Here is a 46,037-nt window from a genome sequence, read left to right on the forward strand (position 1 = left end):
ATCTTTATCGATATCGGCCAACATGTCTTCAGAAATTTTTCGCATACGCGCCTCGGTATAACGCATAGCTGCCGGACTGTCACCATCTATGGAACCAAAATTCCCCTGACCGTCAACTAACATATAACGTAAGCTCCATTCTTGGGCCATACGAACCATAGTATCATAAACCGACGTATCTCCGTGTGGGTGATATTTACCCAACACCTCTCCTACAATTCTTGCGGACTTTTTGTACGAACTGTTCGCTCTAACACCCAATTCATGCATCCCGAACAAAACACGTCGGTGAACTGGTTTTAGTCCGTCCCTAACATCAGGTAAAGCACGTGACACAATGACCGACATTGAATAATCAATATAAGCCGATTTCATCTCGTCTTCAATATTAATAGGAATCAGCTTTTCTCCTTCTGTCATATTAAATATTTTATTTATCGTTTAATTATAAATCGTGCCAATATACGTATTTTATAGACGCTAGCGAGCGCCAAGACAAGGTTTTTTCATGTTTTTATCAACAAAAATGATGAGGCTATACGTTGATAAATTCAATGTTAATTTTTTTGTTTTTGCCACTTTTTTTTGTCTATTAGCTAAAAGTAACCTTAAATGTAATTAATTAAGGTATAGTTTTTGTCTACTTACCGTTGTTTTACTATTTTTAAATTGAAGAAAGGAAAAGTATGGATGATAATTTTTCACCTAGAGTAAAAGATGTTATAGCTTACAGTAAAGAAGAAGCCCTAAGGTTGGGTCATGACTTTATTGGAACTGAGCATTTGGTACTCGGACTTTTACGTGACGGAAACGGGAAGGCAATAGATATATTGACAGCATTAAGCATAGATCTAGAACATTTAAGGAGAAAAGTAGAAATTTTAAGTCCGGCCAACCCCGGGAATGGTGTCGCTGCGAACGACAAACGCAACCTGCACCTCACCAGGCAAGCCGAACGCGCTTTGAAAACCACTTTTCTCGAGGCCAAACTATTTCAAAGTTCCTCGATCAACACAGCACACTTGTTACTTTGTATATTAAGGAATGAGAATGACCCGACGACTAAGCTTTTAAACAAGCTTAAAATTGATTATGATAACGTTAAAGAGCAATTCAAGCTTATGATAACAAGTGATGATGATTACATAGACGCTCCTACCTCTGAATCGTTCTCTGACGAAACAGGTACTGGTGGAGAAGAGACAAGAGATAATCCGTTTGGCGGTTCAAGTGGCGGTAGCCCTAAATCCAGTAAAAAATCCAAAACCCCGGTATTGGATAACTTTGGAAGGGACCTCACCCAACTTGCCGAAGAGGATAAACTAGACCCTGTTGTTGGGCGACAAAAAGAAATAGAACGTGTTTCCCAGATATTGAGCAGAAGGAAAAAGAACAATCCGTTATTGATCGGAGAACCCGGTGTTGGTAAAAGTGCCATCGCCGAAGGCTTAGCCCTTCGTATTATTAAAAAGAAAGTATCGAGAATCCTATACAATAAAAGAGTAGTCACCCTTGATCTCGCTTCTTTGGTCGCCGGAACAAAATACCGCGGACAATTTGAAGAGCGAATGAAAGCTGTGATGAACGAATTGGAAAAGAACGATGATATTATCTTGTTTATTGATGAGATCCATACCATCGTTGGCGCCGGTGGAGCTACCGGAAGTTTGGACGCTTCAAATATGTTCAAACCAGCCTTGGCACGAGGTGAAATTCAATGTATTGGGGCAACAACACTTGATGAATACAGACAGTATATCGAAAAAGACGGCGCATTGGAAAGACGATTCCAGAAAGTGATCGTTGAACCTACTACTGTTGAAGAAACCATCGAGATACTCGACAACATTAAAGATAAATATGAAGAGCATCACAATGTGATGTACACCGATGAGGCTATTCAGTCCTGTGTGAAACTGACAAACAGATATATCACAGACCGGTTTCTACCAGACAAGGCTATTGATGCTCTGGACGAATCAGGTTCAAGGGTTCATATCACTAATATGGAAGTTCCCAAACAGATTTTGGAGCTTGAAAAGCAACTGGAAGGCGTAAAAGAACTCAAAAATTCGGTGGTTAAGAAACAAAAATATGAAGAGGCTGCTAAGTTGAGAGATGATGAAAAACGTCTTGAAAAAGAACTGGCCGTAGCCCAGGAACAATGGGAAGAGGAAAGCAAACTCCATCGCGAAACCGTTACCGACGAGAACGTTGCTGATGTTGTTTCCATGATGAGTGGTGTACCCGTGACAAGAATTGCACAGGCAGAAAGTTCAAAACTTGCCGAATTGCCGGAATTGATCAAAGGAAAAGTGATCGGACAAGACGAAGCGGTGAACAAAGTGGTTAAAGCCATCCAAAGAAACCGCGCCGGACTAAAAGATCCGGATAAACCTATCGGTTCCTTTATCTTCCTCGGACAGACGGGAGTTGGTAAAACACAGTTGGCAAAAGTATTGGCAAGTAAGCTATTCGATTCTGAAGATGCCCTTATACGTATCGACATGAGCGAATACATGGAAAAGTTTGCCATTTCTAGACTTGTTGGTGCACCTCCGGGATATGTAGGTTATGAAGAAGGCGGACAGCTTACTGAAAAAGTGAGAAGAAAGCCGTATTCAGTTATCCTGTTGGACGAAGTTGAAAAAGCACATCCGGATGTATTCAATATGCTTTTACAGATATTAGACGACGGTTATATCACCGACAGCTTGGGAAGAAAGATCGATTTCAGAAATACGATCATTATCATGACATCCAATATTGGCGCACGCCAGCTTAAGGATTTCGGACAAGGAGTTGGTTTTGGAACCGCTGCCAAAAAAGCACAGGCTGATGCGCACTCAAAAAGTGTGATCGAAAATGCACTGAAAAAGGCATTTGCACCGGAATTCTTGAACCGTATCGATGATGTAGTGGTCTTCAATACTTTAGAAAGAGAGGACATCCACAAGATCATTGATATTGAATTGGAAAAACTGTATTTGCGTATCGAAGGTTTAGGTTATCATTTAGAACTGACAGACAAAGCCAAAGATTATATCGCAGACAAAGGTTTTGACAAGCAATATGGAGCAAGACCGCTCAAGAGAGCTATTCAAAAATATATTGAAGATGCTTTAGCTGAAGAAATTATCACTTCAAAGTTAACTGAAGGCGATAGTATTTTAATGGACTTGGATGATAAAAAAGAAGAACTTACCATCACCATTAAAAAGGCTAAAAAATCAGCTGAATCATAGTCCAAAATTAAGATTCTACCAAAAACGCACGGTTTAATTTCCGTGCGTTTTTTTATTGAATTCGTTTAATTTTGTTACAAACCTGAGTTCGATTATTCTCACTTTGTCAAAACGGTTTTAAATAGTGAGATACGAACTTTTTTATGACGTAATATCGGGATATTGCAGATTAAAAAAGTGAAGTAGATTGCTGTTTAAAACTGAACATGCTGTACTTTAGCAATAAAAACACCCATTTACTGCGTTAAATTTTATCGCGATAGCTGTGGCTATCCCTCAAAAATTTGCCTTGTAACTGAGTATTCTTATTGATTTTGACTTTGTGATAATAATCGAACTCAGGTTACAAAATTCTTCTTACCTTAGAATCGATACAAAACAATGCAAATGAACAACAAAACCATAATTGGCAGTCAGGAATGGGTTTCTCTAAACGAGTTAGATATTCCAACTATCAAAGTCCGAGTAGATAGTGGCGCCAAAACTTCAGCATTACACGCTGTTAATATCCAGCCATTTCAAAGAAACAAAGATACATGGGTTACTTTTGATGTATACCCCATACAGAACAATGGAAAAAAAGTGATTCATTGTGAGGCTCTTGTTACAGACAAACGAGTGATAAAAAGTTCGACCGGAAACCGCGAGAACCGCTATATTATTAAAACATCACTAACCATAAGCGACGAACTCTCATGGGATGTTGAGGTCTCCCTAACCAATAGGGACACTATGGGTTACCGAATGCTTCTGGGCCGGGAAGCCATGATGGGAAGAATGATCGTCGATCCTGAAAGTAATTTTTTATTGGGAAATCTCAGCGATGAAGATGTTGACAAAAAATACAAGGAGAACGTTCATAAAACCAGCGGACTGAAAATAGGATTGCTTGCCAGTAATCCGAATTTGTACAGCAACCGAAGAATTATCGAAGCCGCTGAACGTATGGGACATGATATTGAGTTCTACAACATCCGCCAATGTTATATGAAACTGGATGCAGAAACCCCGGAAATCCATTACCGTGGTGGAAAAATATTGAATGACCTCGATGCTATCATTCCGAGAATAAAACCCAGTATGACGTACTACGGTTGTTCTCTGGCCAGACATTTTGAATCCATTCGCGTGGCTTGTTTAAACAAAGCCGAGGCTATCCGTCAATCCAGAGATAAGCTTTTTTCCCTTCAATTATTACTAAAAAACGGTATTAGTATCCCCACTACCGGGTTTGCTAATTCCCCTTTAGACACCAACGACCTGATAAAAATGGTAGGCGGCTCTCCCCTCATCATTAAACTTTTGGAAGGCACGCAAGGAAAAGGAGTTGTACTGGCAGAGACCAAAAAAGCAGCAGAAAGTGTGATTAATGCTTTTAAAAGTTTGAATGCCTATATCTTGGTTCAGGAATTCGTTAAAGAAGCTAATGGAAAAGACATCCGCTGTTTTGTGATCGACGGTAAAGTTGTTGCTGCCATGCAAAGAGAAGCACCTCCGGGAGAATTCAGGGCCAATGTGCACCTTGGGGGAACCACCTCCCTTATAAAACCAACAACAGCCGAAAAAAGAATGGCGGTCAAAGCAACGAAGGCCATGGGGCTTGATGTTGCCGGCGTGGATATTATCCGTTCTTCCAAAGGACCTTTGTTATTGGAGGTGAATTCTTCTCCCGGACTGGAAGGAATAGAAACCGCCACGAATAAAGATATTGCCATGTTGATGATCAAATCCATCGAGAAAAAACTGAATTGGAAGTCTGTTGTATAGGTGATTAGTTGATTGGGTAAGTATTTCGTTTTAGATTGAAAATTTAAAATTAAAGGTTTTCCCGACGATAAATGTCGAGGCAAGTGAAACCTCAAGTCCAGACCTTCAAGATTTTGAATATTGAAGGTTTCTCCTGACTTCAGACTCCCGACTTTGAGCTTTTTAGCATTTGTTTAACTCCATTTATCCAATAAAAAATGTCATTGGTCTAAATCCTTCAACTTCCTTTTAATCAGTATTTAATAAGACGTAGCTTTGCACTATGGGTGCTATTGTTTCTAAAAATAAACTGATAACAACATATCAATTCGATTTCGGAGAGGTCAAGATATATCCTTCATTTGCCATTGGCATTATGAATGATGGGATTGATCTAGACCTTGAAATTTTATCTGAACTTACAACTATAGTAGAAAAGCACTATCGAAATAAGTATTACGGGTATATTTCATTACGAAAAAACTCTTATTCGGTAAATCCCATTCTTTACACTTATATCAAGAAATCCACTAACCTGAAATCTATCGCTATCGTTTCAGAAAAGGATATTTTTAAATACAATTTCAAAATAGAACAATATTTCTTCTCCAAAAAAATGCAACTTTTCAAGTCGTTGGACGAAGCTGTTACCTGGACATTAAAAAATGTTTCCTAATTCTGAAACAAAGGGGCATTAAGCTCAACTGTTTCCAAAAACCCAATTGTGGTCTGAATATCGTTGTGGAAAATCCTGTCTTTATCCACAAAAGATACTTTTTCGGTATAGGCTGAACAAAAATCTTCAATAAAAGATGATGATTTCATCGGTCGCCTGAAAGCCAGAGCTTGAGAAGCTGTTAAAAGTTCGATCGCTAAAATAGATTTCAAATTCTCCATAATCTTAAAACACTTCGTAGCCGCATTTGCACCCATACTCACATGGTCTTCTTGTCCGTTTGAAGAAACAATAGAATCTACACTTGCCGGTGTTGCCAACTGTTTATTCTGACTTACAATGCTTGCAGCCGTATATTGGGGGATCATCAGTCCGGAATTCAAACCGGGATCGTTTACCAAAAATGAAGGTAAACCTCGTTGTCCAGATATCAATTGATAGGTTCTTCGTTCAGAAATACTCCCCCACTCTGCCAAAGCAATTCCTAAATAATCCAATGCCATCGCCAGAGGTTGTCCGTGGAAATTTCCTCCGGAAAGCACCTCATCCTGATCAACAAAAATATTGGGGTTGTCCGTAACGGAATTCATTTCAGTTTTAAAAACTTTTCTCACATAGGCTAAAGCATCTTTCGAAGCGCCGTGAACTTGCGGCATACAACGGAATGAATACGGATCTTGAACCTGTGTTTTTTTCTGAATTGCTATTTCACTCCCTTCAATAAACCTTAGAATACGTTCGGCAGTTTTTATTTGCCCTTTATGCGGACGTACCAAATGGATCAATCGGTGGAAAGGCTCTGTCAGTCCATCAAAAGCATCCAAGGAAATCGTTCCTATCAAATCGGCTAAATAGGATAACCTATAAGCATTCATAATACACCATACTCCGTAGGCACTCATAAATTGGGTGCCGTTCAACATGGCCAAACCTTCTTTGGATTGTAGTACAATAGGTTTCCATTTCTTCTTTTTCAGTACAGTTTCTGAAGCGGTTATTTTGCCTTCATAATAGACCTCCCCTTTTCCCAAAAGCGGCAATGCCAAATGAGCCAAGGGAGCCAAATCCCCCGAAGCTCCCAACGATCCCTGGGTATAAACCACCGGAAGTACGTCTTCATTATAAAAATCGATCAATCGCAATACCGTATCCAGTTGTACGCCACTATGTCCGTAACTCAAGGACTGAATTTTCAGTAGCAGCATCAACTTGACAACAGAAGTCGGAACTTTCTCTCCCGTACCACAGGCATGGGACATTACTAAGTTTTCCTGTAGCGTGCTAAGGTGTTTTTCATCGATGGTAACGTTACACAACGATCCAAAACCGGTGTTGATTCCGTAGATCGGCTTTTTATTCTCCCCTATTTTATTGTCTAAATATTTTCTGCAACGCTCAATATTGATTTTTGCCTCATCAGATAATCTGAGTTTCAATTTGTTTTCAACGACATTGAAAATGGTTTCAATATCCAAAACATCTGAGCTTATATAATAGAATTCGTCCATTTCTTATACAGGTACTTATCAAACAAAATTCTGCATTAGCCTAAAATTTTCCAAGAAAATACAGACAATTAACCTTATGCTTGATTTTTATTCATCCTCTTCGCTTTTTTGCTGACGATCTGCCGTATCATTCTTGAATAACGCTAAAAATGCGTCACCCATAAAATCGATAATATCAGTAGCTGTCAGCGCTTCCAATCCGGATCGTTGAGAAGCCAGATCTCCCGCCAGTCCATGAATATAGGCTCCAAAAATAGCAGCATTAAGTAAGCTGTACTGCTGTGCTATGAGTCCACTGATAATCCCTGTAAGCACATCACCACTACCTCCAGTAGCCATCCCAGGATTTCCAGTGGAATTTACATACACTTTTTTGTGATATATCGTCTTGGTATACGCACCTTTAATCATCAACACCACATCGTTTTCAGTAGAAAACTGTTTTGCTTTTTCCAGCTTTTCAAAATCGTTTTTCCAGCTTCCAATAAATCTTTCCAGTTCTTTAGGGTGAGGTGTTAAAACCGCTTTTCCTTTCAAATGTTTCAACAGTTCTTTATGTTCAGCAAGTATGTTGATACCATCGGCATCAATTACCAGGGGAAGCTTGTTTTCCGACAAGAAATCAGCAAAGGCCTTTACGGTTTCCTTATGTTTTCCCATACCGACACCAATAGCTACAGCAGTTGGTTTTATATCAAAATCAACCGCAGAAATATGGGTTTCTTTATCATCTGTGATCACCATGGCTTCTGGGAAGGCTGTTTGTATACTTTGATATCCGCACTTTGGTACATAGGCAGTCACCAAACCCGCACCGGCACTCAAGGCTGCTTCAGTACACATTAAAGCAGCACCTGTTTTTCCGTAACTACCGCCAACAACCAAGGCGTGTCCGTAGGTGCCCTTATGTGAAAATCGTTGTCGGGGTTTGTATAGACTACGGGCATTGTTCACATCGATATAAAAAGCATCTGCTTCTTCCTCTATTAAAAATTGTTGATCTTGTCCAATATCCACTAACAACCATTCATAGGTGTAAATACCCGTTTCAGGTAGTAAAAAAATCAATTTCGGAAGCTGAAAAGTAAGGGTGTAGTTAGCACGAATGACTGCATCGCTCTTCTCAACAGACTTATCCATATACAAACCCGAAGGGATATCGACAGACAATACAAAAGTACCTGCCTTATTGATATGACCGATAAGATTACTGACCCAATCCACCGGAGGTCTGTTCAACCCAATACCGAAAATGGCATCAACAACAATTTCATCCGGATTTATTTGCGGAAAATCATCGCCTTCGGTTAAAAGTTTAGGCCAATATTTCAGGTTTTTTATCCTATCAAAATTCAACAAAAAATCCTTGGATCGGTTGTCACTGAAATTAACAACATATACTTCAATATTGTATCCCTGCTCCATAAGATATCTTGCGACAACCAAGCCATCCCCTCCGTTATTTCCGATACCACAAAAAACATGAATCTTTACAGGATTTCCGTTCAATTGACTGTGCAACCACCTAAATACTTGTTCCCCCGCCCTTTCCATAAGCATATCGGAAGTAATATTTTGTCGCTCTATTGTAAATTTGTCAGCGAGCCTTATCTGATCAACAGAAAAAATCTTCATTATTCAACAAATCTTTAGTTAAATTATTAAATTCTCAATAATCGTGTTTTTGTTTTTTAAGTACCATAAATGTACTACATTTGAACCCTATTACGAGTAAACACATGCAAACTTTTAAAGAAATATATTCTTTTTCTATTCTCTCTACAGGGAAGATATGTGTGATCTCTATTATTCGTAATACTACTATTATTACCCCTTTTGGGGTATAACATTTCACATATAATCCACGACCTATATTTGTTTATATCAAACAAACCAAAACTAACTTTATTAAATTATTAAAGACCATCATTTCTTATGAAACACCCATGATAAAGCCTTTTTTAGCACAAACAGGTATGAATATTGGGTGTTCCACCTGCCTACCGGTAGGCAGGTCTGACATAAAAAACAAATAAATATCAACAGATGAAAGTATTAAAATTTGGCGGCACCTCGGTTGCCAATGCCCAAAATATAGAAAAAGTTAAAAATATTGTTGCCAACACCCTAAAAGAACAAAAAACAACGGTTGTTGTTTCCGCTTTTGGAGGGGTAACTGACATGCTTGTCAAAGCCTCTTTACTGGCTTCGGCACAAGACGAATCCTACAAATCTGTTTTAGAAGATATTGAAGACAGACATCTAAAGGTTATTCAAGAACTGATTGACATCAACAATCAAAGTAAAGTAGTAAGTGCTATAAAAAGAGAACTCAACGTACTTGAAACCCTTTTGGAAGGTGCATTCCTCATAGGAGAAACTACTTCAAAATTATTAGATAAAATTGTTGGTTATGGCGAACTTTTATCATCATTCATTATCAATGAGTACTTTATAAAAGAAGGCATAGACAGTGTTCATAAAGACAGTCGGACTCTTATCAAAACCGACAATCAATTCGGGAGAGCGGCTGTCGACTTTAAGACCACCAACGAACTATGCGAAAATTATTTCGGAACAGTAACCTATCAGGTTGTTGTGCTTCCGGGTTTTGTAGCTTCATCTACCAAAGGAGAATCTACAACCCTAGGCCGTGGCGGATCGGATTATACCGCAGCTATTATCGCAGCAGCTGTCGATGCCGAACTCCTAGAAATATGGACCGATGTAAGTGGTATGTTTACTGCCAATCCAAAATTAGTCAAGCAGGCCTTTGCTATTCCGCACATCTCTTATGAGGAAGCCATGGAGTTGTCACATTTCGGAGCCAAAGTATTGTATCCGCCTACTATCCAACCCGTATTGTCAAAAGGGATTTCCATTCATATAAAAAACACCTTTGCTCCTGATGAGGAAGGTACGCTGATCAAAAAAAATACCAACGGAAAAACAAGGGCCGTAAGAGGTATCAGTCATATTGAAAACATTTCGCTGATCTCTTTGGAAGGAAGTGGTATGGTGGGTATCCCGGGCATATCAAAGCGCTTCTTCGAGGTGCTTTCTGAAGCCAAAGTGAGCGTAGTGTTCATCACCCAGGCTTCATCAGAACACTCAATTTGTATAGGTGTTTCCAGTGAAGATGCAGAAAACGCTAAAGACGCTTTAGAAAGAGCTTTTGAATATGAAATGACCCTTAAGAAAATCAATCCGGTGATCGTGGAAGATGATCTTGCCATCATCGCATTGGTCGGTGATAATATGAAGAGCCATCAAGGACTTAGCGGACGTATGTTTAGTTCGCTTGGGAAAAACAACGTCAACATACGTGCTATCGCTCAAGGGGCATCAGAACGGAATATCTCCGCAGTCATCAATAAAAATGATGTAAAGAAAGCTTTGAACACTCTGCACGAGCAATTTTTTGAAGATAAGATCAAGCAGCTCAACCTCTTCGTTATGGGAGTAGGAAATGTAGGGGAGAAATTCCTTCAGCAAATAGAACAACAGCAAAAATTTCTCAAAAAACAATTAAAGCTGAACCTTCGGGTAGTAGCTCTTTCCAATTCCAAAAAGATGGCATTCGAAGAAAACGGTCTTTCCCTTAAAAATTGGAAGAGCCTCCTAGAGGAAGGAGAAAAGACGGGAGTTGATGCCTTTTTTAAAAAGGTAAAAGAAATGAACCTTCGCAATAGCATTTTTGTAGACAATACAGCCAGTGAAACTATTGCAAACACATACAAAAACTATCTAAACGATAGCATTTCTGTAGTGACCTGTAATAAAATCGCAGCTTCATCTCCTTATAAAGACTATGTGGAATTGAAGGAACTCTCAAGAAGATATAACGCACCTTTCCTTTTTGAAACCAATGTAGGAGCGGGGTTACCGATTATAGATACGCTTAAGAATTTGATCGCTTCCGGAGATAAGGTGACCAAAATTCAGGCAGTGCTTTCGGGAAGTTTGAATTTTGTATTCAACAATTTTGATGAAAACACTCCTTTCCACGAAGTGGTAAAACAAGCACAAGATGAAGGTTATACAGAACCGGATCCGAAGATTGACCTTAGTGGAATTGATGTAATGCGAAAAATATTGATCCTTGCCAGAGAAAGTGGTCATGAAATTGACATCGAGCAGATAGAAAACGATGCTTTCCTGCCGGAAGCAAGTCTAAATACCGGTAATGTAGACGATTTCTATAGATCATTGGAGAAAAATAAATCACATTTTGATGATATCTATAAAAAAGCGGCAGACAAAGGGTGCCGATTGAAATATGTAGCCCAATTTGAAAACGGAAAAGCAAAAGTAGGTTTGCAACATATTCCGCAAGATCATCCGTTCTACAATCTGGAAGGAAAAGATAATATCGTACTTTTCTTTACCAAACGCTATAACGAACAACCCCTGTTGATCAAAGGTGCTGGTGCCGGAGCAGATGTAACCGCATCAGGGATTTTTGCAGACATCATTCGAATTGGCAATTTTTAAATTATGAACGAAATCAGATTATTTTGTCCGGCTACCATTGCCAATGTTTCTTGTGGTTTCGACGTCCTCGGACTTTGTTTGGAGAGTACCGGCGATGAAATGATCATCAAGAAAACGGATACGGGAAAAGTTACCATCAGCAAGATTACGGGACAAGATCTCCCGCTGGAAACTGAAAAAAATGTTGCGGGCGTGGCAGTTCTTGCCATGTTGAAAGAAACAAATACCGATCACGGATTTGACCTCGAGATCATCAAGAAAATAAAACCCGGAAGCGGTATTGGCAGTAGCGCAGCCAGTGCAGCAGGAGCGGTTTATGGGGTTAACAAGTTGCTCGGAGAGCCTTTTTCCCTTAACGAACTGGTACGTTTTGCTATGAAAGGTGAAGAATTGGCCAGTGGTGCTCCCCATGCCGATAATGTAGCGCCTGCCCTACTCGGTGGTTTTACCTTGGTAAAAGGATATGAGCCTTTGGAGGTTCTCAAACTCCATACACCCGCTGATATCTACGCCACAGTGATCCATCCGCAGATTGAAGTCAAAACCGCTGATGCGCGTTCGGTATTGAAACAAAATATCCCCCTGAAAAAAGCCATTGTACAATGGGGAAATCTCGCCGGATTGATAAGTGCGCTTTACACGGAAGACTACGACCTTATGTCAAGATGCCTTCATGATGAAATTGTAGAACCTATGCGGAGTCCGTTGATCCCCGGCTTTGACAAAGTGAAAAAAGCAGCTATCGATGCCGGAGCCTTGGGAAGCGGAATTTCCGGATCCGGCCCTTCTATTTTTGCTTTGTCAAAAGGAAAGGAAACGGCAAAAAAAGCCGCCGAAAGCATGGCAAAAGTGTATAAAGAGTTTGGTGTGGATTATGATATCCATGTTTCTAAAATAAATACTGAAGGTGTAAAGGTTTTGAAATAAAAATCAACTTTGAACAAAAAACTTTGAATAAGAAAATGAACTATTACAGTCTTAACGACAGTCAGAATAAAAACAAGGCAAACACCAGTTTTGAAGAAGCTGTGGTACGAGGTATTGCCCCGGATAAAGGACTTTATTTCCCGAGTGAGATTACTCCTTTGGATAAAGCTTTTATCGATAATATTGAAAAGTATTCCAATGAAGAGATCGCCTATGAAGTGATCAAACAATTTGTAGGTGATGAAATTCCTGAATCTGTTCTTAAATCAATCATTGAGGAAACCCTTTGTTTTGATTTCCCTACGGTAAAAATTGAAGAAGACATCTACTCATTAGAGCTTTTTCACGGGCCAACCATGGCCTTTAAAGATGTCGGTGCACGGTTTATGGCACGTTGTCTTGGTTATTTCAACAGAGATAAAAACGATAAAACTGTTACCGTACTTGTGGCCACTTCAGGCGATACCGGTGGCGCTGTAGCCAGTGGGTTTTTAGGAGTTAAAGGTGTTGAAGTTGTTATCCTCTATCCAAGTGGCAAGGTGAGTGATATTCAGGAAAAACAGTTAACTACGCTGGGACAAAACATTACCGCCTTGAAAGTCGATGGTGTTTTTGACGATTGTCAGGACATGGTAAAGACTGCTTTTCTCGATGAAAATTTATCCGATCAAAACCTAACATCGGCCAACTCAATCAATGTGGCACGTTGGTTACCGCAAATGTTCTATTTTTTCTTTGCCTACAAACAACTCAAAGCCCAAGGAAAAGAACTTGTTTTTTCTGTCCCCAGTGGAAACTTCGGAAATATCTGTGCCGGCATCATGGCCAATAAACTTGGTTTACCGATCAAACATTTTATAGCCTCCACCAACATTAACGATACGGTTCCGCGTTATATGGCAACCCGGAAATACAGTCCGATGCCATCCAAGCAAACCATTTCAAATGCGATGGATGTAGGGAATCCGAGTAACTTTATTCGTATTCAAACCCTTTTTGACAACGATTTTGAAGCTTTGAACAAAAAGTTCTCTTCCTTCAGTTATACTGATGAAGAAACCAAAATAACCATGCAGGAGATCTATAAAAAATCAGCTTATGTAGCCGATCCGCACGGTGCTGTTGGGTATATGGGCTTGAAAAAATATCAAAAAGAAAATCCGCAAGTAACAGGCGTTTTCTTAGAAACGGCTCATCCTGTTAAGTTCTTGGATATAGTTGAAGACACGCTAAGCGTTTCCGTAGAAATCCCTGAACAGATAAAAGCGGTTATGGACAAAAAGAAAGAAAGTCATAGCATTAAAAACTATGATGACCTAAAAAGTTATTTAAAGAACCGGTAAACTCCCCAGCTTTTCCAAAATAGGTTCGTTGGGTTTTACAAATTGTTTCTTTTTTCTTATGTTTCAGCTGAAATATATTCTTTATGAAAAAATTACCTTTAGTTATTTTAGCACTGTTATTAGGAACCTTCAGCTGGGCAGCACAAGATTCTATAGTGGTTTCTTCAGAGAAAATCACCATAGGAGTTACCCAATCGCCGCCTTTTGTAATCAAAAACCAAGACGGTTTTTCAGGGCTAAGCCTGACTTCATGGGAAATGGTATCCGACGGACTTGGCATTGATGATTATGAATTAAAAGAATACACTTCGTTGCAGGAATTACTGCAAGGCATAAAATCAGGTGAAGTGGATATGAGCATCAACCCCATAACCGTAACCGACAAACGTATGGAGTATATAGATTTTTCGCAGCCCTATTTCATCTCCCATACGGCTTTGTCTCAAAAAAGCGATTCCAAAGTATTGCGTTTGCTAAGCAACCTATGGAGTCGTGACTTCCTCTCAGCCGTACTCATGCTTGTAGCGATAATTTTAATTTTTGGTATCCTCGTTTGGTTTTTTGAACGAAAAAAGAACCAAGAAGAATTTGGAGGCAAGCCCTTACAAGGTATTAAACAAGGATTTTGGTGGAGTGCTGTCACCATGACCACCGTAGGATATGGGGACAAATCGCCACAAACCACAGGCGGAAGGGTTGTAGGGTTTATCTGGATGTTCTTGGCTATCATCCTTATTTCGGGTTTAACGGCGAGTATTGCTTCAGCCTTAACGGTTCAGCGGATCAACGACCAAATAAACGGTGTGGAAGACCTAAAACGCTTTGATGTAACTACGGTAACAGGTTCTAGTTCTCAAGAGTTTTTAGACCTCTACAATGTAAACTACAAAGAGGTAAAAACGGTAAACGAAGGGCTAAAAGCTTTGAACGATGAAAAAACAACCCTTTTAGTGTATGACGAACCCATCCTGAAATACATAATATCAGAACAAGGATTCGATGAATTGGAAGTACTGCCAAACCGGCTTAAAAAAGATTATTTCAGCTATGCTTTTCCGAAAGGATCTTCCTTAACAAAAAAAATAAATCCGGAGTTGATATCCGTCCTAAAAACCATGGAATGGAACACATTGATAAAGGATTATTAAAAAGTTTAGTATTAAAAGAGGCTTTCTAAAAAGCACTTGGTGAATTTAATTTGTCAGTCTGAGCTTGTCGAAAATATATTGAACATCAATAAATCATGCTTCGACAGGCCTGCCTGACGGTAGGCAGGCTCAGCATGACATCCGAATTTGTAGCTTTTTAATCCCCATACCCCCTTTCTTGTCCTGTGAAATTCAAACGCATGCTTTCCTTGACATATCCTCACTTTTTTTAATAATATTTAGTAGGTTTGCGCAACAAAAATGAAGAAACATGAAGAACACAGCACTTACCTCTATACACGAAGCTTTAGGCGCAAAAATGGTTCCTTTTGCCGGTTATAACATGCCGGTGCAATATGAAGGTGTAAATGTCGAACATGAAACCGTTAGGAATCATCTCGGAGTGTTTGACGTGAGCCACATGGGCGAATTTCTGATCAGCGGGGAAAACGCCTTGGAGCTTATTCAAAAAGTGAGTAGTAACGACGCTTCCAAGCTTACTGTTGGAAAAGCACAATATTCTTGTTTACCAAACGAAGAGGGAGGTATTGTGGACGATTTGATCATCTACAAGATCAAAGAAGAACAATATTTATTGGTGGTCAATGCTTCCAATATTGAAAAAGACTGGAACTGGATCTCAAAATACAACGAATCCATCAAGGCAGACATGAGGGATATCTCAGAAGATTATTCCCTTTTGGCCATTCAGGGACCTAAAGCGGTAGAAGCTATGCAAAGTCTAACATCTGTTGATCTTTCAGCTATAAAATTTTATCATTTTGAAGTAGCAGATTTTGCAGGAATCGAACATGTAATCATTTCAGCAACAGGATATACTGGAAGTGGTGGTTTTGAGATCTACTGCAAGAACAGCGAAGTGGAACAGGTTTGGAACAAGGTTTTGGAAGCCGGAAAAGATTTTGGTATCAAACCTATCGGACTTGCAGCCAGGGATACCCTCCGATTGGAAATGGGGTATTGTCTCTATGGAAATGATATTGATGACACGACTTCTCCCATCGAAGCCGGTTTGGGATGGATTACCAAATTCACCAAGGATTTCGTAAATGCTGATGCTTTAAAACAGCAAAAGGAAAATGGTGTGGAGCGAAAATTGGTGGCTTTTGAAGTTACAGAACGCGGAATCCCAAGAAATGGTTATGATATATTAAATGAAGAAGGGGATGTTATTGGAAATGTGACCAGCGGAACCATGTCGCCTTCCTTAGGGAAAGGAATAGGATTGGGATATGTGAGTACAGTATATAAGGCGGTAGATACCCCTATTTTTCTTCAAATAAGAAAGAAAAAAGTGGGGGCAAAAATTGTTAAACTTCCGTTCTATCAAAATAAAAAGTGATTTATTGGATTTATAATGAATACCAATTTAGGATATTAATTTAGGAAAAGGATTTTTTGAAAAAAATACTAATCATAGGAGCCAGTGGATTTATAGGTGGAGCTCTCTACAAGGAGCTCTGCCCATATTATGATACCTACGGAACATATCACACCGGAAAAATTTATTCCGGAAATAAACATTTTTTCCGATTCAATATGGAAACTGATGATATTTTCGGGGTACTTTCGGCTGTCCGCCCTAATATTATCATCTCTGCGCTTCGAGGCGATTTTGAAGCTCAATTGGAAACACACTCGCATCTTATCCAATATTGCCGGTCTTTCAACAGCAAGCTTATTTTTTTATCCTCAGCCAATGTTTTTGATGCGTTCAGCAATTTCCCTTCTTATGAATTCGACAAAACTTTGTCCATGAGCAAATACGGGAAGTTCAAGATCAAAATTGAAACCGCTTTGATGAAGCAACTTCCTGAAAAAAAATATGTTATTGCACGATTACCTATGGTTTTCGGAAGTAATTCTCCCCGATTGAAGGAATTAAAATATCATATCAGTAAAAACGAAGCCTACGAAGTTTTCCCCGATCTGGTGATGAATGTCACCAATGCCGATAAACTCGCACAGCAGATCCATTATATCATCAACAGAAAAAAGAAAGGTATCTACCATTTAGGAAGTTCCGATCTGATCCATCATGATGAATTCATCAAAGAAATCATCAAAGCGCTAGAGTTCAACACTCCCTTGTTGAAAAACGTTTATACCTCCAATTTTGACCGATTTTTGGCTGTTTTACCCAAAGACAATAAGCTTCCGAAGCATTTAATATTTAGTCATTTTGATATTATCAACGAATTAAAGCTTCATTAAATTTCGTTTTTATATTTTTATAGAAAATGTCAAAATGAAGAAGCTGGAAAAACAAGAAATACAAGAACGGATAAAAACATTGAATTTTTGGGATTATGAAGACGGATATTTAGTCACTTCTTTAGATTTCAAATCCTTTTCTGATGCCTTTGCCATGATGACCCGTATTGCTTTTGAAGCTGAGGCCTTACAACATCATCCGGAGTGGACCAATGTGTACAACAACCTTACCATTCGCCTCAACACACACGATGTTGATGGTATTACTGAAAAAGATTTTAAGTTGGCCGAAAAAATCGAAGCCATCATAAAAGGTTAAGTCAACTACCTCTGCGTAAGCTCACGAGGCAATAGGTGGGAAAACCTGAAAAATATTTTAACGCCCGCCTGAATGGAACGGACAGGCAAGCCTCGGAGCATTCAAAATCTCACCTAGTGAGGAAAATTCCGTACAAACTCATAGTCATGGGTTTTCTTTTTTTATTTATTTTTGCGGATAATTCATAACGAATACTATTTTTTATGGGAAGAGCTTTTGAGTTTAGGAAAGCGAGAAAAATGAAGCGTTGGGCAGCAATGGCCAAAACCTTTACCCGCATTGGGAAAGATATTGTAATTGCCGTTAAAGAAGGAGGTCCAGATCCGGATGCCAATGCCCGTCTAAGAGCCGTGATGCAAAATGCCAAAGCGGCCAATATGCCCAAAGACAATATTGAAAGGGCGATTAAGCGTGCTACTGACAAAAACACCGAAAACTATAAAGAAGTTCTTTTTGAAGGCTATGGCCCACACGGAATTGCCATTCTCATTGAAACAGCAACCGACAACAACAACCGAACCGTGGCTAATATCCGTAGTTATTTCAATAAATGTGACGGAAGTTTAGGCACCAGTGGTTCAGTAGAGTTTATGTTTGATCATACCTGTAACTTCAGGATTTCTGCTGAAGGCATGGATCCCGAAGAACTGGAATTGGAGATGATTGATTTTGGTGCTGAAGAGGTTTTTGTTGATGATGATGGTATATTGATCTACGCACCGTTTGAAAGTTTTGGTACTATTCAAAAAGAATTGGAAGGACGAAATATCGAAATCTTATCTTCCGGGTTTGAGCGAATTCCACAAGTCACCAAAAAGTTATCCCCTGGTGAAACAGCAGATATTGAAAAACTTTTGGAGAAAATCGAGGAAGACGACGACGTTCAAAACGTGTATCACACCATGGAGGAAACAACTGATGAATAAATAATCAGTATTTGACTGTTGTTGTAAACTACCTGTTTCGGAACAGGTTCAAGAAGCATTAGGCAGAAAACCTAAAAAAACATATCTACACTAGCAATCAGAATATACCAAATATCACTTAGTGAGTAAATGAATTTTCAGGGATTTTACCCACTACACCAGCGTAGTTGCTATACATAAAATCAAAATCGGATTTCATATCATCTGAAGGATAAAAAGGAGGTTCAACACGAACCTCTTTATTTTTATAATCCAATGCCGCCATCACAATCGGCACCCCTGCTCCTTTTGCGATGTAGTAAAATCCCGTTTTCCAAGTATCAACCTTCTCCCGGGTTCCTTCCGGGGCAATAGCCAGTCTGAATTCCTTCCGTTCTTCAAAAATGCTAACAATAGCATCGACCGTATTGCTGTTCTTCGAGCGATCTATTGGCGCTCCTCCCATCCATCGGAAATACCAACCAAACGGGGAGTCAAACAGTTCTTTTTTTGCTACATAATTGATTTTGATTTTAACGATGCTTCGCACCAACGCCCCGATGTAGAAATCATGCCAACTGGTATGTGGTGCTACAATGATAATATACTTGTCTAATGGCGGGAAACTACCAATGAGTTTCCATCCCAATAATTTGAAGAAAATCCATTTAGACAAAAAAATCATTTACATCTTTTCGTAAAGACTCCTCAAAAGTTCTGGAGTGATTGTATCTTTCCAGTTCTTGCCACAGGCATTCTCCCAAAGCGGGTCCAATCCCATGGCTATGTTGATCATTGTGTCAAAATCCTTATCTGAAAGTCCGGCACAGACACCCTGAGGCAATTTAACTCCGTGTTTTTCTTTCATTTTCTTAAAGAGCGCTACCCCTTCCGGATAGAAATCTTCCAGATGATCAAAAACAATACAGTTTCCTATACCGTGTTTTGTTCCCAACAGATATGAGAGTCCGTAACTCATGGCATGTGCTACTCCCACTTGGGAATATGCAATACTCATCCCTCCGTGCCACGAAGCCATCATCAATTTATCTTGCGCCTCTTCTTCAGTTAAGTCTCCATTATAAAAAACTTCGTTACACAGCTCTTGGGCTTTCTCGCCATAACTTTGACTAAAAGCATTCAGGTAAGTTCCGTTTAACGACTCTACACAGTGGATATAACAATCCATTCCTGTATAAAACCATTGATCTTTAGGCACACCCCTTGTAAGTTCCGGATCCAACACCACCTGATCGAAAGGCGTGAAGTCGGAATTGATCCCCAATTTCTTGTCCGGCCCGGTCAAAACCGTTGTTCGGGAAACTTCGGCCCCGGTTCCGCTAATGGTTGGAATCCCCACATGATAAACAGCTTCTTTGTTAACCAAGTCCCATCCTTGATAATCTTCTGTTTTTCCTTTGCTGGTTAACATAATGGCTACCGCTTTTGCGATATCCATCATCGTTCCACCGCCTATACCTATAATTCCCGATGGTGTTTCGGGCGATTCTTTTCTTATCTTTTCTACAAGCGTATCTATCTGTTCCGTTTTCGGTTCTTCTTCCGCAGAAATAAAAATAATGCGGTCATTGAACATTACCGGAATTCTAGAAACCACCCAATCATTATTTTCAAAAACATCGTCCACCAAAAAAATAAATGGTGCATCGGCGTTTTTACGCTTGGGCATCAATATTTCTCCTAACTGTCCAAAACTCCCTCTCCCAAACACAACTTTGGGAACCATTGGAAAATTTTTATACTTCATGTATGCTTTTTAATTTTTAAACCTAAATACCTACAAATTATATTTCTAAACTTCTGCTTTTTATATAAGCTCCAATATTTCCTTGATATTGCCTACTGTTTTATACGTTCCATTTACTTCTTTCACTTCTTTATCGTGTACCTTTTCATGTTCCCATGTGGTATGAAAAGGAACGTGTATTGCTTTTGCTCCGATATTGGCCAAAGGCAATACATCTGATTTTAATGAATTACCGACCATTAAAAACTCGTCAATATTTATCTCCAAATGCTCCAAAAGGTTTTTATAGTTACTTTCCTTTTTGTCACTTAGCACCTCAATATGGTGAAAATATTTGGAAAGTCCGGATTTTTCCAATTTTCGCTCCTGATCCAGCAAATCCCCTTTTGTTAATAAGATGATCCTGTACTTATCAACAAGCGAACTCAGCACTTCTTCCACCCCATCTAAAACCTCTACCGGCTTCATGATCATTTCTTTCCCCAAATCCATTATTTCGGAAATGGATGCTGCATTTATCCTACCATTAGATAAGTCAATCGCACTTTCTATCATGGACAACACAAAACCCTTAATCCCGTAACCGTAGATGTCCAGGTTTTTCATTTCCATTTTAAAAAGCTCTTGATCTATTTTATTTTCTGTTTCGTATGCCGACAAGAGCTTGGCAAATTCATGTTCTGTGTCCCTAAAATAGGTTTCATTAACCCAAAGGGTGTCATCGGCATCAAAACCAATTACTTTTATGTCCTTATAGGCTATTTCCATACTTTTTTTGCTCGTTCCAGATCTTCCGGAGTATCAATTTCTATCCCCTGAACATCGGTTTCAACCATTTTAATCTTTTTTCCGTATTCCAAATAGCGAATTGCTTCTATTTTTTCTGCAGCTTCAAGTGTACGCATAGGCAGATGGTAAAAATCGACTATGGCTTCTTTTCTAAAGGCATATACCCCTTTGTGTTTAAAATAATTTACTTGAATTTCTTTATCTCTTGGATATGGAATCGGAGAACGTGAAAAATAGAGTGCGAAACCACGATGATCGGTTATAACTTTCACCGTATTGGGGTTGTTGATCTCATCCCAATCATCAATTCGTGTCATCAATGAAGCCAAATCAACTTCTTTTTCATGGTCTTCCCGGAAGACTTCTATCACCTTTTTAAGACTTGCCTTATCTGTAAAAGGTTCATCTCCCTGCACATTGACAACAATATCAATATCCATCTTCTCTACCGCTTCAGCTATTCTATCACTTCCACAATCATGTTCTTTAACACTCATGATCGCTTTTCCGCCATTGCTTTCTATTTCCTTATAGATAATTTCACTGTCGGTCACCACAAAAACATCGTCAAATAAACCTGTATTTACCGTGGCTTTATAGGTGCGCAATATAACCGTCTCCCCTCCCAAGTCTTGCATTAACTTCCCGGGAAAACGAGATGCGGCATATCTTGCCGGTATCATGGATATTATTTTCATACGTTTTTCAACCTTTATGAACAAACAAATGTAAGGGATATAATCGAGAATTTACTTCTTGACACCCTTGAGTTTTTTATAGAACCAAAATATAAACAATAAAATAATGACTACCAGAATAATAGCTAATATAGGGGAAAATATTGATGCCAAGGACATCGCAGTAGCACTCCCCGTCTCTACCGTAGAGACCACCGGATTTCCCAATCCGGCCGTCGAAGCAGATGATGTTAAACGTGTTCCGGCCGATGCTCCTTTTACAAGGCTTGCCGTTCCGCCTCCGGCTATGATAGCCAATGACCAGGTCACCACCGGCGGGAGGTCGGCTACTGTAGAAACCATAACTGCCGTTCCTGCAATAGCTGCCAAAGGAACTGCAATCGTATCCAGAAGATTATCGACAAACGGAATATAGTAAGCGAAAATTTCGAGTAGCATAGCCACACCCAGCACAACCAATGCCGGAATGGAGCCTATCCACTCCCAGCTATCACTGAGGCCAATCACATTAAAATGGGCAGCCAGACTCATGACAAACAATGGTAAAAAGACCCTAAATCCGACCGATGCTGCCAAACCAATCCCTAAAAAAATGCTGATAATTGTTTCTGAAGTCATTTTCAAAATTTAAAACTCCTAAAAATAATAATTTTAGTTGAAATCACCCATCAACAAAGAAATCATCTTTAAAACCAATGAGATACAGTTTGTCTTTCGCCCGTGTAACAGCAGTGTACAACCAACGCAAATATTCCCTGTCTATCCCGTTTGGCATATAGGGTTGCTCTATAAAAACTGTGTCCCATTGTCCTCCCTGGCTCTTATGGCATGTAATCGCATAAGAGAATTTCACTTGTAAGGCGTTGAAATACTTATTGTTTTTTACTTTGAGAAATTTACGGTATTTGGAGGTTTCGTCTTCATAATCTTTTGTTACCTCTTGATAGAGTCGATTCCCGTCTTCGTAGGAAAGTGCAGGAGAATTCACATCGAGTGTGTCCAACAATAAAACCGTTTCAAAAGGTTTCATATTGGGGTAATCGACCATTTTAACTTTCACTTCAGCAAACTTAAATCCGTACAACTCTTTAATTGAAAAGATTTCCAATACCTCAATAATATCCCCATTGGCAATAAATCCGGCTTCAGAACTTGTTTTTACCCAAAAATAATTGTTTTTGACCACCATTAAATAATCACCGGATGCCAATTCATTTTCCAAAAAAAGAATCCGACCCCGTATTTGCTGATTGTAGAGGTTGGCACGTTTGTTCGACCGCACTATAATGGCTGTGTCTTCCTTGCCGTTATTACTGTACGATTCGTTGATGGCGTCTTGAATTTCATATCCATCCACCAAACGGACAATATCGGTAAATCCGTTGGTTTGAAATTTAAAATCCGATACAAAATCATCCTGTAATTGCTCCCTCAAATTGGTGGCGTTCAAAAGAATTCCCGAATCGAGCTGTTGGCGCACCACTTCGTCAAGTTCTATTTTTTGCACCTCCTTATTATAATTCAGTGAAAGTGTATTCTCGTTGAGTGCCGGACTCAGGTCAAGGTGAACCGGAGGCAACTGGGCGGTATCCCCTAACAATATCAATTTACAATTATGTCCGGAATAGACATACATTAAAAGGTCGTCCAAAAGTGACCCGTTGTCAAATATTTTAGAATCAGCAGCAACATCCGGAATCATTGAGGCCTCATCTACAATAAAAATGGTGTTTTTATGCTTATTGGGTGCCAAAACAAACTTTACCCCTGCTCCTTTTTGATTTTTGGGGAAGTAAATATGTTTGTGGATAGTAAAAGCGGTTCTCCCCGAATAATTTGTAATTACCTTGGCAGCCCGCCCTGTAGGAGCCAACAAAACCGATTTCCTCATGGTTTTCCATAAATTATTGACCAAAGCCCCTATAATGGTAGTTTTTCCCGTTCCGGCAAATCCCTTTAACAAGAAAAGTTCGTTCTCGACATCTGAATAAACAAAATTTGAAAGTTGCTGAAGCACAATATCTTGCTTGCTGGTGGGAATGTGAGGAAACTTTTCTTTCAGTAATTTATAAAATGATGATGCGTCCATAAAATCTATTTCTATGCCAAAATTAGTGATGTTTTTTTAGGGGATATCTTTCACGAATGAAAAAAAATTGTAGATTTGCGTAAAACCTCTTTAATTCAAAAATTAAAAAATGAAGACAGTAATACAAATTGCTCTTTGGCTTTTAAGTATTTTTTTCGCGTATCAGATCTACAATTCTGTTATGCAGCCTATCAAGTTTGACGAAGTTAAGAAAGAAAGATACTCGGCCGTTATTAAAAAGTTAAAAAATATTAGGGATGCTCAAGAAGCGCATAGGGTTGTTACCGGTAAATTTGCTAAGGACTTTCCTAGTTTGATCAAATTTATAGATACGGCACAGTTTACCCTTACACAGCAAAGAGACTCTTCTTATATGGAATATGATGAAACTTATCGTATTGATATGGAAAGAGAGGTTAAAGTTATCGATACCTTAGGATTTGTTCCCGTAAAAGATTCTTTATTTGGAGGGGCAGACAACTACAAATCTTTAGCTACGGTTCCTTATGCTCAAAACAATGAGAAATATACCATGAAAGCTGATATAATCAATGCTAATGGGTTTAATGCTCCTGTTTTTGAAGTAAAAGTCGACAAGTCTGTGGTTTTATATGACCAACCTCAAGATTTAGTAGACAAAGAAAAAGCGGCAATTTCCGTAGAAGAAGTAAATGGCCCTGAAATTAAAGTAGGTAGCCTTACAGAGGTAAGCACAAGTGCAAACTGGCCACCGTATTATGACACTCCACAAGACAAGTAATAACATACTTCACACATCTTTTAAAGAACTGTCCATTCAGGTTAGCTTGAGTGGACTTTCTTTTTGTATCTTGGATACTGTAGAAAACGAGATCGAAACGCTGGATACTATCAGCTTTGAAGCTCAATCCAATCCTGAAAGTTTGATCACCCATATAGGTAACTGGTTTGAAAAAGACCAGATCAAAGATCGAACTTTCAATAAAATTATGGTCATTCATGAAAATGAATTGTCTTCTTTTGTACCAAAGTCGATGTTCAATGAGAGTAACCTCTCCGACTACTTAAAATATAATGTAAAGATCTTGGGGAACGACTACATTAATTATGACGAACTCAAAAGTTACGATCTATACAATGTCTATGTCCCTTTTACCAATATAAACAATTATTTATTCGAAAAGTTTGGAAGCTTCGAATACAAACACTTTTCCTCTGTTTTGGTTGAGACTCTCATTAATGCTTCTAAAATAGGTGACAAACACACCATATATGTCTATATTGCTCAAAAACACTTTGAAATTATTGTCCTTTATCAAAAAAAGCTAGTGTTATACAATACTTTCCAGTATCAGGAAAAAGAAGATTTTATATACTACTTACTTTTTACCATAGAGCAACTTCATTTAAACCCCGAAGAAACCCCTACGTATTTGTTGGGAGATGTTACTGAAGATAGTGAACTCTTTGAAATTGCATACAAATATATCCGCCATTTGGAAATTGGCGACAGCTATTACCCTAAAAAATTTGACAAAAAAGTAACCAATCTAATCAACAGCTCAAAAACATTGGTACTACTTAACAGTTTTTAATGCGGATCATTTCAGGAAAATATAAAGGAAAAAGGCTTATGGCGCCACAAAAATTGCCTGTAAGACCTACAACGGACTTTGCAAAGGAGGCTTTGTTCAACATTCTTAACAATCAGTTTTATTTTGATGAATTGACAGTCACAGATCTTTTTGCCGGTACCGGGAATATCAGTTTTGAATTTGCCAGCCGTGGTGCAAAAAGTATTACAGCTGTTGACAATCATGCCGGTTGTGTGCAATACATCAGTAAAATTAAAAACGAATTGGATTTTCCTATTCAAACCGTTAAAAGCGATGTTTTCACTTATTTGGAAAAAACACGACAAAAGGCCGATATCATTTTTACTGATCCGCCTTATGACTTTTCCCTAGAGCAATTCAGTAAAATTCCCGAACTAGTACAAAAACAAGAGCTCTTAAACGAAGGCGGACTGTTGATTGTAGAACATTCCAAACATACCGACCTAAGCGAATGCCCCGGGTATAGCGAGCACCGAAAATATGGCGGAAGTGTTTTTACTTTTTTTGAATTTTAATTGGAATGATTTTATAAAAAAGCAGGCCATAAGCCGGATTCTGTGTCACGCGGAACGTGATCCTTATCATTTATCTGGACTTTACATTACTGCAAAGTTCTAGCCGCCTACCCTCCAATATCGGGCGCGTAACCCTCAGGCATTGGTATACATGGCGTTGCACCGCATAGAGTTTACCTGATTTCACTACAGCATTACCTGTACATCCTTTCTTTTGCACTTGTCCTGTCCGTTTAAACGAACGGCGGCTGTTAGCCGCTATGCTACGCTATGGTGTCCGGACTTTCCTCCCCTGTACTGAACTTGTTTCAGTACCTGTTTCAACATAACAAAAAGCTACAAAATAGATCCCGAAACAAGTTCAACACAAGAGCGATAAGGTGGCCTGCAGCGCAAAAATAGTGTTTTTTAAAGTAGAATTGTTAATAATTTCAGACAAAATAAATCTTGAAAAAGGCATAATACCAATTCAATTTTTATCTTTGTTACGATGGAACACTTTGTAGTATCGGCACGGAAATACAGACCCAAAACCTTTAAGGATGTTGTTGGACAACAAGCCATCACCAACACCTTGCTCAACGCCATTGAAAACAATCATTTAGCTCAAGCATTGTTGTTTTGTGGTCCGCGTGGTGTAGGAAAAACAACCTGTGCACGGATTTTGGCCAAGAAGATCAACGAGGACGGTACGCAGAGTGAAGACGAAGATTTTGCTTTCAATATTTTTGAACTGGATGCCGCTTCCAACAACTCCGTTGACGATATCCGAAGTTTGATCGATCAAGTGAGGATACCGCCACAGGTGGGCAAATATAAAGTGTATATCATCGACGAGGTGCATATGCTCTCCCAAGCAGCTTTCAACGCTTTTTTGAAAACGCTGGAAGAACCGCCAAAACACGCTATTTTTATTTTAGCAACCACCGAAAAACACAAAATCATCCCCACCATCCTATCGCGTTGTCAGATTTTTGACTTTAAACGGATTACCGTTAAGGATGCTAAAGAATATTTAAAATATATCGCAGAAAGTCAAGGTATAGAAGCCGAAGACGATGCCCTCCACATTATTGCGCAAAAAGCAGACGGAGCAATGCGCGACGCACTCTCTATCTTTGACCGGGTAGTGAGCTATACCGGAAAAAAACTAACCCGAAAGGCCGTTACCGAGAACCTGAATGTACTCGATTATCAGACGTATTTTGAGGCTACCGATCTGATTCTGGATGGTGATATCCCTCAATTATTGATCAACTTCAATAAAATCCTTTCGTTAGGTTTTGACGGACATCATTTTATATCGGGGCTAGCTTCCCATTTCCGTGACCTTTTGGTTTGTCAGAACGAAGCCACTATTCCATTGCTTGAAGTTGGGGACGAAACCAAACAAAAATACCTCGAACAAAGTAAAAAAGCAGCTCGTGATTTTCTGCTGAAAGGCATAGAACTTGCTAATGAATGCGATCTGAGTTACAGAAACAGTAAAAATCAGCGGCTGTTAGTCGAACTTTGCCTCATGCAGCTTGCCTCCATCAATCACGATGGAGAAAAAAAAAAGACTGATCGCTTCATAATCCCCCCTTCATTTTACAAAGTTGATACTGAAAAAACTTCAGAAGTAAAAAAAGAAGCCGTAAAACCTTCAGTAACTCAAGAGCCTGAAGTTGTTACAACTGTTCAGCAAGATCAGCAAGAAAAACCTGCGGCTGATCCTCCAAAAAAACCGGCCGTTAAAATCAATCCCAAGGGGAGTGTTTCCGGATTATCCATATCCGGACTTAAAAAGAAAAAACAGCACGAACTCGCCAAGAAAAACCAAATTGTTGATGAGAGTAACCTTCCGAAAGACTCTTTCGAAGAAAGCACCATGCAAGAATATTGGAGCAAATATGTAAAGAAGATCGACAAGGAAGGAAAAAAAATATTGGGTTCCGCATTAGGGTCAGACACCCCAAAAATGAAGAACGAGACTACTATTTGGATTGAACTCCCTAACGACACCCTGAAAAAAGAGGTGGAACGGGATCAATATCCGTTGATGGAGTACCTAAAAAAACACCTTAACAACTACCATATCGAACTCTACATCACCGTGAACGAAGCGGCAGAAAAGCAATATGCCTTTACCCCTCGGGAAAAATATGAAAAACTAAAGGAGAAAAATCCGCTTATCGATAAACTGCGAAAGGATTTTGATCTTGATGTGTAGGTAATTTAATATGCTGCTCCTAAGGAGCTCAAAGCAAAACTTATCGAGAGGTCATTGGGTTTTGTACTTTTAAAATGAGGCCTCGACTGCGCTCGACCTGACAGCATTATCTCAAAATAATTTATCTTCAGCCAAATATAAATTGAACTGGCGTTAAATGTATAACTCTAAAAACACCTTATATTTGCATCAGAATTAAGAATCGGAGTATTATGCTGGGTTTAAAATTACCGACCGACCCGAGATGGGTGAACATTGTCGAGAAGAATATTGAAGAAATTTTAACCGATCATGCCTTTTGTGAACAAAAAGCGGCAAGTACGGCTATTTCTTTTATCGTACTATTTCCGGAGTATACTGAACTGGTACAGGAAATGACGGCTTTGGTCAAAGAAGAAATCAGTCATTTTAAAATGGTTCACGACAAGATCATTGCCCGTGGTTGGATCTTGGGAAGGGATCGAAAAGACGAATATGTGAACAAGCTTTTGACTTTCTTCCCCAAAGGTGGTAGTAGAACTACTTTTTTGGTGCATAAACTCTTATATGCCGGTTTGATTGAAGCGCGAAGCTGCGAACGCTTCCGCTTATTATCTGAAGAACTTGAAGACGAAGAATTACGTGATTTTTACAGAAATTTGATGGTGAGCGAAGCCAATCACTACACTATGTTTTTAGGGTTTGCCCGTAAATACGGAGACACCGAAGAAGTGAACAAAAAATGGCAAGCCTTATTAGATTTTGAAGCGGAAATCATGAAAGAGCTCGGTAAAAAAGAAACTATCCACGGTTAGATAATATTGGTTTTCTCTTTTTCGATATTATAAAGAAGTTTTATAATACCGTCGGAAAGTCCGATTTTAGGCACGTGGATTTTTTTAGCACCACTCCACTTTGACGCATTCAAATAAATACGTGATGCCGGAATGATTACATCTGCCCTATCCTGATTTAAACCAAGTTCGGAGATTCGGTCTTCATAGCTCAGCTCCTTTAAAAACTGATATTGAGCATTCAAATAAATATACGACAAGGGCTTCCCTGGCTTTCTGCCCGACATTTTGAACAATTTATTGATGTTCCCTCCGGAGCCAATGATTTCAATATCCTTGAATTTCTTTGTATTGCTTTTGATCCATTTCTCTATATCATTCCACACTTCCTGAGTGATCATCTCATTCAACAAACGCACAGTTCCCACTTTGTAGGATTTTGAAGTGAGGATCTTTCCGTTGTAAAAAATGGTGAATTCCGTACTTCCTCCCCCCACATCCACATAAAGATAGGTTTTGTCCTTTTGAATCAAATCATGAAGGTCTGTTGAGGTTATAATGGCTGCTTCCTTCTTTCCGTCTATGATCTCAATTTCGATACCTGTCTTTTTTTTGATGATTTCTACTAATTCATTGCCGTTATTCGCTTCCCGCATAGCAGAAGTAGCACAAGCCATATATTTTTCAACTCCGTGTACTTTCATCAGAAGTTTAAACGATTTCATGGCGTCTACCATTCGATCGCAGTTTTGTTCTGATATCTCCCCTACGGTAAATGAATCTTGTCCCAAACGCACAGGAACTCGCACCAAAGAACTCTTTTTAAATTGAGTTTCCCTGCTTTCGCTTTCAATCACATTATTAATCAGTAGTCTTATGGCATTCGATCCAATATCTATAGCCGCAAATTTCCTTATCTTCAAAATAACCCTTCTTTATTTTTTTACAATCTGTTTTTTCAAATAGTACTCATAGGTTTCAAACTGTGATCGTACTTTTACATTCCCTATATTTTTATAAGCATTATCTTGCTTTTCAGAAAACACCCTTGCTTTAACATTATCTCTCCAGCAAATATCAAAAGTTTCCATCATCTCTTGTTTGATATCCTGATCGTAAATAGGACATCCCACCTCTACCCTGAAATCCAGATTTCGAGTCATCCAATCCGCAGAAGAAATATAGCATTTCGGATTGCCTCCGTTGGCAAACATAAACAAGCGGGTGTGTTCCAGGAATCTGTCGACCACACTTATCACCTCTATATTTTCGCTGATCCCGGGAAGACCGGGTATCAAACAACAGGTTCCTCTTATGATCATTTGGATTTTAACACCGTTTCTACTAGCTTCATACAATTTGTCTACCATTTTATAGCTGGTAAAACTGTTCATTTTAATCTTGATATAGGCTTCTTTTCCGGCTTTCGCATTTTCTATCTCTTTATTGATCAATTTAGAGAACACCCGTTTTGTATAGTGCGGAGAAACAATTAAATGTTTGTATTTATTGATCTTGTAATTGGTTTCAAAGAAGTCAAAAACCTTGTTCAATTCCTTCAATATAGGTTGATGGGCAGTGAATAAGGTATAATCGGTATATATTTTGGCGGTATCTTCGTTGAAGTTTCCGGTACTGATAAATCCGTAACGTTTCAGTTTATAATCTTCCAGACGTTCGATAACACAAATCTTACTATGTACTTTTAACCCTTGTACCCCGAAAATCAATTTTACCCCTTCAGATTGCAATTGTTCTGCATATTCAATATTCGCTTCTTCGTCGAATCTCGCCTGCAACTCTATCTGTACCGTTACATCCTTACCGTTCTTAACAGCATTGATCAACGAACTCGCTACCTGCGAATTTTTCGCCAGTCTATAGACCGTGACCTTGATCGATTTTACTTTCGGATCTATCGCAGCCTCCCGCAACAATTTTATCACATTAGAAAATGTATGATACGGAGCATATTGTAAATAATCCTTCTTAGCAATGGCCGCAAACAAGCTATCTTCATGACTTAGTCCTTTTACCGGAAGCGGGGGAAACTTCTTGTACATCAAATCATCACGCCCAAGGCTGGGAAATCCCATATAATCCCTACGGTTGTGGTATCGCCCTCCGGGGATGACACTATCGGTATCATCGATCCCCATTTTGTCTTTTAGAAATTTTAAGGTGTCTTTTTCAATCTCCTTATCATATACAAAACGAACTGGTTCACTGATGCGTCGCCCTTTCACACTCGAAGAAATCTTCTCCATAAAGCTCTTGCTCAGATCACTGTCGATATCCAGTTCGGCATCCCTCGTTATTTTTATCATGTGTGCAGAAAGCGATTCGTAATCGAATATATTGAAGATGTTCCCCATACAATAACGGATCAGGTCGTCGAGAATAATGATGTACTTCTTCTCTCCCTGACTTGGCAACACCACAAAACGGTCGATGGTCCTCGGAATCTCCACCATAGCATACCTCACTGCTTTCGATTTTGCTTTGAAAAGTCCTTTTACCCCACTACTGCTAACTTCCTCCTCGCCTTTCATAATCATTTTTACAGCCAAATAGCCCGCACTATCCTTCAGGTTGGGGATCTCGTCCAAATCACTCAGCATGATGGTTACCAAAGCCGGACTCACCTTATCGTAAAAGTAATTCCGTATAAAATCATTTTGAGCAGAGGTCACTTCATCCCCTTCCTTGATCATAAAGATGTTTTCCTTTTCCAGTTCTTTCTCTATATCACTTAAGATCTTTAAGCTTTCCGTCTGCTGATTGATCACAATTTGCGTGATGTCTTCCATCAAATCCTTCGCCCGGATACCTCCAAGAACACTTTTTCCTGTTTTTCCGGAAAGTGCAATACGTTTTACGGTTGCATAGCGCACCTTAAAAAACTCATCAAGATTGTTTGAAAAAATTCCCAGAAAACGAAGTCGTTCTATAAGTGGTACTGAAGTGGATGCTGCTTCTTGTAGTACTCTGGCATTAAAATCAAGCCAGCTAATCTCCCTATTTATATACTGATACTTTACTTCGTTCATCTACTTTAATTGCTTTGGAAAAATAATTAATTCTGTTATTCCTTTATCTATATCTGCCCATCGATTTGCGTCAAAACGGATACTGACCAATCCCGATGTAGACAGATTATCAATAGATTTATTCCCAAATATATTAGAAATTGACGTGAATGCATGATTGTGACCAAAAATCATAATATTTTTATAGCTTTCGTCCAGATGTTTTATGAAATCAATGACAGATGACCCACCAAAATCGTAAAGTGCATCGGTAACGGTAAGTTTGGAAAGATCAAAGCCCAATTCTTGCATAAAAATAGCGCAAGTATGCAGCGCCCTGTTCGCCGGGCTTGAAAAAACAGCATCTGGTTGAGCGAAATCCTTTTTTATGGCATTGGACACCAATATTGCATCATTGATCCCTCGTTGTTTTAACGGGCGGTCTTTATCGGAAACATCATAATCCCAGGATGATTTTCCATGTCTTACTAAAGTGAGTGTCTTCATTTTTCGTTACTTATCGTTGATCTTCTATTGCTTATCGTTCAAAACGGGTTGCTCCAAGCTGCGTATCCATTGCTTAACATCGCTTGCCTATTGCTTCCCGTTACATTTGCGTTGCTACCCATTCGAGTTGGGCTGCTACCGGTTTAAAATGCATTGCTACCTGCTAAAGTTGTGTTGCTACCGGCTCAAAACGTGTTGCTACCCGTTGGTTTTTGGTTGCTACTCGGTTAAAACGGGTTGCTACCGGCTTATTTTTGGTTGCTACTGCTTGGTTTTCCTGTGCTACCTGTCAAAGTTGTGCTGCTACCTCCAGTTTGCAACTGGTGGTAAGGGTACATAAGCTGTTGGCTTTTCACGGATTGCAAATCGGCGTTATCAAATTCTACCCTGTACTATCTATCATCTAAAAATCCCCAACTGATTATCTAAACCTATCCCTTTAAAAATCAAGATTAACCCTCCTCCTATAAGTAGGATTATGATTCCCCATGTATATACTTGATATCTCCACGAATACCTTTCCCACCAATGGCACTTCATCTTGTTTACCTTAAAAGCATTTCCGCTTTTCAATTTAAAGAATAAATAAAGAATCCCTAATACCAAAACTATTGCTCCAGTAATAAGTGGGTGTTCTTCTGTAAAATAATCCATCTTATTCTTGACTATAAATATTCTTATTGTATTTCATAACACACTAATGCACTAGTTCTCTTAGCATATTCGGCACGAGCCAAGAGGCTTGTGCTAGCGGAGCATCAACTCAAAAACAAACTTTTCCAAAGTTCAAAACTTTGGAAAAGCTATTGCTTCTGATTTTATACGCTACGAACTTAAGGCGAAAGCCTTTCCCGCCTCCAATCATGTCCGTCACGGGTATAACGGATCCTGTCATGGAGCCGGTTCGGACGTCCTTGCCAAAACTCTATTGATATTGGTGCAATGTTATAGCCACCCCAGTACTTCGGACGGGGTACATCTTTGTCTTTATAAGCGGTTTCAAGCTTGCCTAGTTCTTTTTCCAAGACCTCTCTGGAGCTTATCACTTCACTTTGTTGGGAAGCTACAGCTCCTAACTGACTTCCTTTCGGACGAGAGGCAAAATAGGTGTCTGATAGGCTTTCCTCTACTTTTTCGGCCTTGCCCTTGATAATAACTTGCCGCTCTAGTGCCGGCCAGAAGAAAGAGGCACAAATATTGGGGTTTGCCACCAGAGCTTTTCCTTTTTCGCTGTTATAATTCGTATAAAAAACAAAGCCTTCCGCAGTAAATCGCTTTAAAAGCACCACACGGTTCTTCGGAAAGCCATCCAGACCAATGGTCGAAATGGTCATGGTATTGGCTTCATCCTCTCCTCCGCTCGTTTCTACTTCGTCGAACCACTGCTGGAACAATGGTATGGGATTGTCGGGAATATTGGTTTCTATAAGTTCACTTTTTTCGTAAACTTTCCTGTAATTGCTAAGGTCTTTTTCGTTTTCCATGACAATAATTTTCCTTATTGCAATTTACGGGTTGCCCATGAAATAATGAATTTTTTGGGGTTGAGTTTTTTAGTATTCTTAAACCTGACAGGTTTCTCAAAAAACAAACTCCTTACCGTCTTCAGCCAGTTCGACTTGCTCAAAAACTTCCCTTGCCTCTTCTTGAAATGCTTTCAAACCATTGTATCGGGTAGAATAATGCCCCAAGATCAAGTGTTTCACACCGGCTTTCTTAGCTATTGTTGCGGCTTGTTTGGCGGTGGAATGTCCTGTTTCGGTGGCCAGTTTTTTATGTTGGTCTAAAAAAGTGGATTCGTGGTAAAGTACATCTGCGTTTTGAATCAGCGGGATAATACTTTCCTGATATGAAGTATCGCTACAAAAAGCATAGGATTTTGGCGGGGGCGGATCGAAAGTCAGTTTTTCATTGGGAATCAACTCCCCACTTTCCGAAGTGACATCCTTTCCTTTTTTGATGATATTGTAGTAGGACTTATCAATATCGTAGTCCAATACCGTATTGATATTCAGTTTTCGGTCACCCAATTTTTCCTTGAACAGGAAGCCATTAGTATAGACACGGTGTTGTAAAGGGATTGTGTGTACTTCGACCTTGTCATCTTCAAAAATCAATTCTGAAGTATCTGATGTAAGTTCGTGAAAAACCAGCGGATAATTGGTCCACGCACTGCCTACTTTCAGCATCAACACCACCGCATCTTTTATTCCTTTCGGACCGTAAATATGCAATGGGGCTTCCCTGCCTAGCAATCGAAAAGTAGACACCAGGCCCGGCAAACCAAAAAAATGATCACCGTGCAGATGGGAGATAAAAACATGTTTGATGCGTGAGAATTTTATTTTCTGCTTGCGCAATTGCACCTGCGTCCCTTCCCCACAATCGATCAAAAACAAATGATTTTTTATTTCCAGAACCTGCGCTGTAGGATTAGTATTAGTTCTGGGGGTTGCACTATAACAACCTAAAATATGGAGTTTAAGGCCGTTCATCGTGTCTGTATGGTATTTTTATGCGTCAAATAAAGGAATTATTAAAAGTCAAGATCGCGTTCAATATCTTCCATTTCGATAATATCATAAGCTTCTTTCAGGGTCGGCGCCACGGTAAGTTTTTCATGCACATCATTTAAATTTACACTAGCTGTAACGATCACGAACGATTTTCTCTTGGCCTTATGATCTCGGGAGACCTCAAAAAACTCCATCAAGTCATCGGTTTTAAGCTTGCTCAACGACAACAGGTTTAATATCAAATGATCATTTTTTACTTTTTCGTAAGAAGATCTCAAATTGCTCACATATGTATTCAAGGATACATCTTCTTGTGTCAAGATCGTTATGTTTTCTTGTTTATCGATTAACATAATGCTATTGTTTGATTTTAGAGGCCAGTAAATAAATTACTGCCATTCTGATGGCTACGCCATTCTCTACCTGATTCAGGATGATAGCCTGTTTAGAATCGGCCACATCACTGGTAATCTCTACCCCTCGATTGATGGGGCCAGGGTGCATGATCACGATCTCCTTATCCAAGGAATCCAACAAGACCTTGTTCACGCCAAATTGCTGGGTATATTCCCTTGTTGATGGGAAATAGCTGATATCCATGCGTTCGTTTTGCACGCGCAACATATTGGCCACATCACACCATTCCAATGCTTTTCGCAGGTTGGTTTCTACTCCAACCCCAAGGGATTCGATATATTTCGGAATCAAAGTTTTTGGTCCGCATACTTTTACCTTGGCACCCTGTAGTTGTAGCGCAAAAATATTGGAAAGTGCCACCCTTGAGTGTAAAATATCGCCTACGATCACCACATTCTTTCCTGAAACATCACCCAGTTTTTCCCTTATGGAATAGGTATCCAACAAAGCTTGTGTGGGGTGTTCATGAGCTCCATCACCCGCATTTATAATACTTGCATTCACGTGTTTTGACAAAAAGACGCCTGCTCCGGGATTGGGATGTCTCATCACCACCATGTCTACTTTCATCGACAGGATATTATTTACGGTATCGATAAGCGTTTCCCCTTTTTTAACTGAAGATTGTCCGGCTGAAAAGTTGACCACATCTGCGGATAAGCGTTTTTCAGCCAACTCAAACGATAGTTTTGTACGCGTACTGTTTTCAAAAAATAAATTAGCTATTGTAATATCCCTAAGCGAAGGTACTTTTTTGATCGGTCTGTTGATCACTTCTTTAAAATGATCGGTCGTTTCGAATATCAACTGAATATCTTCTGCCTTCAGATATTTAATTCCCAGTAAGTGGTTTACACTTAGTTCGCTCATTGTTTATAGCTATTATTTACTTATCAAATATATTTTATCCTCTCCGTCATTTTCCTTCCACATCACTTTCACTTTTTCTTGATTGATAGCATCGACCTGCCGCCCTCTGTAATCTGGTTGTATAGGAAGGTTCCTACTGAAGCGTCTGTCTATCAGGGTGAGTAATTCAATTTCATTAGGTCTTCCAAAAGACTGAATGGCCGTAAGTGCGGCACGGATACTCCTCCCGGTATATAACACATCATCGATAAAAACCACGTTCTTCCCTTCTACCAGAAAATCGATTTTGGTTTTATTGGCTTCCAAGATTTTCTCTCCCCTACGGAAGTCATCCCTATAAAAAGTGATGTCCAGATATCCCAGTTTTATGTCTTTAACTTTATATTCTTCTTTGAGTAGTTTTTTTAGGCGTTCTGCCACGAAAATCCCCCTTGGCTGAATCCCAATTAGGACAGTATTTTTAAAATCCAAGTGATTTTCAATGAGTTGACAAGCCAATCGGTGAAGTATGATGTTGATTTCTTTAGCGGAAAGCAAGACTTTTTGACTCATATTTTTATTAGAAATATACGATTTGTAAAATTACATATTTTTATGGAGAAATGTCGTATATGGATTTAGATAAATTTTTGAGGATAAAAAAGGGAAGGTTTATTCAAATAATTATTTACTGTCAGTTCGAGCGCAGTCGAGAACTACATAATCACAAGAAACCAAAAGGTTTCGACTGCGCTCAACCTGACAAAACTCAGTTTTTATTACTTTAGAAGACCCTCTTTGCTCTTAAAATCAATCCAACCTTACGATCTTGGCTCCGATGGCGTTCAACCTACCATCAATGTTTTGATAACCACGGTCTATCTGTTCGATATTGTGGATGGTGGATGTGCCTTTAGCTGACAATGCAGCAATCAACAGAGAGACACCTGCACGAATATCAGGAGAAGTCATGGTGGTCGCTTTTAAAGTCGATTTAAAATCATGTCCGATTACAGTAGCTCTATGCGGATCGCATAAAATTATTTTTGCCCCCATATCGATAAGTTTATCGACAAAGAAAAGACGGCTTTCAAACATCTTTTGATGAACCAAAACACTTCCTCTGGCCTGTGTAGCTACTGTGAGTATGATACTCAATAAATCGGGTGTAAAACCAGGCCAAGGCGCATCTGAAATGGTTAAAACCGAACCATCTATAAAACTCTGCACCTCGTAACCCTCTGTATGTTCAGGGATAAAAATATTATCCTCTTGTTTTTCTACGGTAATTCCCAATTTTCTAAAAACATTGGGGATTTGCCCCAGGTAATCCCAGCTTACATTTTTTATGGTCAATTCGCTTCTGGTCATAGCTGCCATCCCGATCCAGCTTCCGATCTCGATCATATCCGGTAAAACGGTATGTTCTGTACCTCCAAGATGACTTACTCCTTCTATGGTGAGTAAATTAGATCCTACTCCGCTTATCTTCGCTCCCATTCTGTTCAGCATAGAGCACAATTGTTGCAAATAGGGTTCGCAAGCAGCATTGTATATGGTTGTAGTTCCTTCAGCAAGCACAGCTGCCATCACAATATTGGCAGTCCCCGTTACCGATGCTTCATCCAAAAGCATATAGGTTCCTTTTAGTTTTTTGGCTTCTACACCATAAAAATATTCTTCGCGATTATATCTGAATTTGGCACCCAATTTTATAAAACCTTCAAAATGGGTATCCAATCTCCTACGTCCAATTTTATCACCTCCGGGTTTTGGGATATAGCCTTTCCCGAAACGCGCCAACAACGGACCAACAATCATAATCGATCCCCGTAATCCGCGTCCGTCTTGTTTGAACTGTTCCAACTGTAGATAGTCCAAGTTAAGATCATCCGCTTTGAAGGTATAAGAAGCTGTTCCTACTTTTTGGATGGTAACACCCAGGTTTTCGAGCAGGTCGATCAATTTATTGACATCAATAATATTCGGAATGTTGTGTATGGTCACCTTTTCGTCCGTTAGCAAAACGGCACAAAGTATCTGGAGTGTCTCATTTTTTGCACCCTGCGGAAGAATTTCCCCTTTTAACTGAGTTCCTCCTTCAATTTTAAATGTTCCCATGAAAAAATCTAGTAAGCGTTAGTAACGTTTTTTACTTCTTCCTTTGCTGTGGTGCTTTCTTGAACTGGTATTTCGAGTTTTACTGCTTTTGTTTCTTACCAAGTTCTTGCTCTCCGCCAAGTCTTCGTCCCATTTGGCCAAGTTGATCTTTCCATCACTCAACTCGAATAAATGTTTAAAGATAACCTCGTCTTCCACAGTATCTTTGTTCCAGTTAAGGTAACATTTTTTCATGTGGTTAGCGATAGTGAATTTAAGTGCGTCTTTTAGGTCACCCTCTTCCCAACTCACACACACATCGATCATTCGTTTGATATTGTTTCCGTAGAACCTGTATTTTGGGTGGTTTTGCGGATATTCCAAACGCTCGGGGCGTTCTTCCAACATTTCCCGTGTCGGTTTTGGGAACGGAGAATCTACATCGAGCTTGAAGTCAGAAATAATAAACAGTTGATCCCACAACTTGTGCTGAAAGTCAGGAACATCCCGTAAATGCGGATTCAAATTTCCCATTACGGCAATAATAGCTTGTGCCACTTTATTGCGTTCTTCCTTATCTTCAATAGCCGTGGCGTAATCTATCATTTTTTGTATGTGACGCCCATATTCAGGAATAATTAGCTTGGGACGTTCGCTGTTGTACTCTAAGTTTTCGATCAAAATAAAATGAAATTATTTAATGAAGTTCGTTTCTGTGTATTGCATTATGCTTTACTGCTTGCAAAATAATAAATTTTACATTGCTTCAAAGGAATTTACAAGGAAATAACGTCTTCTACCACACTTACTTCCTTATATTTGTCTATAACGGCATCCGGATTTTCCATATTCACCTCTACAGACACACTGGTATATTTTCCGTTTGACGATTGTTTTGTTTTTATACAAGCTGCATTATCCTCAAAAATCGATTCTATTTTTTCAATTTTTTCTTCTACGGTAGGGACAATAAATTTATATAGATATGTAGATGGCCATTCCGTACTTTCTTCCAACTGTTCTTTCAAACGTATGTAAAATGCCTCTATTTCTTTTTCATCTTTTGCCATAACAATCTTAAGCTTGTCTTTTTTGCAAAGATAGGTTTTACAAATCAATTTTTTAATTCCATTATCATTTAGTTATTTTGCCTTTTCCAGAGTAATAAAATGAAGACAAACAAAAAAATTGTAATTACCGGTGCTCCAGGTACGGGGAAAACTTCGGTTATCAATGCACTTAAAAATAAGAATTATAAGTGTCTCCCTGAAATTTCAAGACAAATAACCCTAGAGGCCAGGGAAAATGGCATTGAACAACTTTTTTTAACTGATCCTTTGTTATTTAGCAGAAAATTGCTGGAAGGCCGTATCAAACAATACAAAGAAGCCGAACTTCTCGAAGGAACCGTTTTTCTGGACAGAGGCATTCCCGATGTGATTGCTTATATGGATTATGCTAAAGATGACTATCCGCAATACTTTAATGATGCCTGCAAAAAATACCACTATAAACAGGTTTTTTTATTACCGTCATGGGAAGATATCTATACTTCCGATAATGAACGCTATGAAAATTATGAGGAAGCGGAACAAATCCACCACTACTTGAAAGCCGCCTATGAAAACTGTGGCTACGATCTTATTGAAGTACCAAAAGATACTGTAGAAAACAGGGTGGAATTCATTCTCAACCAGCTTGATTAACTTTTACTTATTTTTATATTAGTCGTTTATAACTTAAACCATAATCCATGAAACTGAAGAAAAATCCTCATGACATTTTACAAGAATACTGGGGGTTCTCTTCGTTCATTCATCCTCAGGAGTCTATAATCAACAGCATTCTTGACAAGAAAGACGCTTTGATACTGCTCCCTACGGGTGGAGGAAAATCTGTTTGCTATCAGGTTCCAGCATTGATCAACGACGGTATTTGTATTGTTGTTTCACCTTTGATAGCGCTTATTAAAGATCAGGTAAACACCCTAAAAGATAAAGGTATAAAAGCCATAGGCCTGACCAGTAGCTTGAAATTTGACGATGTAGACGCTCTTTTAGACAACTGCATTTATGGCAACTACAAGTTTCTGTACCTCTCGCCTGAGCGTTTACAGCAAGATTTGGTTCAGCAGCGCATCCGAAATATGAATGTAAACCTTATCGCGATCGATGAAGCACATTGTATTTCACAATGGGGAAATGACTTTAGACCTGCCTATCGAAATTGCGTTATTTTGAAAGAATTCTTTCCCGACGTTCCTATGGTGGCCTTAACAGCTTCCGCCACGCGAGTGGTCGCTTCTGATATTGTTGAAAACCTTCAGCTCAACGAACCTGCTATCATAAAAAAGACCTTCAAAAGGAACAATCTCTCTTATCAGGTTTTTGAAACTGAAGACAAGAACTACGAACTCGAAAAATTATTGAAAGAGAACACAGGCAGCGCCATTGTGTATGTGAGAAGCCGAAAAGCTACCATTGAAACCAGTGGTTTCCTCAATAAAAAAGGTATTAGTGCCGATTTTTTCCACGGAGGAATATCCAACAACGATAAAGACAAAAAACTCGCCGCTTGGCTCAATAACCAAACTAGGGTAATGGTAGCTACCAATGCCTTCGGGATGGGAATCGATAAAGCTGATGTGCAAACGATCGTGCATTTGAATTTCCCCGAATCCTTGGAAAGTTATTATCAAGAAGCCGGACGGGCCGGAAGAAATGGCGACAAGGCTTATGCCGTTATTTTAAAGAGTGGCCATGATGAAGGTCGGTTGAAGAATCAGTTTGTAAAGACCCTTCCCGATGTCAATTTTATAAAACTGCTTTACAACAAACTGAACAATTATTTTCAAATTTCCTATGGCGAGGGCGTGCAAGAAACCTTCCCTTTGAATTTCAATCATTTTTGTCAGACCTATGATTTACCGGCTATGCTGACCTACAATGGTTTGCGTGTGTTGGATAGGTATTCTGTAATCGCCCTTAATGAAACTTATTATAAAAAAATGAATATTCAGTTTACCACAACCAACAATCAATTGTTCTACTATATGGATCAGCATCCTTCAGTAGAAAATATAGTGCAAAGCATTTTGAGAACCTACGGAAGTGTTTTTGATATGCCGACGACCATCAACACCCTGTTGATCTCCAAAAAATCCAAAACCTTTGAACAGAAAGTATTGGATGTCTTACAGCAACTTCAAAAAGATGAGATCATCGATTATGAAGCGACAGATACCGATACCTTAATTACTTTCCTGACCCCAAGGGAAGACGACAAAACCATCAATGTGATCGCAAAACCGATTGAGCAACAAAACGAACTCAAAATAAAGCGGGTTGAGGCGGTTATAAATTACACCAATAATGATACTGTTTGTAAAAGCATCCAATTGCTTCGTTATTTTGACGAAGAGGAAAAAGAGCCCTGTGGTATTTGCTCTGTTTGTGCAAAAAATGAAAATGATATTTCCGGAGATGTTTTATCCATTATAAAAGAAGAAATCATAAAAAGTTTGAAAAAGCAGTGCATGACTTCAAGGGAACTTGTGGAAAACATCACATTTAAGGAACCTTATATTTTAGATGCGCTAAAAGATCTGTTGGATGATGAGATTTTATCTATCAATTCAAAGAATCAGTATTGTATTAATTAAAATTTCAAAGGACAAATTCCAAGCACCAAGTAACAACAAAAATAAGAAGCTGACTCCTCCCTTCGGATTAAGGAAGCCGCTTTATTGCCAATTCTTCTGTGAAAATTGATGTACTTTTGACATATTATATAATACTGAGTGAATAAATAACCATGAAAAAAGAATTGCGAATCGTTTTTATGGGAACACCCGACTTTGCGGTGGAAACCCTGAAACATATCATAGATAACCAATATAAAATAGTAGGTGTCATCACGGCACCGGACAGACCTGCGGGACGCGGACGGAAATTACAGCAATCGGCTGTGAAGAAGTTTGCCCTGGAAAACGATCTCACCGTACTACAACCTACCAACCTTAAAGACGAAGGTTTTTTAAAGGAACTAAAAGAGCTCAATGCCAATTTACAAGTTGTTGTCGCCTTCAGAATGTTGCCTAAAGTGGTTTGGGGCATGCCGGAATACGGTACTTTCAACCTACATGCTTCCCTCCTGCCCGATTATCGCGGAGCGGCACCTATCAATTGGGCAATTATAAACGGAGAAAAGAAAACCGGGACGACCACTTTTTTTATTGATGAAAAAATAGACACCGGAGCTATCATCCTGCAAGAAGAAACTCCTATTGACGATGATGAGACCGCCGGTGACCTTCACGACCAATTGATGACAAGTGGCGCAGCATTGGTTATAAAAACATTACAACAAATAGAAAGCGGCACTATAGAAACGCAGCTTCAACCACAATCAGCAGAATTAAAAACTGCATACAAGCTCAACAAAGAGAACACCAGGATAGATTGGAATTCCCCTACGGAAACCATATACAATCTCATCCGGGGGCTTAGCCCTTATCCTACTGCATGGAGTTTGCTTAAAAATGGAACTCAAGACCCCATAAATGTCAAAATTTATGAGGTAGAGAAAGACATTCAATCACACAACGATGTACCTGGAACAATTTCCGTTGAAAAAAATGTAGTCTATATAGCTACAAAAGATGGTTATATTACACTGAAAGAGATACAATTACCCGGAAAACGGAAAATGATCATCAAGGACATTTTAAACGGTTATACATTTGAAAAAAATGCTAAGATGCTCTAAGCCCGCGTTATCATTAAGGTTTCACAATGCCGATAAAAACCTAACTGTTATTAACAATATGAGTAAGTTATTAACAAAATCCCTGATTTCCGTTGATATTACTTGCATGGGAAGTAAATCCGTATAATTTTGTGATGCAAATAAAATAAATGTTTAACCGTATATTCATTTAAATCTTTAAATTATGAACAAAACAGAATTAATTGATGCAATGGCTGCTGATGCAGGAATCACAAAAGCAGCAGCAAAAAAGGCATTAGAATCTTTTTTAGGAAGCGTTGAAGGAACCCTTAAAAAAGGAGGTCGAGTTTCTTTAGTAGGTTTCGGTTCTTGGTCAGTTTCTAGAAGATCTGCAAGAGAAGGTAGAAATCCTCAAACTGGAAAAACTATCAAAATCGCTGCTAAAAATGTAGTTAAATTTAAAGCAGGTGCTGAATTAGCAGGTGCTGTTAATTAATGCAAATTAATCAAACTAACTTCAATATAGTGAACGAAAAGCGCCTTTAGGGGCGCTTTTTTAGTCTATAAGCCTAAAAAAACAGACAATTTATTTGACTATAAGCTATTTTTTTATAGATTTAAGATAAAAATGACAGCTTATGGTTGCTTCAACTCCAAAGAAAGGCCATTTGCTAATTGCCGAACCTTCAATAATTGGCGATGTAGCTTTCAATAGGTCAGTAGTCCTGCTCGCTGAGCACAATAATGAGGGGTCTATTGGTTTTATATTGAACAAGCCCTTGAAATTCAGGCTTAATGATCTTGTTCCGGAAATAAAAAAGTCGCTTAAAGTTTATAACGGTGGCCCTGTAGAACAAGACAATCTATATTTTATCCACAAAATTCCGCATTTAATTTCCAACAGTATTGAGATTTCCAATGGTATTTATTGGGGTGGGGATTTTGAGACCATCGTCGATCTTATCAATCAAGGGGATATAAAAAATTCTGATATTAAATTCTTTTTAGGATATTCCGGTTGGGACACCATGCAATTGGAAAAAGAATTGACGAGCAATTCGTGGGTGGTTTCAGAAAATAAATACAAAAGTAATATCATCAAAAAACCGCCCATGCATTTTTGGAAAGAAAAAATGTTGGAACTGGGAGGCGATTATCTGCTTTGGTCCAATGCTCCCGAAAATCCGGGGCTAAATTAAACGTGCTTTTGCATTTAATTTTCCCAGCAATTGCCTTGCAACAGTATTCCCGTATTCTTTTTTCCTGTATTTTGTTATTGAAGTAATTCCTGAAATCACATTGGTGAGAAACAATTCATCTGCTTTTTGAAGCTCAAAAGGGGAAATAACCGCTTCTGAAAATTCTAATTCTTCCGTTTTTTTAAGGATTTCTATAAGCTGTTTTCTTAAAATCCCATTCAAACATCCTTCCGTAACAGGTGGTGTTTTTATCGTGTCTCCTTTGACCAAAAATAAATTTCCATTGGTAGCTTCTATCACATTTTTCTTTTCATTGAGAAGCAAACAATTGTCATATCCATTCTCTTCAGCAAAAACACCAGCGATGACATTCAGTATTTTATTATTTGATTTCAATGTAGACAACAAACCTGAATTTACGTAGTGGTCTTTATACAATTCCACTTCATAATCAGTTTCAGTCAGTGTGTAAAACGGACTTTCAAGTATTTTGGTTTCAATAATATAAGACACCTTTTTGTTCGTAGGCGTGTATAGCCCTCCGGCTTCCCTAAAAACTGTTAGTCTGATACGGACTGCCTGATCTTGCCAACCATTTTCGGTAATGGTTTTTTGAATTTCCCCTTGAAGGAATTCCATCGTAAAATCCATCGGTATCTCCATTCTCAAGATACGCATAGAAGCCATTAAACGAAGGTAATGAGACTCCCAGAAAAATATTTTGGAGTTGACGACCCTTATCGTTTCAAACAGCGCATCCCCATATCGCAGGCCTCTGTTTTGCTCATTCAAAAAAGGTGTTCCGTCTTTCAGTATCTTGCCGTTAAAATTAACCATAAAAAAAGCCTTGATAAATCAAGGCACAAATATACTTTTTAAGATTAAAGATTCCTAGGTGGATCCCAATACTTGTTTTAGATCAGATATTTGATTTTCCCACAGCATCTTCGATTCATCCATTTCGTCTTCATCGGTAAAGTCGGTAATCATCAAGGAAACATCCTTAGTTATTTCATCGACAACAATTTTTATTTCAAAAAAGGTGTCTTCTTCGCTTTCCAGCCATCTAAACTTAACCAATTCTCCGCTTTTTTTCCGTACCAGTTTAGCTTGTTCTTCAGCGCCATCCCAAATAAAGGTAAAAAGTTCTCCTCTGGAATTAACGTTGTCTGCAAACCATTCTGATAAACCTGAAGGCGTTGAGATGTATTGATATAAAAGTTGTGGTGATGAATGTATGGGGAATTCTAATTCATATTTAACTTTCTCTTCCATATAAAAATCTTTATTTTATCAAGTGACAATATAATTATTTCTGATTAACTGACTTAACTTTTGTATAAAAATATTTTATGTCTTTGGTTTGATTAAGATGAATTTGTTTCTATATTTGCACCCGCCTACGCAAAATACATTTTGCTCCGGCGGGAAATCCCGCTAAAATAGGCGTTACATAAAGAAATGGCGAGGTAGCTCAGGTGGTTAGAGCGTCGGATTCATAACCCGGAGGTCTCGGGTTCAAGTCCCGATCTCGCTACAAAAAATCCCTCAATAGCAGTCCAATGTTTTGAGGGATTTGTCATTTTATGCAACCCTTGAAGGGTTCGGAACGGATCAAGCACAATTGTTGTGTTTATGCAAAAATTGTTGTTAATCTATACAGGAAGAACTCTACATTTTTCACTCCTCTAAACTGTGCTCTAAAGG

General features: G+C 39.0%; 44 protein-coding genes, 1 tRNA gene and 1 other RNA gene (1 of these 46 cut by a window edge). 22 read left to right on the forward strand and 24 right to left on the reverse strand.

What is annotated here, in order from left to right; genetic code table 11:
- On the reverse strand, window positions 1-420 hold the 5' end (the start) of the coding sequence (gene gyrA / locus OOZ15_RS13020) for a DNA gyrase subunit A (protein WP_265956859.1). It extends 2,145 nt beyond the left edge of the window; 420 of the gene's 2,565 nt are visible here — the first part of the coding sequence; it begins with the start codon at window positions 418-420; the stop codon falls past the left edge of the window.
- 266 nt (window positions 421-686) lie between these two features.
- Here gyrA and OOZ15_RS13025 point away from each other — a divergent pair, with 266 nt between their 5' ends.
- The 3 genes from OOZ15_RS13025 to OOZ15_RS13035 all read left to right on the forward strand — a co-directional run bounded on the left by OOZ15_RS13025 (window position 687) and on the right by OOZ15_RS13035 (window position 5,667).
- On the forward strand, window positions 687-3,245 hold the full coding sequence (locus OOZ15_RS13025) for an ATP-dependent Clp protease ATP-binding subunit (RefSeq protein WP_265956860.1): 2,559 nt from the start codon (window positions 687-689) through the stop codon (window positions 3,243-3,245).
- 387 nt (window positions 3,246-3,632) lie between these two features.
- A complete protein-coding gene (gene rimK, locus OOZ15_RS13030; protein WP_265956861.1) occupies window positions 3,633-5,012 on the forward strand; it encodes a 30S ribosomal protein S6--L-glutamate ligase in 1,380 nt (459 codons plus the stop codon).
- Window positions 5,013-5,274: 262 nt separating this feature from the next.
- The gene (locus tag OOZ15_RS13035; RefSeq protein WP_265956862.1) at window positions 5,275-5,667 is read left to right on the forward strand and encodes an STAS/SEC14 domain-containing protein; all 393 of its coding nucleotides are present in this window, start codon (window positions 5,275-5,277) and stop codon (window positions 5,665-5,667) included.
- Here the strand turns inward: OOZ15_RS13035 and hutH are convergent.
- Together hutH and OOZ15_RS13045 are read right to left on the reverse strand one after the other, a co-directional pair.
- Window positions 5,664-7,175 carry a histidine ammonia-lyase gene (gene hutH / locus OOZ15_RS13040; protein ID WP_265956863.1) on the reverse strand — a complete coding sequence of 504 codons (1,512 nt, stop codon included), beginning with the start codon at window positions 7,173-7,175 and terminating at the stop codon, window positions 5,664-5,666. The genes OOZ15_RS13035 and hutH overlap by 4 nt on opposite strands.
- A gap of 87 nt (window positions 7,176-7,262) precedes the next feature.
- Window positions 7,263-8,810, reverse strand: coding sequence for an NAD(P)H-hydrate dehydratase (locus OOZ15_RS13045; RefSeq protein WP_265956864.1), 1,548 nt, complete (start codon window positions 8,808-8,810; stop codon window positions 7,263-7,265).
- Window positions 8,811-9,221: 411 nt separating this feature from the next.
- On the opposite strand from OOZ15_RS13045, the gene thrA reads away from it, so the two are divergent.
- The 8 genes from thrA (at window position 9,222) to OOZ15_RS13085 (ending at window position 18,567) form a co-directional block, all read left to right on the forward strand.
- Window positions 9,222-11,669, forward strand: coding sequence for a bifunctional aspartate kinase/homoserine dehydrogenase I (gene thrA / locus OOZ15_RS13050; RefSeq protein ID WP_265956865.1), 2,448 nt, complete (start codon window positions 9,222-9,224; stop codon window positions 11,667-11,669).
- Window positions 11,670-11,672: 3 nt separating this feature from the next.
- The gene (locus OOZ15_RS13055) at window positions 11,673-12,596 is read left to right on the forward strand and encodes a homoserine kinase (RefSeq protein ID WP_265956866.1); all 924 of its coding nucleotides are present in this window, start codon (window positions 11,673-11,675) and stop codon (window positions 12,594-12,596) included.
- A 35-nt stretch (window positions 12,597-12,631) separates the two neighbouring features.
- Complete coding sequence (gene thrC, locus OOZ15_RS13060) at window positions 12,632-13,939, forward strand: threonine synthase (RefSeq protein ID WP_265956867.1); 1,308 nt, start codon at window positions 12,632-12,634, stop codon at window positions 13,937-13,939.
- 83 nt (window positions 13,940-14,022) lie between these two features.
- The gene (locus OOZ15_RS13065) at window positions 14,023-15,087 is read left to right on the forward strand and encodes a transporter substrate-binding domain-containing protein (RefSeq protein ID WP_265956868.1); all 1,065 of its coding nucleotides are present in this window, start codon (window positions 14,023-14,025) and stop codon (window positions 15,085-15,087) included.
- A 271-nt stretch (window positions 15,088-15,358) separates the two neighbouring features.
- Window positions 15,359-16,450, forward strand: coding sequence for a glycine cleavage system aminomethyltransferase GcvT (gcvT, locus tag OOZ15_RS13070; RefSeq protein WP_265956869.1), 1,092 nt, complete (start codon window positions 15,359-15,361; stop codon window positions 16,448-16,450).
- A gap of 56 nt (window positions 16,451-16,506) precedes the next feature.
- The gene (locus tag OOZ15_RS13075) at window positions 16,507-17,322 is read left to right on the forward strand and encodes a sugar nucleotide-binding protein (protein WP_265956870.1); all 816 of its coding nucleotides are present in this window, start codon (window positions 16,507-16,509) and stop codon (window positions 17,320-17,322) included.
- A gap of 34 nt (window positions 17,323-17,356) precedes the next feature.
- Window positions 17,357-17,641: a 4a-hydroxytetrahydrobiopterin dehydratase gene (locus OOZ15_RS13080; RefSeq protein ID WP_265956871.1), complete on the forward strand. Its 285-nt coding sequence runs from the start codon at window positions 17,357-17,359 to the stop codon at window positions 17,639-17,641.
- Window positions 17,642-17,844: 203 nt separating this feature from the next.
- Window positions 17,845-18,567 (forward strand): YebC/PmpR family DNA-binding transcriptional regulator, encoded by a 723-nt coding sequence (locus OOZ15_RS13085; protein WP_265956872.1) that lies wholly within the window; start codon window positions 17,845-17,847, stop codon window positions 18,565-18,567.
- A 118-nt stretch (window positions 18,568-18,685) separates the two neighbouring features.
- Here OOZ15_RS13085 and OOZ15_RS13090 read toward each other — a convergent pair whose 3' ends face one another.
- Genes OOZ15_RS13090 through OOZ15_RS13115 form a run of 6 tightly spaced genes read right to left on the reverse strand, consistent with a single transcriptional unit; the run spans window position 18,686 to window position 23,890 of the window.
- A complete protein-coding gene (locus OOZ15_RS13090; protein WP_265956873.1) occupies window positions 18,686-19,231 on the reverse strand; it encodes a 1-acyl-sn-glycerol-3-phosphate acyltransferase in 546 nt (181 codons plus the stop codon).
- The gene (locus OOZ15_RS13095; protein WP_265956874.1) at window positions 19,232-20,314 is read right to left on the reverse strand and encodes an iron-containing alcohol dehydrogenase family protein; all 1,083 of its coding nucleotides are present in this window, start codon (window positions 20,312-20,314) and stop codon (window positions 19,232-19,234) included. It abuts the gene before it with no gap.
- A 60-nt stretch (window positions 20,315-20,374) separates the two neighbouring features.
- Entirely contained in the window at window positions 20,375-21,082 is a 708-nt protein-coding gene (locus OOZ15_RS13100) for an HAD family hydrolase (RefSeq protein WP_265956875.1), read from the reverse strand.
- Window positions 21,073-21,801, reverse strand: coding sequence for a 3-deoxy-manno-octulosonate cytidylyltransferase (kdsB, locus tag OOZ15_RS13105; protein ID WP_265956876.1), 729 nt, complete (start codon window positions 21,799-21,801; stop codon window positions 21,073-21,075). Before kdsB ends, OOZ15_RS13100 begins: the two co-directional genes overlap by 10 nt.
- 51 nt (window positions 21,802-21,852) lie before the next feature.
- Window positions 21,853-22,419, reverse strand: coding sequence for a DUF4126 domain-containing protein (locus OOZ15_RS13110; RefSeq protein WP_265956877.1), 567 nt, complete (start codon window positions 22,417-22,419; stop codon window positions 21,853-21,855).
- Window positions 22,420-22,462: 43 nt separating this feature from the next.
- Window positions 22,463-23,890, reverse strand: a complete 1,428-nt coding sequence (locus OOZ15_RS13115) for an ATP-dependent DNA helicase (RefSeq protein ID WP_265956878.1) — start codon at window positions 23,888-23,890, stop codon at window positions 22,463-22,465.
- A 109-nt stretch (window positions 23,891-23,999) separates the two neighbouring features.
- Here OOZ15_RS13115 and OOZ15_RS13120 point away from each other — a divergent pair, with 109 nt between their 5' ends.
- From OOZ15_RS13120 to OOZ15_RS13130, 3 genes are read left to right on the forward strand one after another with little or no spacing between them, the layout of a single operon-like run.
- Window positions 24,000-24,650: a hypothetical protein gene (locus OOZ15_RS13120; RefSeq protein ID WP_265956879.1), complete on the forward strand. Its 651-nt coding sequence runs from the start codon at window positions 24,000-24,002 to the stop codon at window positions 24,648-24,650.
- Window positions 24,628-25,464 (forward strand): DUF3822 family protein, encoded by an 837-nt coding sequence (locus OOZ15_RS13125; RefSeq protein WP_265956880.1) that lies wholly within the window; start codon window positions 24,628-24,630, stop codon window positions 25,462-25,464. The genes OOZ15_RS13120 and OOZ15_RS13125 overlap by 23 nt, the downstream gene beginning before the upstream one ends.
- Window positions 25,464-26,000: an RsmD family RNA methyltransferase gene (locus OOZ15_RS13130; RefSeq protein WP_265956881.1), complete on the forward strand. Its 537-nt coding sequence runs from the start codon at window positions 25,464-25,466 to the stop codon at window positions 25,998-26,000. The genes OOZ15_RS13125 and OOZ15_RS13130 overlap by 1 nt, the downstream gene beginning before the upstream one ends.
- A 13-nt stretch (window positions 26,001-26,013) precedes the next feature.
- On the opposite strand, the gene rnpB is transcribed toward OOZ15_RS13130, so the two are convergent.
- An RNA gene (gene rnpB / locus OOZ15_RS13135) (RNase P RNA component class A) lies at window positions 26,014-26,323 on the reverse strand.
- A 167-nt stretch (window positions 26,324-26,490) separates the two neighbouring features.
- Between rnpB and dnaX the strand changes: the two genes are divergently transcribed.
- Together dnaX and OOZ15_RS13145 are read left to right on the forward strand one after the other, a co-directional pair.
- Window positions 26,491-28,212, forward strand: coding sequence for a DNA polymerase III subunit gamma/tau (gene dnaX / locus OOZ15_RS13140; protein ID WP_265956882.1), 1,722 nt, complete (start codon window positions 26,491-26,493; stop codon window positions 28,210-28,212).
- Between the two features lie 212 nt (window positions 28,213-28,424).
- On the forward strand, window positions 28,425-29,006 hold the full coding sequence (locus OOZ15_RS13145; protein ID WP_265956883.1) for a MiaE family protein: 582 nt from the start codon (window positions 28,425-28,427) through the stop codon (window positions 29,004-29,006).
- On the opposite strand, the gene OOZ15_RS13150 is transcribed toward OOZ15_RS13145, so the two are convergent.
- The 12 genes from OOZ15_RS13150 to OOZ15_RS13205 form a co-directional block, all read right to left on the reverse strand.
- Complete coding sequence (locus OOZ15_RS13150) at window positions 29,003-29,911, reverse strand: Ppx/GppA phosphatase family protein (protein WP_265956902.1); 909 nt, start codon at window positions 29,909-29,911, stop codon at window positions 29,003-29,005. The two genes, OOZ15_RS13145 and OOZ15_RS13150, sit on opposite strands and share 4 nt — an antisense overlap.
- 9 nt (window positions 29,912-29,920) lie before the next feature.
- The gene (gene ppk1 / locus OOZ15_RS13155; RefSeq protein ID WP_265956884.1) at window positions 29,921-32,035 is read right to left on the reverse strand and encodes a polyphosphate kinase 1; all 2,115 of its coding nucleotides are present in this window, start codon (window positions 32,033-32,035) and stop codon (window positions 29,921-29,923) included.
- Window positions 32,036-32,521, reverse strand: coding sequence for a SixA phosphatase family protein (locus OOZ15_RS13160; RefSeq protein ID WP_265956885.1), 486 nt, complete (start codon window positions 32,519-32,521; stop codon window positions 32,036-32,038).
- Between the two features lie 399 nt (window positions 32,522-32,920).
- Entirely contained in the window at window positions 32,921-33,175 is a 255-nt protein-coding gene (locus tag OOZ15_RS13165) for a hypothetical protein (RefSeq protein ID WP_265956886.1), read from the reverse strand.
- Between the two features lie 179 nt (window positions 33,176-33,354).
- Entirely contained in the window at window positions 33,355-34,005 is a 651-nt protein-coding gene (gene pdxH / locus OOZ15_RS13170) for a pyridoxamine 5'-phosphate oxidase (RefSeq protein ID WP_265956887.1), read from the reverse strand.
- Between the two features lie 96 nt (window positions 34,006-34,101).
- Complete coding sequence (locus OOZ15_RS13175) at window positions 34,102-35,016, reverse strand: ribonuclease Z (RefSeq protein ID WP_265956888.1); 915 nt, start codon at window positions 35,014-35,016, stop codon at window positions 34,102-34,104.
- A 41-nt stretch (window positions 35,017-35,057) separates the two neighbouring features.
- A complete protein-coding gene (locus OOZ15_RS13180; protein ID WP_265956889.1) occupies window positions 35,058-35,390 on the reverse strand; it encodes a ribonuclease Z in 333 nt (110 codons plus the stop codon).
- A gap of 4 nt (window positions 35,391-35,394) precedes the next feature.
- Window positions 35,395-36,324 (reverse strand): aspartate carbamoyltransferase catalytic subunit, encoded by a 930-nt coding sequence (locus OOZ15_RS13185; RefSeq protein WP_265956890.1) that lies wholly within the window; start codon window positions 36,322-36,324, stop codon window positions 35,395-35,397.
- A 12-nt stretch (window positions 36,325-36,336) separates the two neighbouring features.
- Window positions 36,337-36,876 (reverse strand): bifunctional pyr operon transcriptional regulator/uracil phosphoribosyltransferase PyrR, encoded by a 540-nt coding sequence (gene pyrR, locus OOZ15_RS13190; RefSeq protein ID WP_265956891.1) that lies wholly within the window; start codon window positions 36,874-36,876, stop codon window positions 36,337-36,339.
- Between the two features lie 237 nt (window positions 36,877-37,113).
- Window positions 37,114-38,424, reverse strand: coding sequence for a UDP-N-acetylglucosamine 1-carboxyvinyltransferase (gene murA / locus OOZ15_RS13195; RefSeq protein ID WP_265956892.1), 1,311 nt, complete (start codon window positions 38,422-38,424; stop codon window positions 37,114-37,116).
- A gap of 18 nt (window positions 38,425-38,442) precedes the next feature.
- Window positions 38,443-39,084: a DUF4290 domain-containing protein gene (locus OOZ15_RS13200; protein ID WP_265956893.1), complete on the reverse strand. Its 642-nt coding sequence runs from the start codon at window positions 39,082-39,084 to the stop codon at window positions 38,443-38,445.
- 95 nt (window positions 39,085-39,179) lie between these two features.
- On the reverse strand, window positions 39,180-39,473 hold the full coding sequence (locus tag OOZ15_RS13205; RefSeq protein WP_265956894.1) for a DUF493 family protein: 294 nt from the start codon (window positions 39,471-39,473) through the stop codon (window positions 39,180-39,182).
- A 99-nt stretch (window positions 39,474-39,572) separates the two neighbouring features.
- Between OOZ15_RS13205 and OOZ15_RS13210 the strand changes: the two genes are divergently transcribed.
- The 5 genes from OOZ15_RS13210 (at window position 39,573) to OOZ15_RS13230 (ending at window position 44,330) form a co-directional block, all read left to right on the forward strand.
- Complete coding sequence (locus OOZ15_RS13210; protein WP_265956895.1) at window positions 39,573-40,109, forward strand: AAA family ATPase; 537 nt, start codon at window positions 39,573-39,575, stop codon at window positions 40,107-40,109.
- A gap of 47 nt (window positions 40,110-40,156) precedes the next feature.
- A complete protein-coding gene (locus tag OOZ15_RS13215) occupies window positions 40,157-42,064 on the forward strand; it encodes a RecQ family ATP-dependent DNA helicase (RefSeq protein ID WP_265956896.1) in 1,908 nt (635 codons plus the stop codon).
- Window positions 42,065-42,216: 152 nt separating this feature from the next.
- On the forward strand, window positions 42,217-43,170 hold the full coding sequence (fmt, locus tag OOZ15_RS13220) for a methionyl-tRNA formyltransferase (RefSeq protein ID WP_265956897.1): 954 nt from the start codon (window positions 42,217-42,219) through the stop codon (window positions 43,168-43,170).
- A 184-nt stretch (window positions 43,171-43,354) separates the two neighbouring features.
- Window positions 43,355-43,627: an HU family DNA-binding protein gene (locus OOZ15_RS13225; RefSeq protein WP_265956898.1), complete on the forward strand. Its 273-nt coding sequence runs from the start codon at window positions 43,355-43,357 to the stop codon at window positions 43,625-43,627.
- A gap of 142 nt (window positions 43,628-43,769) precedes the next feature.
- On the forward strand, window positions 43,770-44,330 hold the full coding sequence (locus OOZ15_RS13230; RefSeq protein WP_265956899.1) for a YqgE/AlgH family protein: 561 nt from the start codon (window positions 43,770-43,772) through the stop codon (window positions 44,328-44,330).
- On the opposite strand, the gene OOZ15_RS13235 is transcribed toward OOZ15_RS13230, so the two are convergent.
- Window positions 44,322-45,167, reverse strand: a complete 846-nt coding sequence (locus OOZ15_RS13235; protein WP_265956900.1) for an aminotransferase class IV — start codon at window positions 45,165-45,167, stop codon at window positions 44,322-44,324. The genes OOZ15_RS13230 and OOZ15_RS13235 overlap by 9 nt on opposite strands.
- Window positions 45,168-45,221: 54 nt before the next feature.
- Window positions 45,222-45,605, reverse strand: a complete 384-nt coding sequence (locus OOZ15_RS13240; RefSeq protein ID WP_265956901.1) for an START-like domain-containing protein — start codon at window positions 45,603-45,605, stop codon at window positions 45,222-45,224.
- 188 nt (window positions 45,606-45,793) lie between these two features.
- Between OOZ15_RS13240 and OOZ15_RS13245 the strand changes: the two genes are divergently transcribed.
- Window positions 45,794-45,867 (forward strand) — tRNA-Met (locus tag OOZ15_RS13245).
- Window positions 45,868-46,037: the final 170 nt, after the last annotated feature.

The sequence above is a fragment of the Galbibacter kalidii genome (assembly GCF_026241135.1).
In the GTDB taxonomy this organism is placed as follows: domain Bacteria; phylum Bacteroidota; class Bacteroidia; order Flavobacteriales; family Flavobacteriaceae; genus Galbibacter.

Excerpts from the sequence above, each read along its gene's own strand:
- OOZ15_RS13210 (WP_265956895.1), top strand. The coding sequence starts at position 39,573 with ATGAAGACAAACAAAAAAATTGTAATTACCGGTGCTCCAGGTACGGGG.
- fmt (WP_265956897.1), top strand. The coding sequence starts at position 42,217 with ATGAAAAAAGAATTGCGAATCGTTTTTATGGGAACACCCGACTTTGCG.
- ppk1 (WP_265956884.1), bottom strand. The coding sequence starts at position 32,035 with ATGAACGAAGTAAAGTATCAGTATATAAATAGGGAGATTAGCTGGCTT.
- OOZ15_RS13215 (WP_265956896.1), top strand. The coding sequence starts at position 40,157 with ATGAAACTGAAGAAAAATCCTCATGACATTTTACAAGAATACTGGGGG.
- OOZ15_RS13090 (WP_265956873.1), bottom strand. The coding sequence starts at position 19,231 with ATGATTTTTTTGTCTAAATGGATTTTCTTCAAATTATTGGGATGGAAA.
- gcvT (WP_265956869.1), top strand. The coding sequence starts at position 15,359 with ATGAAGAACACAGCACTTACCTCTATACACGAAGCTTTAGGCGCAAAA.
- OOZ15_RS13115 (WP_265956878.1), bottom strand. The coding sequence starts at position 23,890 with ATGGACGCATCATCATTTTATAAATTACTGAAAGAAAAGTTTCCTCAC.
- OOZ15_RS13185 (WP_265956890.1), bottom strand. The coding sequence starts at position 36,324 with ATGAGCGAACTAAGTGTAAACCACTTACTGGGAATTAAATATCTGAAG.
- OOZ15_RS13180 (WP_265956889.1), bottom strand. The coding sequence starts at position 35,390 with ATGTTAATCGATAAACAAGAAAACATAACGATCTTGACACAAGAAGAT.
- OOZ15_RS13095 (WP_265956874.1), bottom strand. The coding sequence starts at position 20,314 with ATGAAGTATAAAAATTTTCCAATGGTTCCCAAAGTTGTGTTTGGGAGA.
- pyrR (WP_265956891.1), bottom strand. The coding sequence starts at position 36,876 with ATGAGTCAAAAAGTCTTGCTTTCCGCTAAAGAAATCAACATCATACTT.
- OOZ15_RS13235 (WP_265956900.1), bottom strand. The coding sequence starts at position 45,167 with ATGGTTAATTTTAACGGCAAGATACTGAAAGACGGAACACCTTTTTTG.
- hutH (WP_265956863.1), bottom strand. The coding sequence starts at position 7,175 with ATGGACGAATTCTATTATATAAGCTCAGATGTTTTGGATATTGAAACC.
- OOZ15_RS13045 (WP_265956864.1), bottom strand. The coding sequence starts at position 8,810 with ATGAAGATTTTTTCTGTTGATCAGATAAGGCTCGCTGACAAATTTACA.
- thrA (WP_265956865.1), top strand. The coding sequence starts at position 9,222 with ATGAAAGTATTAAAATTTGGCGGCACCTCGGTTGCCAATGCCCAAAAT.
- OOZ15_RS13230 (WP_265956899.1), top strand. The coding sequence starts at position 43,770 with ATGGTTGCTTCAACTCCAAAGAAAGGCCATTTGCTAATTGCCGAACCT.
- OOZ15_RS13055 (WP_265956866.1), top strand. The coding sequence starts at position 11,673 with ATGAACGAAATCAGATTATTTTGTCCGGCTACCATTGCCAATGTTTCT.
- murA (WP_265956892.1), bottom strand. The coding sequence starts at position 38,424 with ATGGGAACATTTAAAATTGAAGGAGGAACTCAGTTAAAAGGGGAAATT.
- OOZ15_RS13175 (WP_265956888.1), bottom strand. The coding sequence starts at position 35,016 with ATGAACGGCCTTAAACTCCATATTTTAGGTTGTTATAGTGCAACCCCC.
- OOZ15_RS13205 (WP_265956894.1), bottom strand. The coding sequence starts at position 39,473 with ATGGCAAAAGATGAAAAAGAAATAGAGGCATTTTACATACGTTTGAAA.
- OOZ15_RS13080 (WP_265956871.1), top strand. The coding sequence starts at position 17,357 with ATGAAGAAGCTGGAAAAACAAGAAATACAAGAACGGATAAAAACATTG.
- dnaX (WP_265956882.1), top strand. The coding sequence starts at position 26,491 with ATGGAACACTTTGTAGTATCGGCACGGAAATACAGACCCAAAACCTTT.
- OOZ15_RS13225 (WP_265956898.1), top strand. The coding sequence starts at position 43,355 with ATGAACAAAACAGAATTAATTGATGCAATGGCTGCTGATGCAGGAATC.
- OOZ15_RS13240 (WP_265956901.1), bottom strand. The coding sequence starts at position 45,605 with ATGGAAGAGAAAGTTAAATATGAATTAGAATTCCCCATACATTCATCA.
- OOZ15_RS13025 (WP_265956860.1), top strand. The coding sequence starts at position 687 with ATGGATGATAATTTTTCACCTAGAGTAAAAGATGTTATAGCTTACAGT.
- OOZ15_RS13100 (WP_265956875.1), bottom strand. The coding sequence starts at position 21,082 with ATGGAAATAGCCTATAAGGACATAAAAGTAATTGGTTTTGATGCCGAT.
- OOZ15_RS13145 (WP_265956883.1), top strand. The coding sequence starts at position 28,425 with ATGCTGGGTTTAAAATTACCGACCGACCCGAGATGGGTGAACATTGTC.
- OOZ15_RS13165 (WP_265956886.1), bottom strand. The coding sequence starts at position 33,175 with ATGGATTATTTTACAGAAGAACACCCACTTATTACTGGAGCAATAGTT.
- OOZ15_RS13085 (WP_265956872.1), top strand. The coding sequence starts at position 17,845 with ATGGGAAGAGCTTTTGAGTTTAGGAAAGCGAGAAAAATGAAGCGTTGG.
- OOZ15_RS13120 (WP_265956879.1), top strand. The coding sequence starts at position 24,000 with ATGAAGACAGTAATACAAATTGCTCTTTGGCTTTTAAGTATTTTTTTC.
- OOZ15_RS13035 (WP_265956862.1), top strand. The coding sequence starts at position 5,275 with ATGGGTGCTATTGTTTCTAAAAATAAACTGATAACAACATATCAATTC.
- pdxH (WP_265956887.1), bottom strand. The coding sequence starts at position 34,005 with ATGGAAAACGAAAAAGACCTTAGCAATTACAGGAAAGTTTACGAAAAA.
- OOZ15_RS13125 (WP_265956880.1), top strand. The coding sequence starts at position 24,628 with ATGACACTCCACAAGACAAGTAATAACATACTTCACACATCTTTTAAA.
- OOZ15_RS13130 (WP_265956881.1), top strand. The coding sequence starts at position 25,464 with ATGCGGATCATTTCAGGAAAATATAAAGGAAAAAGGCTTATGGCGCCA.
- thrC (WP_265956867.1), top strand. The coding sequence starts at position 12,632 with ATGAACTATTACAGTCTTAACGACAGTCAGAATAAAAACAAGGCAAAC.
- OOZ15_RS13110 (WP_265956877.1), bottom strand. The coding sequence starts at position 22,419 with ATGACTTCAGAAACAATTATCAGCATTTTTTTAGGGATTGGTTTGGCA.
- OOZ15_RS13160 (WP_265956885.1), bottom strand. The coding sequence starts at position 32,521 with ATGAAGACACTCACTTTAGTAAGACATGGAAAATCATCCTGGGATTAT.
- rimK (WP_265956861.1), top strand. The coding sequence starts at position 3,633 with ATGAACAACAAAACCATAATTGGCAGTCAGGAATGGGTTTCTCTAAAC.
- kdsB (WP_265956876.1), bottom strand. The coding sequence starts at position 21,801 with ATGAAAATAATATCCATGATACCGGCAAGATATGCCGCATCTCGTTTT.
- OOZ15_RS13065 (WP_265956868.1), top strand. The coding sequence starts at position 14,023 with ATGAAAAAATTACCTTTAGTTATTTTAGCACTGTTATTAGGAACCTTC.